We start from the raw sequence: 57,360 nt of genomic DNA on the forward strand, positions 1-57,360 counted from the left end.
CTGGCGGGTCTCGCCCGATCCGTTCAGGTTTGCCAGCCGGATGCGCGCGACGAAATCCGCCGGCGTCCGGAAGCGCCGCTTGCTGGAGAGCCCGCCGCGCCGGTACAGCACGAGCGGCTCGTGCAGCGTGTGCGCGCCCTGGCTCATGATGGCGCGGAACGCCATGATCTGATCTTCGCCGTAGATGCCGGGCGCGATCGGACCGAACGCGTCGAACAGCCGCCGCGCCCAGGCGTGCGCCGCGCCGACCAGATGCGGCCGCTTGCCCGACCACGCCTCGAAGCTGCGATAGCCGTCGAGGTCGGTGACGCGCAGCACGTCGTGGGTCTGGCCTGCGGCGTCGAGGTCCTGCAGGTCGGTGGCGATCAGGTCGTAGCGCCGGCCGCTGTCGAGCCATACGCGCATCACGCGTTCGACCCGTTCGGGCCGCGAGATGTCGTCGCCGGCCGCGATGAACAGCATCTCGCCCGAGGCGCGCGCGGCCAGTGCGCTCAGATGCGCGCTGATGCCGAGATTTTTCTCGTTGCGATACAGCCGCACGACGTGCGGGCCGCGATAATCGCGCACGCATTGCTCGGCGGCAGCGAAGGTGGCGTCGCTGGAGGCGTCGTCAGAGATGAGGATTTCGAGCGGCGACCAGGTCTGCGCAAGGGCGCCGCGGATCGCATCGGCGACGGTATTTTGCTGATTGAAGGTGATGAGCAGGAAACTTGCGAGCGGCGCGCCCGGAGTGTCTTGAGGTGTCGCTGGCATTTCAGTTTCACAACGCGTGGATGGCTGGAGCGCCTTGCCGGCTATGGCTTCAAAGTTCCTCGAGCAGCTTCTGAGCGAAGAGCGTGCCAGGCGCCAGCGGCTATAATAACGCGGGTTTTTGGGATGCGCGACCGCCGCCGGCCGGTCCACCCCTGTCAGGTTCACGATTTGGAAAAAAATCTTCGTTACGTCATTGCCAGCATGGTATTGCTGGCGCCCGCGAGCACGCTCGTCGTACGGGGTGGAACCGGTTATTGCTTTTTCGTGCTGCTTGCCATCGCGCTCTTCGCGGGCTTCAGCCGCGCCTTCCGGCTCAAGGGCAGCCTGCTCGTCAGGGCCTATCCCTGGTACACCGTGGCCATGCTGGGCTTCATGGTCTACCTGCCGCTGCAACAGGCGACAGACGGCTACTTCCTGCCGCGCGAATTCGACGGCATGTCGCGCTTCACGCTGAGCCTGCCCATCTTTCTCCTGCTCGTGAACCTGCCCATCCGGCATCTGAAGGCGTTCGGCTGGGGCTGCGCGCTCGGTGCGATCGGCGCGGGCGCGTGGGCCGTGGACAGCAGCATCCACATGACGGTCAACGACATCAACCGGCTCGGCAACACCTTCACCAATCCGATTCCCTACGGCAACACCGCGCTGCTGCTGGGCTTCCTTTCGGCGATGACGATCCGCTGGGACGACTATCCGAATGCGCTCGTCCGGCGTCTGGGTATCGCGGTGAAGCTGCTGGGGCTGGCGGGCGGCGTCTACGCATCCTATCTGTCGGGCACGCGCGGCGGCTGGCTGGCGATTCCGCTGTTTCTCGCGCTGTGCTCGCTGAATTTCGGCTGGGTGAAGCACGCGAAGCACTGGCTCGTTGCGCTGCTGGTCGTGGCGCTGGCGATGGCCGCGCTCTTCGCGTCGCCGCTGGGACGCGAGCGCGTCCTGGCCACGCAGTCGGATGTCACGCAACTGGCGGAAGGCTCGACCGCCTACAGCTCGATCGGGGCGCGTCTGTTGCTGTGGCGCGCGTCGATTCACCTGTTCGAAGCGCATCCGCTGACGGGCGTCGGCAAGGGGCATCTGGAGTCGTCCTTGCGCGATCTGGCGAAGCAGGGCGAAGTGCCGGCCTATATCGTCAACCAGCGGGCCCACAGCGAGTTCTTCTCGACCATCGCGGAACTGGGCGCGCTGGGCGTCGTGTGCCTGGGTTTGCTGTATGCCGGGCCGCTGCTGTACTTCGTGCGCTACCGGAGATCGCCGCACCGCGATGTATCGACGGCCGCTTACTGCGGAATGGCCGTGTCCGGGTCGGTTATCATCTTCGGTTTGAGCATCGACGTGTTCACGGTGGTGATGAGCACCGCACTCATCGCGCTCATCTGGGCCGTGCTGCTCGCGGTCATCACGCACGATACGCGCGAGCCGCGCGGGAAACCGGGACGCGGTCCGATCGGTTGAGCGGGTTGAGCGGCATCGGGCCCGGCGGCCATCGCTCACAGACACCTACACCACACACCAACACGCGCCGCGCGGCAGGACAAGTCAGCCGCCGGGCGAAGTGGAGATACGCTCTTGAACAAGCAAGCAAGTTTGCGCAAGCCGATCGGCGGCACGGAAAGTTCGTCGCCGACGGCAGTCATGAAACGGCTATGGCCGTATATCCGCCCGCTGATGGGCATGGTGCTGCTGGGCCTGCTCACGATGGGCATCGTCGCGGCGAGCGAGGCCGGCATTCCGATGCTGCTCAAGCCGCTGCTCGATCACGGCTTCGGTTCGAAGGGCAGCGACCACGCGAAATGGCTCGTGCCGGCGGCCGTGATCGGCCTCGCGCTCGTGCGCGGCTCGGCGCAATATGCGTCGGGCTACTTCCTCTCCTATGTGACGAACAAGATCCTGCTGCAGCTGCGGCTCGAAATGTTCAACCGCATGATCCACACCAGCGCGGGCTTCTTTCAGCGCGAAACGGCGAGCACGATCATCAACGCCGTCGTCTTCGAGGTGAACCAGATCCTGAGCGTGCTGTCGAGCGTCGTCGTGACGCTGGTGCGCGATTCGCTGACGGTCGTGTTTCTGCTCGGCTATCTGTTCATCCTGAACTGGCGCCTGACACTGATCGTCGCGGTGATCCTGCCGGCCATCGGCTGGCTCGTCAGCAAGATCAACCGGCGTCTGCGCCGCCTGAATCGCGAGCATCAGACGCTCACCAACGAGCTCTCGTATATCGTCGAGGAGACGGTCGGCGGCTACAAGGTCGTGAAGGTGCATAACGGCGAGCCGTATGAGATCGGCCGCTTCACCGAGATGAGCCACCGTCTGCGCGGCTATGCCATGCGCATGCAGGTGTCCGGCGGACTCGCGCAGCCGCTGACGCAGTTTCTCGCGTCGATCGCGCTCGCCATCGTCATCACCATTGCAGTGGTGCAGTCAGCGAGCGACCAGACGACGGTGGGCGGTTTCGTGGCCTTCGTCACGTCGATGCTGCTTGTGATCTCGCCGCTCAAGCATCTGATCGACATCAATCAGCCGTTGCAGCGCGGCATGACCGCGGCGGAGCTGATCTTCGGGCTGATCGACGAGCCGGCCGAACCTGCGGGCGGCGGCAAGCCGCTCGAGCGCGCGCGCGGCGAAGTGGAGTTTCGCGACGTGACCTTCGCGTATGGCTCGTCCGACCGGCCGACGCTCGACCGCGTGTCGTTCAAGGTCGCGCCGGGCGAGATGGTGGCGCTGGCGGGTCCGTCGGGCAGCGGCAAGACGACGCTCGTGAACCTGTTGCCGCGCTTCTTCGATCCGCGCGGCGGACAGGTGCTCGTCGACGGCGTGCCGCTCTCCGATTACAAGCTGCACGACCTGCGCGGCCAGCTTGCGATGGTCAGCCAGGATGTCGTGCTGTTCAACGACACGATTGCGGCGAACGTCGCGTACGGGCAGACGCCGGATCGCGACCGGGTGATGTCGGCGCTGACGGCGGCCAATCTTGCGGATGTGGTGAATGCGTTGCCGGAGGGGATCGATACCTTGATCGGCGGCAATGGCATGCGCTTGTCGGGTGGGCAGCGTCAGCGTCTGGCGATTGCGCGCGCCATCTACAAGGACGCGCCGATCCTGATTCTCGACGAGGCGACGTCGGCGCTCGACTCGGAGTCGGAGCGGCATGTGCAGTCGGCGCTCGAGACGCTGATGAAGGGGCGCACGACGCTGGTGATCGCGCATCGGCTGTCGACCATCGAGCGCGCGGACCGTATTCTCGTGATGGAGGCGGGGCGCATTGCCGAGCAGGGCAGTCATGCCGAATTGCTGCGCAAGGATGGCTTGTATGCACATCTGCACCGGATCCAGTATCAGCAGCAGGCGGCTTGATCGGGTGGGATGAGCGTGGAAATTTGCTGCGTAGAAACATAAGAAATATCGCGTTCACACGCGACGCGGCAAACGGGATGATGACGGCTTTTACACGGGTCGGATCAATCCTATGGCTTATTACCGGTTCCCTCAGTATCTGGATCAGAGCGACCACGCGGCATTCGGCGCGCTCTACGATCCCGGCCACGCGACGCCGTTTTCCGGCATCTACCGATGTGAAACGTGCGGTCACAATGCCGTGTCCACCGAAGGGCATCCGCTGCCGCCGCAGAATCATCATCAGCATCCGAGCTGGGAGGAGATTCGCTGGCGGTTGATCGTGGCGGCGCATTGAGGGGTAGCGGTGAGGACTGAAGTCAGATTGTGGGATCTGGCCTTGACCGTGTGTCGTCGTCGCGATGCGCGCTTGATCGCTCGTAGCGATGAGGAACTCGCCAGCGTCAGCGCGCGATTGTTTCTTGCCGACAAATTCAGATGGTCGAGCGATCCAGAGGTTGTTGCCCAACTGTGTGAGTTGCTTGACTTGCGCAAACAGGATCAGTTTCGTGCCGTGCTTGAGATAGAGTTGGCAGTCGAGTCGGGTGAGCTTGTGACAATTCCCGATGCGCCCAGCAGTGCGCTGAGTGCGCACCGCGACTCAGCCAACGAGCCTCGTCCGCGCTCCGTCACATTCACGCCTTCCCAGTTGTTTCCGAAGCGGCAAAGCGTGCCCGTGAAAGTTGCAGCGTATGAGCCGCCTCCACCGCGCCGATATTCAAGGAATGATTTCTTCGCGATTATGGCGGCGAATCCGGGTGATGTACTTCCTGATGGGACGATCGCAACGGCGTTCAGCGAGGCGGAGCCATTCGGCTTTGTGCCAAGAGCTCCGAGCGATGATGTATTTGAGGTGACCGCACGCGGAATGCGAATCACGGGGAATGAGCCGGGCGGATTCCGCATGAATCTGAATGGTCTCGACGTGGACTATTTCGATTCCAATGGCAATCTGTGCGCGCAATATCATGGTAGCCATGGCGTACCGCATGGCCATAATTTCTCCGGCGGGGTTCGAGACGACGCACATCTTCCGATGTCATCGATCAAATGCGAGTGAGGTACGCCGATGAGTCAATCAGGAAACAAGACTTGGGGTTGGGAACTGGCAACGAATGCGGACGCGTTGGTGACGCATCTGGGAGGGTATCCGTCTTTCCATGACGCAGCAGTACGTTCTTTATGTATGAGAAGGTGGCGCAAGACGCGCAAGGGGCTCGATGGTCGAGACCTTCCTGACGGGATCATGCGGACCATGGTGGACGTGCGGCTCGAAGTGCTTCACAACTGCTATGGGCCGCCGCCTACCACCGGGCGCGTGGATCGAATGGTTGTGATCGATTGTCTCGATGTGCGGCAATCGGAGATTGATGTCGACGCCATGCTCGAAGAAGCGACGATCATGGAGATGACGTTGTCGCGCGTGGACGGATTGATCAAGCTCGATCTGCTGCCGAACGTCGGCCTTGATGTGAGATTGACATGCGTGCAGGTCTCCATTATCGACATGCTGCCTTATGTCCGATCGTCTGCGGGGAAGGCTGAATGATGTTGCTTCGTGTCGACAAGGGCCGGACGTATTGAAGAGTCGCGACTCGCATAATCCAGGCCCACCATCATCAGCGGAGGGGTAGATTTCGCACGCTGAATGAGATACTTCGGTATGCATCTCGAAGCGGCGAGAAAGAATGGAGCGCGGACAAGTCCACGGAAAGGGGGGTTCTTCGCCCAGCGAAGAACCGTCGGATCGCGTAATGAGGGTGGGACGCGCGCGGTGGAATCTCATGGAGTTTGCATAGCTTCGTCTTAAAGATCGATCTTATTCGTGCGCTGTTGAGTCAAGAGAATTTTGAAAAACTACAAACTTGACGAATGCTTTTATCCATGGAATCGAGTTGCGCTAATTGTCGATTTCAGCTTAGAAAATCTAATGGGGACGAGATGATGGGTGAAACCGATGCCACCACGAGCTTTCTTCTTTGCTCAAAATGCTTCTTCGACGAAGGGCTGCGGATCGACTCTTGGAAAATCGGGGTTGAACAAGAGGGCGTGTGCCCAAATTGCAAAAGCTCTGGCGGAAGAAAACTGAGAAAAGAGCAGGTCTTGGCGATCGCGCACAGCTTCTTCGTTAGTGGTACGACGATCCGGTTCGACTATGGAGGGGCTCCTTGTGTGCAGTTCAATGAGCACCACTACGGCAACAGTAGCATTGCGCCATCGCCATGGCTTGACAACGATGTAAAAATCATTGAAGAGGCGGGAAGATTGGATTCTTTCACTATGGGCCTCGTTACTGGATGCTTGGAGAGGTTGAGCCTCTGAAGGCCTTGCAAGATCCGTCGAGCCGTTGCGAGGTCATAAAGCGAATAGTGAGCGAATATTCCGTGCGAATGTTAGCTAAGGGTTCATTGTTCTATCGTGTGCGAGTGAATCCTCAGCGTCCGGCTGAGCCAGACGAGTACGACTGCCCTCCTTTGCGATTCGTGGGGAGAGGGCGGCTCGATTCGACTGGGTTCGGTGTTATGTATGGTTCACAGGACTTGGATATCTGCATTCATGAATGTCGCGTCACTGCGGAGGATGACATTTATGTTGCTACGTTGCAGCCAACTAAAGATCTGCGACTCTTGGATCTTACCGCTCTCCTCGATGAGGATGAGGTAACTGAGTATGAAAGTCTCGACATCGCAGTTCATATGCTTTTTCTTGCGAGTTCACATGCTTATGAAATTACCCGAAAAATTGCCATAGCTGCTGGAGATTCAGCTTCGACGGCGTTATCTATCCTTCCTATTACAGCCTGCTGCGTACTGGCGGTCTTCCCTTTGAAACTGTATATGGCATGTCGCGTCGCCTGATTCGCCCTCAGGCAGATGCATACGTAGAGTCCTATACCATACCCAATTTTGCCCTTTTTGGTCGACAAATCGAACAGGGTACGATCGCTCTAAAATGCTTCAATCGCTTTTTCTTGACGCATATCGGTTATCAAGGGCTCTTCGGACCAGTGGTCTACTAGTCATGCACCGCGCTTGGCTTAGCCGTTGTGCAATCGGAACCGAATGCTTTTGTTAGCAAGCTGGGCGCCTTCGGAATAGGCCCCATCAGAGTTCATTTTTTTTAACCCTCTGATGCAGTTAAGTTATCGTGGGAGTGACTTGTTCGATCGCTCCTGATATCGGCACGCTCCTAGGTAATTTGTCAACCCTGATAACGAGTTTGCGAGCCCTTACGGCGGGACAAGATTGCAGAGTCCTACATCAACACAATGTCATACTGTTCCTGCGACAAATTACTCTCCACCTGCAACGACACCGGCTTACCAATAAAATCCATCAGCATCGCCAGATGCTGCGATTCTTCCTCGAGAAACAGGTCGATGACCTGCTGCGACGCAACCACCCGAAACTCACGCGGATTGAACTGCCGCGACTCGCGCATGATCTCGCGCAGCACGTCGTAACACACCGTGCGCGGCGTCTTGACCTGTCCCTTGCCCTGACACACCGGACACGGCTCGCACAGCACATGCGCAAGCGATTCGCGCGTACGCTTGCGCGTCATCTCCACCAGCCCGAGCTGCGAGAACCCATTGACCGTCACCCGCGTGCGATCGCGCGACAACGCCTTCTTCAGCTCGCCCAGCACCTGATCCCGATGCTCGACATTCTCCATGTCGATGAAGTCGATGATGATGATCCCGCCGAGATTTCTCAACCGCAGCTGCCGCGCGATCGTATGCGCGGCTTCGAGATTGGTCTTGAAAATGGTGTCGTCGAAATTACGCGCGCCGACATAACCGCCCGTGTTGACGTCGATGGTCGTCATCGCCTCGGTCTGATCGATCATCAGATAGCCGCCCGACTTCAGGTCCACGCGCCGCGACAACGCGCGCTGGATCTCCGCCTCGATGTTGTACAGATCGAAAAGCGGCCGCTCGCCGGTGTAGTGATGCAGACGCGACGCCACCGCCGGCGTGAACTCGGCCGCGAAGTCCGCGAGCATCTGATAGGTTTCGCGTGAATCGACCTGGATGCGCGTGGTTTCGTCGTTGACGAAATCGCGCAGCACGCGCTGGGACAGATTCAGATCCTGATACAACAGCGTGGTCGGCGGCACGCGCTGCGCCTGCGCGACGATGGTCGCCCAAGTCTTGCGCAGATAGGCAACGTCGGCGGCCAGTTCCTCGCTTGTCGCATCTTCGGCGATGGTGCGCACGATATAGCCGCCTTTCTCGTCTGCGGGCAACACGGCCGTGAGGCGCGCGCGCACGGCTTCGCGTTCCGCTTCGCTCTCGATTTTCTGCGAGATGCCGATATGCGGTTCCTGCGGCAGATAAACCAGCGTGCGCCCCGCGATGCTCACCTGCGTGGAGAGTCGCGCGCCCTTGGTGCCGATCGGGTCCTTCACGACCTGCACCATCAGCGACTGGCCTTCGAAGACGATCTTCTCGATCGGTACATGCGGCGTGGACGCATGCGATTCGCCCGCGATGCGCGGATGCCAGATATCGGCGACATGAAGAAACGCGGCGCGTTCGAGACCGATGTCGATGAACGCCGACTGCATGCCCGGCAGCACGCGCACGACGCGTCCCAGATAGACGTTGCCGACGCGCCCGCGCGACAGCGTGCGCTCGACGTGAAGTTCCTGAACCGCACCTTGCTGAACCAGTGCGACGCGGCATTCCTGCGGTGTGACGTTGATCAGGATTTCTTCGTTCATGGCCTGTTTAGAATTCGACGCGCGCCACGCGCAAGAGTGCTGCGGTTTCGAAAAGGGGCAGACCCATGATACCCGAATAGGACCCGTCGATTCGCTCGATGAACTCCGCCGCGCGGCCCTGGATGCCGTAGGCGCCGGCCTTGCCGAGCGGCTCGCCGGTGGCGGCGTAGCGCTGCAGCGCAGCACGGTCGGCGGCGGCGAACCGCACCGTCGAGCGCGACAGCGCAGGCGGGAGCAGCGTGCCGTGCGCATTGACGACCGCAAGCGCCGTCAGCACTTCATGCTCGCGGCCGGCAAGCCGTTCGAGCATCGCCACGGCGTCTTCCTCGTGCAGCGGCTTGCCGAGAATCAGACCGTCGATGGTCACGGTCGTATCGGCGACCAGGATCGGCGCTTCATGATGACCGCCCGCAAGCAGGCGTGCACGGGCCGCCTGCGCCTTCAGCGTACACACGCGCACGACATAGGCGGCGGCGTCTTCGCCGGGCAGCTCGGCTTCGAGCGCTTCGGCGTCTTCATCGGGGCGGGGCAGGAGCAGTTCGCAGCGCACGCCGAGCTGTGCGAGCAGCTCCTTGCGGCGCGGGCTTTGGGAGGCGAGATAAACGAAGGGATAAGTGGTGGGCATCGTCGATGGGATCAGGAAAGCGCACGCGAGCTTGCGCGGCCTTCGAGATTCAACCGCCGGTCCGCCTCACGCGCGATGATAAGGATGATTCTGCGTGATGCTCCACGCGCGGTAAAGCTGTTCGGCGAGCAGCACGCGCACCATGCCGTGCGGCAGGGTCAGGCTCGATACGCGCAACAGCAGTTCGGCGCGCGACTTCACGGCGGGATCGAGCCCGTCCGCGCCGCCGATCACGAATGCGACATCGCGGCCTTCCTGCTGCCAGCCGGGCAGGGCGTTCGCCAGTTGCATCGTGGTCCAGTCGCGGCCGCGTTCGTCCAGCGCGACGATCCGCGCATTCTTCGGCAACGCAGCTTCGATTCGCTGCTTCTCCGCCGCCATCACGCTCTCGGCGTTGCGTCCCGACGAGCGCTGCTCCGGCTTGATTTCCTTCAGCTCGATGCGCAATTCGGGCGGCATGCGCTTCGCATACTCGTCGAAGCCCTTCGTGATCCAGTCGGGCATCTTGTGTCCGACGGCCAGGATGACGAGCTTCATGAAACCGCGCCGCTCACGTGACTCACGTGACTCACGCGGCTCAGGAAGCGCGCTTGCGGGCGACGCGCTTGACGGCCGGCTTCGCGTCTTCTTCGTCCTCGTCTTCGGCCGTGACGTTCGCGCCGCCGAACATGTTCGGTTTCTGGAGCTTCACGCGCACCGGCTTGTCGCCCCAGACTTCCTCGAGGTTGTAGTACTGGCGCAGCGCCGGTTGCAGGATGTGCACGACCGCGTCGCCGCAGTCCACCAGCACCCATTCGCCGACCTCTTCGCCTTCCGTGCTGACGATGTCGCCGCCCGCTTCCTTGACCTTCTCGCGCACGCTGTTGGCAAGCGCCTTGGTCTGCCGGTTCGACGTGCCGCTTGCCACGACCACGCGGTCGAACAGCGAAGTCAGGTGGGTGGTGTTGAAGACCTTGATGTCCTGCGCCTTGACGTCTTCCAGACCGTCGATGATCGCGCGTTGCAGCTTCTGAATTTCCATGATTGGGGTGTCTTTACCGTGTCCGGTACAGGTGATGTTGAACAATATAGTCCCATACTGACTCAGGGACTTCGGCGCGGGCGCGGTCATGCTGTTCCGCTGACGGGTCCGGCGCCTGTGTGTCGCGCATCGTGCGGGCTGCTTCGCGGATGGCCGTGGCGGACACGTCGAGCAGCAGACTTTCGTCGATGAGCATGTGACCGTGCGTGCTCGCCTGCAATGTCTCGGGCGAGGCACGGCGCAGTTCGAGCTCCGCGGCGACTTCGGCGGGCAGGGTGGCCACGTCGAAGCCGGCGCGCGTTTCCACGCACACGTGCGCATGCTCGAACAACTCACGCCACCGATGCCACGAGTTCAGCTTGACCAGCTGATCCGCGCCCATCAGCAGCGAGATCGACGCATCGGGACCTTCGCGTTCGCGCCAGCGCGCCAGGGTATCGACGGTATAGGTGTCGCCCTGGCGATCGATCTCGTCGGTCGCGACGGTCACGGTCGCGCCGGGTATCGAAAGCGAACGGGCCGCCGCGCGCGTCATGGCGAGTCTGTGCTCAGGCGCCGACACGCCTTCCTTCTGCCACGGCTGACCCGCCGGCAACAGCACGAGTTCGGTCAGCCGCAGCACCTCGGCGAAGCGCCGTGCCAGCGCCAGATGCCCGTTGTGGATGGGATCGAAGGTGCCGCCGAGCAGTCCGATACGCTTCGCGCACGGCGTGCCATGGCTCATGGCCGGGGTTAAAGCCATTCTCGCCGCACCAGAAAATCTTCCACTAGCTTGGCCTCCGGCGTGCCCGGTTCCGCGTTCCAGTCGTAACGCCAGTGCGCGGCAGGCGGCATCGACAGCAGGATCGACTCGGTGCGGCCGCCGCTCTGCAGACCGAAGTGCGTGCCGCGATCGAACACGAGATTGAATTCGACATAGCGGCCGCGCCGGTACGCCTGGAACTCGCGCTCGCGGTCGCTGTAGGGCGTGTCGCGGCGGCGCTCGATGATCGGCAGGTAGGCGTTCAGGAACGCGTCGCCGACGCTGCGCATCATCGCGAAGGACGCGTCGAAACCGGGCTCGGAGAAGTCGTCGAAGAAGATCCCGCCGATGCCGCGCTGTTCGTTGCGATGCTTCAGGTAAAAGTACTCGTCGCACCAGGTCTTGAAGCGCGGATACAACTGCGTGCCGAACGGATCGAGCGCGTTGCGACAGGTCTGGTGAAAATGCCGCGCGTCGTCCTCGTAGCCGTACACGGGCGTCAGATCCATGCCGCCGCCGAACCAGAAGATGGGCGCAACGCCCGCCTTCAGCGCCGTCAGCATGCGCACGTTCATGTGCACGGTCGGGCAGTGCGGATTGCGCGGATGCATGACCAGCGAGACGCCCAGCGCCTCGAAACCGCGGCCGGCCAGTTGCGGGCGCGCGGCGCTCGCGGAGGGCGGCAGCGCGTCGCCTTGCACGTCCGAGAAACCGATGCCGCCGCGCTCGAAGAATCCGCCGCCTTCCAGGATGCGGGTCACGCCGCCGCCGCGCAGATGCGCGCCGGGTTCGCGGGTCCAGGCATCGGTGCCGAAGGGCGTGCCGTCGAACGCGCCGAGCGCGTCGGCGATGCGCGTCTGCAAGCCCGTCAGGTAGGCGCGCACGGCCGCGATGTCGCAGGCTGTGCCGGATTCGCCGTGGGTCTGTGCGGTGCGGTTCGTTTCACTCATCGATTGCTGGACTACGCCGCTTCGGCGGCCATGAAAGGACGGGGCTCAGCCTCCGTCGCGCAACTCTCAAAAGCACGCTGCCGGACGCGAGGTCCGGCAGCGTGCGTACTCGTGCGGCACAGGCCGCGCAGGCCCGTATCAGCCGTGCTTTTCCGGCTTGTCGTGCTTGCGGTTCAGCGCGCGATAGCCGATGTCCCGACGGTACTGCATGCCGTCGAAGGAGATCTGGTTGACTGTATCGTAGACCACGGATTGCGCGCCGCGCACGGAATCCGCCAGTCCGACCACGCACAGCACGCGTCCGCCGGAGGTGGTCAGCTTGCCGTCGGCGAGCGTCGTGCCCGCATGGAAAGTCACGGATTGCTCGCTTTCCGCCGGAATGCCGTTGATCCGATCGCCCTTGCGCGGCGTCTCCGGATAGTTGTGCGCCGCCAGCACCACGCCCAGCGCCGTGCGCCGGTCCCAGTCGAGTTCCACGGCGTCGAGCTTGCCGTCGATCGCCATTTCCACGACCTTCGAGAAGTCGCCCTTGAGACGCGCCATGATCGGCTGGGTCTCGGGGTCGCCCATGCGGCAGTTGAATTCGAGCGTCTTCGGGTTGCCGTTGGCGTCGATCATCAGGCCCGCGTACAGGAAGCCCGTGAAGCGGATGCCTTCGCTTTCCATGCCGCGCACCGTCGGCTGGATGATCTCGCGCATCACGCGCGCATGCAGCTGCGGCGTGACGATCGGCGCGGGCGAATAGGCGCCCATGCCGCCCGTGTTGGGGCCGCGGTCGCCGTCGAGCAGGCGCTTGTGGTCCTGGCTGGAGGCGAGCGGCAGCACGTGCTTGCCGTCCACCATCACGATGAAGCTGGCTTCCTCGCCCGCCAGGAATTCCTCGATCACGACGCGCGCGCCGGCATCGCCCAGCTTGTTGTCGGCGAGCATGGAATCGACGGCGCCGTGCGCTTCTTCCAGCGTCATCGCCACCACGACGCCCTTGCCGGCGGCGAGGCCGTCGGCCTTGATGACGATCGGCGCGCCTTTCGTATCAATGTAGGCGTGGGCCGCGGCGGCGTCGGAGAAGGTTTCGTACTCGGCGGTGGGGATGCTGTGGCGCTTCATGAACGCCTTGGCGAAATCCTTCGAGCTTTCGAGCTGCGCCGCTTCCTTGCTTGGCCCGAAGATCTTCAGCCCGCGCGAGCGGAACAGGTTGACGATGCCCGCGGCCAGCGGCTGCTCCGGGCCGACGAGCGTGAACGCGACATGTTCGCGCTCGACGAAATCGGCGAGTTCCGCCGGGTCCGTGATGTCGATGTTGCGCAGACGCTCGTCCTGCGCGGTGCCGCCGTTGCCCGGCGCCACATAGACGATCTGCACGCGCGGCGATTGCGCAAGCTTCCAAGCGAGTGCATGTTCGCGACCGCCGGAACCGACGACGAGTAACTTCATGTGAATCCCCGAAATCCTGACTAAAAGCGTAAAAACGAGCGGTGAAGCAGCTTGAGAACAAGGCGGCGGGCGCATCGGTCCCGGACTGCACGGAGGGTCGCGCGCGGGGTGTTCATCCCGTGCAGAAGGCGGTTCGCGCGGACCACGGCAGCGTCACGCGCCTTTCTCGGGGCGAGGCCGCGCCGCATGCTTCCGGCGGCGCTGCTCCGGCCATCATGCCGAAGCGAAAGACGTTCCATGCAAGGGCAAGGGCGCATTCACCTTGCCCCGCAGCGATTCGAAGCTCAGTCCTCGTTGATCGCCGCGTTGGTATGGACTTCCTGCACGTCGTCGAGATTTTCGAGCGCGTCGAGCAGTTTCTGCATTTTCACCGCGTCGTCGCCGCTGAATTCGACTTCGGTCTGCGGTTTCATCGTCACTTCGGCGAGCTCCGCCTTGAAGCCGGCGGCTTCGAGCGCGTCCTTCACCTTCTGGAAATCGTTCGGCGGGCAGATGACCTCGATGCTGCCGTCTTCGTTCGTGACCACGTCGTCGGCGCCGGCTTCGAGCGCGGCGTCCATCAGCGTGTCTTCCGGCGTGCCGGGCGCGAACAGGAACTGGCCGACGTGATCGAACATGAACGACACCGAGCCGTCCGTGCCCATGTTGCCGCCGAACTTCGAGAACGCATGGCGCACTTCCGCGACGGTGCGCGTGCGGTTGTCCGTCATCGTGTCGACGATGATCGCCGCGCCGCCGATGCCATAGCCTTCGTAACGGATTTCTTCGTAGTTGGCGCCGTCCACGCCGCCGACGCCGCGCTGGATGGCGCGGTTGATGTTGTCCTTCGGCATGTTGGCGTCGTAGGCCTTGTCGATGGCCAGACGCAGGCGCGGGTTCGAATCGACCTCGCCGCCGCCCATGCGCGCCGCAACCTGGATTTCCTTGATGAGGCGTGTCCAGACCTTGCCTTTCTTTGCATCGGCCGCGGCTTTCTTATGCTTGATGTTGGCCCATTTCGAATGACCCGCCATTACCTTTCTCCATCGCGCGCGGGCTTGGCTCCGGCGCCTAGTGTGCTGTCGTGCTGAATGTGTGGTTCCGTGCCGTTGGCCGGTGCGGTCCGGCGTGGGCGTGTGACGGAATGGCGCGTGGACCGCCGAGGCGTTGTCCGGTGCTGCCGACCCGATCGGGAACAGACCGAAATTTTAGCATGGAGGCACCCGTCCCCAGTACCCATGCGCGCGAACCAAACCGGGAAAGCGGACCGAAACTGCACGAAATCCCGGCGATACGCGATGAAAAAACGCAAATTCGTTCGTATGCGCAAACCGCCGCGCAGGGGGCGCGGCGGTTGCAGGATCAGCGCTAGCTGGAGAAAAGCTCAGTTTTTCGTGCCGAACAGGCGATCCCCGGCGTCGCCCAGGCCCGGGACGATGTACGCGTGGTCGTTGAGATGCGAATCGAGCGAGGCGACGTACAGCTTGACGTCCGGATGCGCGTCCTGGAACACTTTCACGCCTTCGGGCGCCGCGACCAGCGCGACGAACACGATGTTCTCGCTCTGCACCTTGCGGCGTTTCATCACGTCGACGGCGTGAACCGCCGAGTAGCCGGTGGCGACCATCGGATCGCACAGGATGAAGACGCGCTCTTCCAGATCCGGCGGCAGGCGCACGAGGTATTCGACCGGGCGGTGGTCGTCCGCGCGATACACGCCGATATGGCCGACCCGCGCCGACGGCACCAGGTCCAGCAAGCCGTCCGACATGCCGATGCCCGCCCGCAGCACGGGCACGATCGCGAGTTTCTTGCCGGCGATCACCGGCGCGTCGATCTCGACGAGCGGCGTGGCCACGCGCTTGGTCGTCAGCGGCAGGTTGCGGGTGATTTCATAGCCCATCAGCAGCGTGATTTCCCGCAGCAGTTCGCGGAAGGTGCGCGTGGACGTGTCCTTGTCGCGCATGTGCGTGAGCTTGTGCTGGATCAGCGGGTGATCGAGGATGAAGAGATTGGGAAAGCGGCTGTCTTGTGTCATGGGTCTCGCGCGTGCTGCGCGTCCTGCTCGTGTGATGGGCTGCCGGGTCACGTCGGGTGCGATACGGCGGGTCCGGCGCGATTTCGAAGCGCGCTGGCGCCGGCGGCGCCTCGCGCGGACAGTAGCGACAGTTTACCGAAAAGGCCGCCCCAGCCTAAGAAGAATCGCGCGCCGTCGAATGCCTGCGCCGAAGCAGCCGCCGACGTTGCCGCCCCGATTCTTCTAGAATTGCGCGATGGATGAACCCGGGCGGCGAGGGCGGGGCGCAATCGGCGTCCGCCCTGCCTGCCGAACGATCACGGAGAACAGCACGATGGACATGGGAATCGCAGGGCGCACGGCGCTCGTGTGCGCGGCAAGCAAGGGACTGGGGCGCGGCTGCGCGGAAGCGCTCGCCGCTGAAGGCGTCAACCTGGTGATCACCGCGCGCACCGCGGAGACGCTCGAAGCGACCGCCGCGCATATCCGCGCGCAATACGGCGTGGACGTGAAGACCGTCGCGGGCGACATCACGACGCCCGCCGGCCACGCCGCCGCGCTCGCCGCCTGCCCCGCGCCGGACATTCTCGTGAACAACGCGGGCGGGCCGCCGCCGGGCGACTTCCGCACCTTCACGCACGAGATGTGGATCAAGGCGCTGGAAGGCAACATGCTGACGCCGATCGAACTGATGAAGGCGACCATCGACGGGATGATCGAGCGCGGCTTCGGGCGCATCGTGAACATCACGAGTTCCTCGGTGAAGGCGCCGATCGACGTGCTCGGTCTCTCGAACGGCGCGCGTTCGGGACTGACCGGTTTCGTCGCCGGGGTGGCGCGCAAGGTCGCCGCGACGGGCGTCACCATCAACAACCTGCTGCCGGGCACGTTCGACACGGATCGCATCGGCGTGACGATGGAAGCGCAGGCCAAGGCGCAGAACGTCTCCATCGACGACATCCGCGCGCGCCGCGCTGAGAGTTTGCCGGCCGGACGCTTCGGCACGCCGGAGGAATTCGGCCGCGCCTGTGCGTTCCTGTGCAGCGTGCATGCGGGCTACATCACCGGACAGAACCTGCTGATCGACGGCGGCGCCTATCCGGGCACTTACTGAAACATCAGAAACATCAGAAACACCATAACGACAACGACAGGAGGATGGAGCACATGAGCACACGCGTCGCGCTGATTGCGCACGACATGAAGAAGGACGACATCGTCACGCTGGCGGGCGAGTTCGCCGCCACGCTCGCGCAATGCAGCCTCGTGGCCACGGGCACGACGGGCGGCCGCATCGCTGCGGCGCACGGGCTCGAGGTCGAGCGCAAACTGTCCGGCCCGCACGGCGGCGATTTGCAGATCGGCGCGGAGCTGGCCGAAGGGCGCGTCGACATGGTGATCTTCCTGCGCGACCCGATGACGCCGCAGCCGCACGAGCCGGACATCAATGCGCTGGTGCGCGCCTGCGACGTGCACAACGTGCCGTGCGCGACCAACATCGCGACGGCGCGCATGCTGCTCGACGACTTGCGCCTGCGCTTCGCGCGGGCGTCCTGAACCCGACACGTGACGGAGGTGAACGAGCGATGACCAAGGCAATCCGATTCGACAAGGCAGGCGGCCCGGAAGTGATGAAGTGGGTTGACGTGGAGGTGGGCGCGCCGGGCAAGGGCGAGATCCGCGTCAGGCATCATGCGGTGGGGCTGAATTTCATCGACGTGTATTTCCGCACCGGCCTGTATCCGATGCCGTTGCCCGGCGGGCTCGGCATGGAAGGCGCGGGCGAGATCACGGCGGTGGGCGAGGGCGTCACGCAGTTCAAGCCGGGCGACCGCGTGGCCTACGCGTCGCGTCCGCCGGGCGCGTATGCCGAAGAGCGCGTGATGGCGGCGGATTATGTCGTCAAGCTGCCGGATGCAATCGGCTATGAAGACGCCGCGTCGATCATGCTGCAAGGACTGACCGCGCAGTATCTGCTGCGCCGGACCTATCGCGTGAAGCCGGGCGATACCGTGCTGATCCACGCGGCGGCGGGCGGTGTCGGCATGATCGCGTGCCAGTGGGCCAAGGCGCTGGGCGCGACCGTGATCGGCACCGTGGGTTCGGACAAGAAGGCCGAACTCGCGAAGGCGCACGGCTGCGACCATCCGATCGTCTACACCCGCGACAACTTCACGCAGCGCGTGCGCGAGATCACCAACGGCGCGGGCGTGCCGGTGGTCTACGACTCGATTGGCAAGGACACGTATATCGCCTCGCTCGACTGCCTCGCGCCGCTGGGCCTGTTCGTGAGCTTCGGCAATTCGTCGGGGCCGTTGCCGCCGATCGATTCGTCCGAGTTCGCCGGACGAGGCTCGCTGTTCTTCACGCGTCCGACGCTCTTCAGCTACATCGCCAAACGCAGCGATCTCGACACCATGGCGGCGGAACTGTTCGAGGTGGTTGCTTCGGGCAAGGTCAAGACCAACGTGCGCCAGCGTTATGCGCTGTCGGAAGCGGGCCGCGCGCACGAAGACCTCGAGGCGCGCCGCACCACCGGTTCGACCATCCTGCTTCCCTGATGCGGAAGCGGGACGGTTCGTGAACACCATGAACAACTGAAACATGAACGAGCCGTCCCCGACCGTCGTCCTGATCGAAGACGACAAACAGATCCGCCGCTTCGTGCGCGTCTCGCTGGAGGCGCAGGGCATGAGCGTGCACGAAGCGCTCAGCGGGCAGCAAGGGCTCGTCGAGGCGGCGACGCGCAAGCCCGACCTCGTGATCGTCGATCTCGGCCTGCCGGATGTCGACGGCATCGACGTGATCCGCGAACTGCGCGGCTGGAGCGGGCTGCCGATCATCGTGCTGTCGGCGCGCACGCAGGAAGAGCAGAAGGTCGCCGCGCTCGATGCCGGCGCCGACGATTACCTCACCAAACCCTTCGGTGTCTCCGAACTGCTCGCGCGGATCCGTGCCCATCTGCGGCGGCGCAATCAGGCGCCGGCCAGCGAAACGCCTGCCGTCAGCTTCGGCGACGTGAGCGTCGATCTCGCCATGCGGCGCGTGACCCGCAACGGCGAGAGCGTGCATCTGACGCCGCTCGAATACCGCCTGCTCGCGGCGCTGGTGCGGCATGCGGGCCGCGTGCTGACGCATCGGCAGTTGCTGCTCGACGTGTGGGGACCGTCGCATGTCGAGAGCCCGCACTACCTGCGCATCTACATGGCGCATCTGCGTCAGAAGCTCGAACGCGATCCGGCGCAGCCCGAGCACATCGTGACTGAAACGGGCGTCGGCTACCGGCTCGTGGGCGTGCAGTGACGCGGTCCTGACCCGCTCCTTATTCCCAGCCGCAGGTGATGCAGGGTTAGCGCGTGCGGCGGGTGCGCGGCGTCTACACTCGGCCAGCAGTCCCTTGAGCGCTGTCGGCCCTGTTGCACAACCTGCCTGACGATCCGAAGCGCTCCCTCGCGTTGCCTGGGAGAGAGTGATGGGCGTTTCCCGTGTCAGCGGCGCCAGCCCGGGCGCCGGGTCGTTTGCGGCTGCCGAACCGGATGCGTCGCCGCGTACAGGGACGTCGGACGCGCAAGGCGCAGCGCCGGAGCCGCGCGACAGTCCTCAGAACGCGGCCGATTCAGCCGATGCGCGCGAGCCTGCGGATGCCGGTTCGTCTGCGTTGGCCAATGAAGCGGGAACGCCGGCGGACGAATCGAAAGAAACGAACGACGCGAACGAAGCGAACGAAGCGAACAAGACCGATCGGCCGGTTCAGTCGACCGCGTCCCAGCTCCAGGCAAGCCGGCGCGAGGACGACGTCGTGCCGGCGGCCACGCCGCCGCTGCCACGCGCCGACGTCCAGGCCGGCTCCCTGCCTTCCAGCGCCGCCGCAACCGAAGATGCGCACTCGCGCGTGGAGCGCGGCGCCTGCCAGGGCACGCCCAGCACGGATATTTTTCGCGAGCGGCGCGGCGGCGATCGGTTGCGGGCGAGAGCTGCAGATTGCGTCAAGTTCGATCAGGCCGACTATCGCAAAAAGTGCGGTTATCCGGAGACGGGCGCGTGCGACGGCATCGTCCTCGAAGCGATGCGACGCGTGGACCGAAGTGCGGAACGGCCCGATCGGACTTTGTTCTCGGAAGTGCAGGGCATGCGCCTCGACGCGGACGCCGATTCGAACTCGCCCGCGCACCGGGACTTCTGCGAGCATGTCGACAACTTCCAGACCAACGCGTACAGGCTCGGTTTCAGCCACTACACGCCGCTCGTGCCCAACAATCTCAGAGCGCGGTATGCGGCGCCCTCCGACCGGCTGCGCGCCATGCGCGACGACTTCGCGCTGTTGCAACCCGCCGACATGGCGTACCTTCAAATCGGCATGGAGGCGTTCGGCACCCTGCAGGAACGGGGGCATGCGCTGCTCGTGCAACGCGGTGAAAGCGACAGCTGGACCATCTTCGACCCCAACAACGGCGCCTTCCGCTACGGCAGCCGGATCGAAATGCAGCGTTCGCTCGAAGGTTATCTCGATGTCGCGTTTTCCGGCACCGAATGGCGGGCCTCGCCGGTGCAGATGCAGGTCTATTCGCGGCATGGACTGGACGGATCGGCACCCGCGCCCGTGCTCGCATCCCGTCCGGGCACCCCGGGCTCCAATCCGCCGGAGTCGGACTACGACTACCAGCTGTACGCGGACACCGCGCTCCGGCCCTATCCGCTGACGCCCGCCGCGATCTTCGAGGGCGCGCGCCAGCCGCTTGCGGGCGTCGACCGCAACGAGGCGCTGGCGAGCTACGCGTTGCGGATGGTCGGCGATTACGGGATGCCGGATTTTCGCGACGCCCTCGAGCCGCTCGACCCGCGCGCGCTCGATCAGGCGCGCCGCCTGCAACTGCTCGACACCCTGCGCCGCCAGCACGGCAGCACGCCGATGGCTTCGTCCGTCGACGTGGCGCGCTTCATCCGGCATGCCGGCGACAGCGCAATCGGCAGCGCGGACCAGTTGATCAACGATCTCGCAACGCAGTTCGGTTCGAGCTACTTCGCCGACAGCGCCACGCGCGGTTCACGCAACACCATGGTCGTGATCGATCTCGCGCGCCAGACGCCGCCCGCGGACGGATCGGCCAGCGGTTTCGCCCGGAGCGATCCGCTCCTGATCCGGAGGATCACGCCGGGCAACGATTACCGCACCGACCGTTACGAGCTGCTTGCACCGGACTACGGCGTCTTTGATTACGCGGACTTCGAACACATGAGTTCGGCCGTGCGGCGCGCGTTTCTTTCCGGCCGTCATACGGAGGGCGGCGTGCGGGGCGCCGCGACGACCTGGTATGCGGAGAACGCCGGCGACACGCCGGCAGGCCAGGCCGCACTGTCCAATCCGCACGACACGCTCAATCTCTCCTTTCCGGTCGTGCCGGTGGCGGACTTGCCGCCGCCCGTCGCAACCGCGGTCAATCCGCCTTCCGGCGCCTATCCGCACGCGGATTTCAAGCGCGCAGGGGAGCGCACGCCGCGGAACGCCGAGCCGGATTTCCTGTTCAGGCCGTCGACGCTGACGCCGCTCGAGATGAGCACCGAAGGCGGCTTTCACGTGCTCGCGACGTCGCTCAAGGATGTCAATCTGGTCACGCACGACTTCGATGTCGGCTCCGGCAAACGCGACCTCGACAGCGCCGGTTATCTCGCCACGTTCGCGAATCCGGGCGTCGCGCTCGACCGTCTCAAGCGACTCGGGCGCAGCGGCTTCGTCTACGTGATCTCGCCCGGTCCCAACCTCGTGGACGTCAATGCCACGCTGGGCCGCCACGCGAGCGCGCCGGACAATCGCGAGTTCGCCGCGATGGGCACCATCGACTCGACGCAGGTCATCGGATGGTGGGAAACCAAGGATGGCGTCATGTCTGATTTCAAGGACAATCCGGCCTACCGATGGGACGTGTACGGGGCGCAGCGCACCGCCGGCGCGCAGCCGCAACTCGCGCGCTTCCCGATGAACTCGAAGGCGTGGCAGGAGCCGGCGTACCAACCGTTCGTCGTGCCGGTCGTGCGCGACGGCAAGGTGGTTGGTCATGCGCCGAAGGACAACCCCAACTTTCTCCAGGCCAATTTTTATGGCGATGCTCTCCAGCGGCTCGACGACGCCAGCCGCAGACAGGCCGCGCACGAGGAATATCGAGGACCGATGACGTTGCACGCGTACGGCGGCGGCGTGGATCATCCGGCCATCCTCTACGCGGACGCGTCGGACAATGTCTACGTGAACTGGACCTATCGCGCGAGTACCCAGTACCCCGGCAACATCAAGCGGTTCGTGATGGGGTCGGACGGGCGATTCCACTATCCGCGCGACTGGAACAAGACCTTGCGGGTCGGTTCGGATGGCTACGTGTATGTGGGCGCCGTGCCATCGTCACCGAGCCTCAACGGCGTCTTCCGCCATGACAACGGACGCCTGGTGCATGCCGAAGACGGCAAGTACCTGACCGTGGGTCACACCGTCTATGTGCCCTTCGTCACCACGGCGTTCGAAGGAGCCCGCTCGACGTGGAAGCTGACCGGCGAGGGCGGCGTGCCGGTGACGCCGCCCGCCTCGAACCGGAACTCGTACAGCTATGCCCGCGACACTGGAACCAGCGAGGAGCTGTACCGCTTCGATCAGCGTCCGGAATCGCTCTTGCCCCCCGGCACGACGCATTTCGTGACCCACATTCCGACGCTCGGCATCAAGGGCAAGTTTCTCGACTGGATGAATCACCGGCATAGAGATTTGCCCGCCACGATCGACTGGCTGGAACGGAACAATGCGGCTTTCCTCTTCCGGGACGGCTTCTATGCTTTCGGCGTCGGCGACAACATGCTGGAAGTGCGCACGCTCGGCGGCCGCCGAGCTTACTGGATCGTGCGCGATCCGAAGACGGGGAGCATCGCCGAACTGCCGCAAACGCACATCGCGTCCAACTATTCCGTGCGTGCCGACGTCTGGGAAGGCATCGAGGCGCGGGCGCGACTACGCGAGCGGCTCCGTTCGATACTTTCGAATTGAGCGCCGCGCGCGGAACCTTGCCGCCCGCGCGTCATTCCGCTGCGCCCGCCGGACGCGCGCGGCCTTGGCGGCGCGCCCGCCGGGCTTCCGCGCGGATGCGGAAGCGGTCCATGTAGAGATAGACGACCGGCGTGGTGTAGAGGGTGAGCATCTGGCTGACGATCAGCCCGCCGACGATCGCGATGCCGAGCGGCGCGCGCATCTCGGATCCCTCGCCGGTGCCGAAGGCGAGCGGCAGCGCGCCGAGCAGGGCGGCGGCGGTCGTCATCATGATCGGGCGGAAGCGCAGCAGGCACGCCTCGCGGATCGCGTCGCGCGGCGTGCCTGCGCCGTGGCGCGTGGCCTCGATCGCGAAATCGACCATCATGATCGCGTTCTTCTTCACGATGCCGATCAGCAGGATCACCGCGATGAAGGCGATGATGCTGAACTCCGTCTTGAAGAGCAGCAGCGCGAGCAGCGCGCCGATGCCCGCCGAGGGCAGCGTCGAGAGAATCGTGATCGGATGGATATAGCTCTCGTACAGCATGCCGAGCACGATATACACCGCCGCAAGCGCCGTGAGGATCAGGATGGGCAGCGTGCTGACCGACTGCTGGAACGCCTGCGCCGTGCCCTGGAAACTGCCGTGGATCGTCTGCGGCATGCCGATCTCGGCCATGGTCTCGTAGATCGCGGCGGTGGCGTCGGAGAGCGACTTGCCGGGCGGCAGGTTGAACGAGATGGTCGAGGCGACGAACTGGCTCTGGTGATTCACCGACAGCGGCGTGTTGCCCGGTCCGAACTTCGCGATGGCGGACAACGGCACCATGGTTTCCTTCGACGTGGACACCGCCGCGCCCGACGACGAGCCGCTCTTTCCCGTGGCGGCGATCGCATTGGTGGCCGAGTTCTTCACCGCGGCCAGCGCGAGCGCCGCGCTGGTGTCCGTCGCGCTGGTGGAAGCGCCGCCCGCGCCGGTCGAACCGGTGGCCGAGGTCGAAGCCGTGGAGGTGGTGCTGGACGTGGTGGTGGATTGCGTCGAGGACGAACCGCTCGCCGTGCCGCCCGAGGTGCTGATCCAGATCTGCTTGAGCATCTCCGGGTCCTGCCAGTATTTCGGCGCGAGTTCCATGACGACGTGGTACTGCGACAGCGGGTTGTAGATGGTCGAGACCTGGCGCTGACCGAATGCGTCATACAGCGTGTTGTCGATCTGCGCCGGCTTGATGCCGAGGCGCGCGGCCGTGGAACGGTCGAACGTGACCATCGATTCGAGTCCGCCCTGCTGCTGGTCGGAATTGACGTCGGCGAGTTCGGGGCGCTTCTGCAGCGCGTCGGTGAGAATCGGCCCCCACTTGTAGAGATCGGCGGTCGTGTCCGACAGCAGCGTGAACTGGTATTGCGCGTTGGATTGCCGCCCGCCCACGCGAATGTCCTGCACCGCCTGCAGGAAAGTGCGCGCGCCGGCGACATCGCCGAGCGGCGCACGCAGGCGGTTGATGACCTGATCGGCGGAGACCTTGCGCTCGCTCTTCGGCTTGAGCGAGATGAACATGAAGCCGCTGTTGGTCGAGCGCCCGCCCGTGAAGCCGGCGACGCTGTCCACCGCCGGATCGGCCTCGACGATCTTCATCATCTGCGAGAACTTGCCTTTCATGGCCTGGAACGACGTGCTCTGGTCCGCCTGAATGCCGCCGATGATGCGTCCCGTGTCCTGCTGCGGGAAGAAGCCCTTCGGCACGATCACGTAGAGGAACACGTTCAGGAGCACGGTGGCGAACAGCGTCATCAGGATCAGCCGCGGATGCGCGAGCGACCAGTCCAGCGTGCGCGTATAGCCGCCCTGCAGGCGCTGGAACTGGCGTTCGAGCCATTGCGCGATGCGGCCTTCCTGCCGGCGCTCGCCCGGTTCTTCGAGCAGGCGCGAGCACATCATCGGCGTGACGGTGAGCGACACCACCAGCGACACCGCAATGGCGAGCGACAGTGTCAGCGCGAACTCGCGGAACAGCCGCCCGATGATGCCGCCCATCAGCAGGATGGGCAGGAACACCGCCACCAGCGACACGCTGATCGACACCACCGTGAAGCCGACTTCGCGCGCGCCGATGATCGCGGCCTGCATGCGCGGCACGCCTTTCTCGACATGCCGCGTGATGTTCTCCAGCACGACGATGGCGTCGTCGACGACGAAGCCGGTCGCGATGGTCAGCGCCATCAGCGAGAGGTTGTCGAGCGAGAAGCCCAGCAGGTACATGGCCGCGAACGTGCCGATGATCGAGATCGGCACGGCGACGCTCGGGATCAGCGTCGCGCGCCAGTTGCGCAGGAACAGGAACACGACCATCACGACCAGCGCCACCGCGATCACGAGGGTCGCTTCGGTATCGTGCAGCGACGCCCGGATGGTGGTCGAGCGGTCGGCGGTCGGCGTGATCTGCACGTCGGCGGGCAGCGCGGCCTGCAATTGCGGGAGCATCGCCTTGACGCGGTCGATGGTCTCGATGATGTTCGCGCCTGGCTGGCGGTAAAGAATCACCAGCACCGCGCGCTTGTTGTTGATGAGACCGAGATTGCGCAGGTCTTCCACGGAATCGACCACTTCGCCGACGTCCGAGAGCTTCACCGCCGAACCGTTGCGGTACGCGACCACCAGGTCCTTGTACTGCGCGGCCTTGCTCGCCTGGTCGTTGGTGTAGAGCTGGATGTGCGTGCCCTTGAACTCGATCGCGCCTTTCGGGCTGTTCGCGTTCGCCGAGGCCAGCGCGGCGCGCACGTCTTCGAGTCCAATGCCGTAGTGGAACAGCGCGCCCGGCTCCAGTTCGACCCGCACCGCCGGATTCGCCGAGCCGCTCACGTCCACTTCGCCGACGCCCGGCACCGTGGACAAGGTCTGTTGCAGCACCGTCGCGGCGGAGTCGTAGAGCGCGCCCGGCGTGCGCGTGGGCGAGGACAGCGCGAGCACCAGAATGGGCGCGTCGGCCGGGTTCACCTTGTGGTAGGTCGGGTTGCTGCGCAACGCCGTGGGCAGGTCGGCCCGTGCTGCGTTGATGGCGGCCTGCACGTCGCGCGCGGCGCCGTCGATGTCGCGGTTCAGACCGAACTGGAGCGTGATGCGCGTCGTGCCGACCGAGCTCATCGAGGTCATTTCGCTGACGTCGGCGATGGTGCCGAGATGCCGTTCGAGCGGACTGGCCACGCTGGTCGCGACCGTCTCCGGGCTCGCGCCGGGCAGCGACGCCTGCACCGAGATGGTCGGGAAATCGACCTGCGGCAGCGGCGCGACCGGCAGCCGCACGAACGCGAACATGCCCGCGAGCGCAATGCCGATTGCGAGCAGCGTGGTCGCGACCGGCCGGTCGATGAAGATGCGCGACAGGTTCATGACTCAGCGTCCCTCACCGGCGGCGGGCGTGCGCGGCCCGTTCGTCGTGCCGCGATGAAAGCGCGCGCGCAGCTTGCGGGCGAGCGAATCGAAGCCGAGATAGATGACCGGCGTCGTGAACAGCGTCAGCAACTGCGACACGATCAGGCCGCCCACAATCGCGATGCCGAGCGGATGGCGCAGTTCCGAGCCCGCGCCCCAGCCGAGCATCAGCGGCAGTGCGCCGAGCAGCGCGGCCATGGTGGTCATGAGAATCGGCCGGAAGCGCAGCAGGCAGGCCTGGAAGATGGCTTCACGCGGCGGCTTGCCTTCCTCGCGCTCGGCTTCGAGCGCGAAGTCGATCATCATGATCGCGTTCTTCTTCACGATGCCGATCAGCAGCACGATGCCGATGATGCCGATGATGTCCAGGTCGTGCCCGGTGATCATCAGCGAGAGCAGCGCGCCGACGCCCGCCGAGGGCAGCGTCGAGAGAATGGTGATCGGATGGATGAAGCTCTCGTACAGCACGCCGAGCACGATATACATCGTGACGATGGCCGCGAGGATCAGGAACAGCTCGTTCGACAGCGACGCCTGGAACGCGAGCGCCGCGCCCTGGAAGCGGATCTGGAACGAGGCGGGCAGGCCGATGTCCTGCTTCGCCTGCTCGATGGCCTTCACGGCTTCGCCGAGCGACGCGCCCTTGGCGAGATTGAAGGACACGGTCGTGGCCGGGAACTGGCCCAGGTGCGTGACGAGCAGCGGCGCCGCGCGTTCGTGGAACCTGGCGATGGCCGAGAGCGGGACCTGTCCGTTGGTCGCGGTGGAGGAGGGCAGGTAAATGCCGTTGAGCGTGTCGCTGTAGTGGGCGTCGCTGGGCTCGGCCTCCAGGATCACGCGGTACTGGTTCGACTGCGTGAAGATGGTCGAGATGATGCGCTGGCCAAAGGCGTCGTACAGCGCGTTGTCGACGGTGGCCGGCGTGATGCCGAAGCGCGCGGCCGTCGCGCGGTCGATCTCGATATACACCGACTGGCCGTTCTGCTGCAGGTCGGTCGCGACATCGGTGAGCACCGAGGTGCCTTGCAGGCGCGCGACGAGCTTCGGCACCCATTCCGCGAACTCGGACGGATTCGGGTCGGTCAGCATGAACTGGTATTGCGTCGGACTGACGGTGGAGTCGATGGTCAGGTCCTGCACCGGCTGCATGTACAGCTTGATGCCCGGAATGTCCGCCACTTCGCCCTGGATGGTGCGGATCACGTCGCTCGACGTGTCGCTGCGGTCGTCGCGCGGCTTCAGGTTGATGAGCATGCGGCCGCTGTTCAGTGTGATGTTGGTGCCGTCCACGCCGATGAACGACGTCAGGCTTTCCACGTCCGGGTTCTGCAGGATCTTCTTCGCGAGCGCCTGCTGCTGGTCCGCCACGGCCTGGTAGGACGCGGCCTGCGGCGCCTGCGTGATGGCCTGGATCACGCCGGTGTCCTGCACCGGGAAGAAGCCTTTCGGAATGTAGATGTAGAGCACCGCCGTGAAGACCAGCGTCAGCACGAAGACGAACAAGGTGGCGTGCTGGCGGGCCAGCACCCAGTTCAGCGCCACGGCATAGCGCCCGATCACGTAGTCGATGAACCGGTGCGCGCGCGCCTCAAAGCGCTTGCTGTCCTTCGGCGGCGTGTGGCGCAGCAGCTTGGCGCACATCATCGGCACGAGCGTCAGCGACACGATCGCTGAAATCACGATGGTCACCGCGAGCGTGATCGCGAATTCGTGGAACAGGCGGCCCACGACATCGCCCATGAAGAGCAGCGGGATCAGCACGGCGATCAGCGAGACCGTCAGCGAGATGATGGTGAAGCCGATTTGCTTGCTGCCCTTGAGCGCGGCTTCGAGCGGCGATTCGCCTTCTTCCACGTAGCGCGCGATGTTCTCGATCATCACGATGGCGTCATCCACGACGAAGCCCGTCGCGATGGTCAGCGCCATCAGCGAGAGGTTGTCCAGCGAGAAGCCGCACAGGTACATGACCGCGAGCGTGCCGACCAGCGAGAGCGGCACCGAAAGGCTCGGGATGATGGTCGCGTAGACGTTGGCGAGGAACAGGTAGATGACCAGCACGACCAGCACGACCGAGAGCAGGAGCTCGAACTGCACGTCGCGCACGGACGCGCGGATGGTCGTCGTGCGGTCGGTGACCACGCGCACGTCGAGCGCCGCGGGCAGCGACTGCTGCAACTGCGGCAGGATCTGCTTGATGCTGTCCACCACCGCGATCACGTTCGCGCCTGGCTGGCGCTGCACGTTCAGGATGATCGCGGGCGTCGAATCGACCCACGCGCCGAGCTTGGTGTTCTCCGCGCCCTGCACGATGCTCGCGACGTCGGTGAGCATCACCGGGCGGCCGTTGCGGTAGGCGATCACCGCGCTCTTGTAGGCGTCGGCGTCGGTGAGCTGGTCGTTGGCGTTGATGGTGTAGGCGCGCGTCGGACCGTCGAAGTTGCCCTTCGGCGTGTTGACGTTGAGATTGGCGATGGTCGTGCGCAGGTCGTCGATATTGAGGCCATACGACGCCAGCGCGCGCGTGTTCGCCTGAATGCGCACCGCGGGGCGATTGCCGCCGCTGACCGACACCAGGCCCACGCCCGCCACCTGTGAAATCTTCTGTGCGAGGCGCGTGTCCGCGAGGTCCTGCACCTGCGTCAGCGGCAGGGTTTTCGAGCTGACGGCGAGCGTCATGATGGGGGCGTCGGCGGGATTCACCTTCGCGTAGATCGGCGGTGCGGGCAGGTCCGAGGGCAGCAGGTTGCCTGCCGCGTTGATCGCCGCCTGCACTTCCTGCTCGGCGATGTCGAGCGGCAGGTCCAGGCTGAATTGCAGCGTGATGACCGACGCGCCCGCGGAACTCTGCGACGACATCTGGTTCAGGCTTGCCATCTGGCCGAACTGCTTCTCCAGCGGCGCGGTGACGCTCGACGTCATGACGTCGGGCGAGGCGCCTGGATAAAAGGTCTGCACCTGGATGGTCGGATAGTCGACGGCGGGCAGCGCGGACAGCGGCAGGAAGCGCAGCGCGACCAGTCCGACCAGCATGATTGCCGCCATCAGGAGCGCCGTGCCGACCGGACGCAGAATAAAAAGACGAGATGGGTTCATGCGGTATTCGTGACCTGAAGCTCGGGGTTACTGCTGCGATTGCGTCTGCTGACGCCGATGCCCGCCGTGATGCGCGCCGGAAGCGCCAGAAGCGCCCGAAGCGGCAGAGGCGCCTGAAGCACCCGACGCACCCGAGGCACCTGAAGCACCCGAAGCCGCGTTCGCCTTCTCGGCCGGGATGGTGATCTTTGCGCCTTCCTTGAGGCGGTCGGAACCGTCGATCACCACGCGCTCGCCCACTTGCAAGCCGGATTTGATGCTGGTGCGCTCGCCGTCCACCGGGCCGGCCTTCACGTTGCGCACGGTCACGGTGTTGTCCGGCTTGACGACATACACGAACGCGCCCGACGAGCCGTTCAACACCGCCGGCGTCGGCACGATGGTCGCGTTCTTGATGACATCGACGAGCAGCTTCGTGTTCACGAACTGATTCGGAAACAGCATGCCGCCCTTGTTGTCGAAGGTCGCGCGCAGCTTGACCGTGCCCGTGGTGGTGTCGATCTGGTTGTCCACCGTCTCCAGATAGCCGGATTCGAGCGCCGTGGTGTTGGCGCGGTCATAGGCCGTGACCGACATCTTCGTGCCCGCGTGCAGCGGCTTCAGGATGGCGGCGAGGTTGTCCTCGGACGTGGTGAAGATCACGCTGATCGGCTGCAGCTGCGTGATGACGACCACGCCGTTGGTGTCGCCGGTCGTCACGTAGTTGCCCGGATCGACCTGGCGCAGGCCCACGCGCCCCGACACCGGCGCCGTGATGCGCGCATAGGTCAGGTCGAGCTTGTAGGTATCGACGTTGGCCTGGTCGGACTTGACCGCGCCTTCGTATTGCTTCACGAGCGACGCCTGCGTATCCACCTGCTGCTTCGCGATGGAGTCCTGCGACAGCAGCGTCTGGTAACGCTGCAGGTCGAGGCGCGCGGTCTGCAGCAGCGCTTCGTCGCGCGCGAGCTGGCCTTGCGCGTTGCGCAGCGAGATCTCATACGGACGCGGGTCGATCTGCGCGAGCAGGTCGCCCTTCTTGACCATCTGCCCTTCCTGGAACGCGACATTCATCAGCGTGCCGTTCAGCTGCGTCTTCACCGTGACGTTGGCGAGCGGCGTGACGGTGCCCAGCGAGTCGATGACCACGGGCATCTCGCCTTGCGTGACGCTTGCGACATGTACCGGCTGCGGCTGGTTCGTCGCGTTCGCGGCGCCGCGCCGGCCGCCTTGCCGCGCTTCATGCTGGGCGCCCGGGGCGCTCGTGCCATTGCGGTTCCACGGATGCCACCAGGCCAGCGCGCCCGCGACGATCAGCACCGCGATGATCAGCGGCACGACTCTGCGACGGCGGGTGGTGGCATAAGGGTGAGCAGCCGGCGAAGCGGGCGAGGGAGGCGTCGGGCGCGGTTGCCCTGAAGGATTCTTGTGGTCGTCCATCTGTTCGGTGGCTGGGTCTTTCGATTCTGTCTTGCGAGGACGCGGATGAGGAATCAATCACGGTTCGGAGGCGCGCGGTGCGCGGCACGCGAATCGCCGGGCAGCGCAGGCTCCGGCGCATGACGGGACCGACGGGCGCGTCGGGGCAGCTACCCGCGAGCAAAGCCGTCGACCTTAGCAAGCTGCAAGCCCGGCGGGGCGCCGACACGCGCGAAGCATGATGCTACGTCCCGCGTCCGGACCCGTCCACCGGTCATTCTTTCGGCTGATTACGACTGTTACACGGGCGGGTTGGCAAGCTTTCGACGGCTTTCCACGAGCGTGCAACAGGCGCAGGCTTCCGGACACGGCGGGCCGCGTAGTTTAACCGGCCCGCGTGACTCAACCGGCGGCGTGGACGGCGGGCGCCGGATGCGTGCCGCCGATCTCGCGCACGATGTGCTCGACGCATTCGAGCAGCGCGGGCGCGACGGTGTCGATCAGTTTTTCGCGCGGGCATTGATAGGCAGCGCCGCCGCAATTGACCGCGTAGCGTTCCTCGGACGGACCCACGAAGCCCGCCGCGACCGCGTTCAGCCCGTCGTGCCACTCACCGACCGACATGGCAAAGCCGCGCTGCAGCGCGTCGTCGAGGCCGCGTTGCAGACTGCTGGCAATGGACGGCCATTCGTCGCCCGAGGCGGTCTGCAGGCTGCCGATAAGCGCGCGCCGGTCGGTTTCGGCCAGCGCCGCGAGGTAGGCGCGCCCGACGGACGTCCGGGTGAGATCCATCCGGCCGCCGACTTCGAGCCGCGAAACCAGGACGGCGGAGCGCGGACGGATGGCGTCGATGACGACCATTTCCAGACGGTCACGCACAGCGAGATGCACCGAAAGTCCGGTTCGCTCGGCAAGCTGTATCAGAAAGGGCCGCGCGCGAGCACGAATATCGAAATTGCGTAAGAATCCGTTGCTGAGCTCCAGCACGGAGGCGGTCAGGACGAAGCGTTCGCTGTCCGGAAGCCGGTACAGCAGGCCGGCGCCGACCAGCGTTGCGGTGATGCGCGAGACGGTCGGCTTCGGAATGCCCGTCCAGTCGGTCAGTTCTCGGTTGCTGACGGGCGCGTCGGCGGCGGCGATGCGGCGCAATACGTCGAGGCCTCGCGCGAGCGCGGTGACTTCCTCGCCGTCTTTCTCTCGGGTTCTCTCTTTACCCGTGGACCGGTCATTTTGCATGTAAGCCTGTTTTTTATGAAACGTTGTTCCGAAGGTCGGGGGCGCGACATTCTACCGGGACAAATCTCAAAGCTTGCAAGCGATGCAAGTCATGACGATAAGCTGCATCAGCGATGAACTTTTTGGTACACCATGCTTTTTTCGGTAATAAAGTTGGGCAGTTGCCCGGAGTCAGAAATTTTGCTTGACTTGGGCAACGTTCCCATAAAAAATGGAATTGAATTTCGAAACTTGATAGCGACGTGCGCTTTTGCGCTTTCCGTTCTCAGACTTCGGGATACCGTCTCTCAGGTTCTAGCACGGCCCTCGGAATGGCTAGAACTTTTAAGGCGCTGCGGAAACGCAGCGCCTTTTTTTTTGTCCGCCGAGGTCTGATGCTTTGACCCGAATATACCTGCAAAGCAGCCCGGCGAGGGGAATGAAATGCCTCCTTTCATGCGTGCGGCGCCGTCCGGAACGCAAGCCTGGCTGACGTCAGGCGGACAACGGGTCCACTGGACCGCCGCAAGCTTTCAGCTTCGATGGTTGAAGACGCGGCGCTGTTTCAGGATACGTCGGCCACGAAGCAGCCAATAAATGCTCGCGAGCGTCAGGAGCACGGCGACGCACATGACGAACAACGGCGAGATGCGTTCGGGCGCTGGCGGGCTGGTAGCCACGAACAACGCCGTGAAGAGTGCGACGGCGGCCTGAAAGAAGGAGCGGGCGGCCACGCTGCGGCGCAGGCGGGGCGTAGTGAAGCGCGAAACCGGCGGGCGGGCGAACGGTTCGAACAGCATCATCCCTGCGGTGAGGGCGATGGCGATACTCATGAAAAACATGGTGGGAGACTTTCGTGAAGGGCGGGACGCGAGGAAATATATGCGAACCGCATAGCCTGCCAAAACTAGAAGTCTCCTAAATGTAGAAGAATTACTCTATCTGAAACGGTTTGCCTGATTTTTTCGAGAAATTGACTTACGGATGCTTCTCTGCGGATCTCGGCGACGGCCAGGGTTTTCCTTTGATGCAAGGTTGAGTGAAGCCGCTGGCGCAAGGATGTTTGCCGGCGTCGGGCAAGGCGCGTTCGACGAAATCTGGACGGGACCAGCGTATGATGTGCGCCAGTTTTGATCCGGATTCCTCCCTTGCATCGGGCGGGCAAATACGGGGTTCTCAGCGTCGCGCGCCGCCGCGCACGCATTGCGACAAACGACAGACGACGGAAGGCAACACCATGCAGATGACTCCCTTGACCCGCATCGCGGTCGCGCTCGGAGCGCTCGCCTTGCTCGCGGCCTGCGAGAAGCACGACGCCACGGCCGGCCAGGCGGTCGGCGCATTCAATAATCTGGCGAGCCAGACGGGCCAGAAATTCGATCAGGCGGCGAGTTATGTCGGCCAGAAGGTCGATGCGGCGAAACAGTCGGCACAGCAGAATTTCGACAACGCCGGTTCGATGCCCGATATCTCCGCGAGCGGCGTCGCGGCCTCGGCGCGCGCCAACTTCGACAACGCGGCCAGCGCCACCCAGGCCGCGATCAACAACGCGGCGAGCGCGACCGGCGCGGGCCTGCAATCGGCGGGACGCAAATTGCAAGACTGGTCGACGCGTCCGGACGGCGCGCAGGCGGGCAGCCAGACGGGCGTCCAGGCATCCGGCGCGACGGCCAGTTCGGACCCGGGCAATGCGCGCGCCGAAATGGACAAATGACGCTTTCCCCCACGGAAAGCGGCTCCGTTCAAACGATCTGTCGAATCGGCATGCAACCGATGGCTAACATTCGGTTACGTCCGCATCGGACGGCCGGCAGTTCGCAGCCGCTAAACTGGCGGTCTTTTGAAAACCGGTATCGTCATGAAGTCATGCAAACGCGCGCGTGACGGCGCGTGGGCGTTCGTCGCGATCTTCTGGCTGGCAACCTGCGCGCGCGTGCGGCGAGCGTCGCCAGCACCGCTGTTCGCTGTCCTGCAGTTCGCTGTCCTGCTGTCCGTCGTTTCCTTCGCGCATGCCGCACCCGCCCTCACGCTGCCTTCCTTCGAAGAGCTGATCAAGCCCGCGGCGCCTGCATCGGCGCCGGATGGGGCACCGAACGCAGTGGCGCCCACGGCGTCCGACGCCGACATGGTGCGCTCGCTCGACACGCTCATCGCCACGCTCGACAGCGACCGGCAACGCACCGCACTGGTCGCGCAACTCAAGCGCCTGCGCGACGCGAAGCGCGCGGCGCTGGCCGGCGTCTCCGCGCCAGGCGCCGGGGCTGCACCGGCCGGCGCTGAAACAGCGGACGTCAGCCCCGCCCCCGGCAGCAGCGCCGATGCCGCGAGCGGCGCCAGCGATGCGTCAACGGCGGCAGTCGCGCCGGCATCGTCGAATTCGTCGGCGGCGTCGGTCGTCGCGAAGATGGCGCAAAACGCCGGGCTGCTCGGCGCGAGTGCCTCGGCGGTGACCAACATCGAAGCCGACGTCAGGCGCGGCAAGACGCCGCTCGCCTACTGGATCGGCCGCTTCAACGCGGCCGGCAACGAACTCTTCACGATCGTCACGAGCCAGAGCCGCGAGACCTTCGGCCGCACGCTCTTCAATTACTTCGCGACGCTAGCCGGCTGGGGCGTCTGCGCGTTCGTGCTGGTCTATTTTCAGCGCCGCGTGCAGGCGCGCTACGGCATCGACATGGGGCTGCATTCGAATCCGACGACGGGCGAACTGCTGCGCTTCACGTTGCGCCGCGTCGCGCCGTATCTGTTCGCATTCCTCGCGGCACTGAGCTTCACCCATTACATGCCGCTGTCGCTCGGCCGCACGCTGGCCATGGTGACCGCCTATGCGATCGTCGCGGGCGCGGTGTTCTCGGCCATCTGCCTGATCATGTTCTCGCTGTTCGGTTCGGCGCACCGGCGCGTGGCGGTCAACCTGCTGATCGTGCGCGCGCGCCGGCTGTTGTTCGTCATCGGCACGCTCGGCGCGCTCGGCGATGCCGCCGCGAACTACGACGTCGCCCAGCAGCTCGGCACCAATCTCTCGGCGCTCATCTCGACCTTCGCGAACATGGGCGCGGCCGGCCTGACTGCTTATTTCGCGCTGGCCTTCCAGCGGCCCGTCGCGCATCTGATCCGCAGCCGCAGCTACGAGCAGCGCAACACGCGCAAGGCCGCGACCGAAACCTTCGAGGTGGTCGCGTCGCTGTGGCAACTGCCGCTGTTGCTGCTGGCGTCGGCGTCGGTGGTGGCCACGCTGATGGGCATCGGCACGTCCGAGAACGTGTTGCAGATGGCGATCGCGACCGCCGGCCTGCTGGTCGTCGGCTTCTTCCTGTCGGCGATCGTCGTGCGCGTCACGCGTCCGAAGTCGCGCAAGCCGCGCCGGCAATCGGCGTATGTGCGCAGGCTCGTGAAGTTCGTCGGCACGATGATCGTGGTCGGCGTGTGGCTCGTGTTCCTCGAACTGTCGTCGCGCTTCTGGGGCTTCTCGCTCGCGCACATGGCCGAGGAGAGCGTGGCCGCGCGCGGCATCACGCATGCCGTCGCGATGATCGTGCTGACTTTCTTCGTCGTGTGGCTCGTGTGGATCCTGATCGACACGGGCATTCAGGAAGCGCTCAAGCCGGATTCGACGCGGCGCGGCGGACGCGGCCCGAGCATGCGCGCACGCACGATGCTGCCGCTCGTGCGCAACGTGGTGTTCGTGTTCCTGCTCACGGTGGCGGCCATCGTCACGGCGGCGAACCTCGGCTTGAACGTGACGCCGCTGCTGGCGGGCGCGGGGGTGATCGGCCTGGCGGTGGGCTTCGGCGCGCAGTCGCTGGTCGCCGACCTCATTACGGGTCTGTTCATCATCATCGAGGACACCATTTCAGTAGGCGATTCGATCGAAGTGGAGGGCGGTCATGCGGGCATCGTGGAAAGCCTGACGATCCGCACCGTGCGCCTGCGCGACGGCCAGGGCGCGGTCCATGCCATTCCGTTTTCGCAGATCAAGACGGTGAAGAACCTGTCGCGTGATTTCGCTTATGCGGTCTTCGAGGTGCGCGTGCCGTTCTCGGCCGATGTCGATGAAGTCACGCAGATGATCCGCGAAGTCGGGGCGGACCTGATGTCCGACTTCCGCTATCGGCTGGAGATGCTGGGTCCGGTGGAAGTGTGGGGACTCGACCGCTTCGATCCGAACTGGATGGTCGTGAAAGGCCAGATCAAGACGCGGCCGCTGCAGCAATGGAGTGTCGCGCGTGCGTTCAATCTGCGCATCAAGCGCAAGATGGACGAGGCCGGCATGGACATTCCGGTGCCGCAGATGCACGTGCAGATGACGCGCGACACGCTGTCCGGCGACGCGGCGGCGGCCGGGCACGAGCGCGCGCGGCGCATCTGGACTGGCGAGGCGCCGCCGGCGGAAGAACCCGAGGAGGCGATGGCGGGTCCGGAACCCGCGCGTCAGAGTCAGATGAAGAGCGAATCCGCAGCGCTGCGCGACATTTCGCACGATCCGCAGGCAGCGCCGCCGCCGACGGATCAATCGGTACAGATTCCGCCGCAGATTCCCACGGCATCCGAACCAGGGAAGGGCTGAGCGGCGTGCGTCCGCGGCTCTTTGAAGGCCTCAGGCGGCAAGCAGATCATTGACGTGCGTGGCGATCTCCGCGCCCGCGACGCCGTAGACGTGCAGCGAGATCGCGCGAGTGGCGGCATCGGCGGGATTGCCGAGTTGATGGATCGCGCCGCGCCCTGCTTCGACGCAGGACACCGCACCTGCCGGGCGCGCGTGACGGCGGACCGGCACCGCGCTTTGCGTATCCATGTCCCAGCGATACAGCGTTTCTTCCAGCGTGCCTTCGATGACCGCATAGCCGCACCATGTCAGATGGCCGTGCACCGGGCTGGCTTGCCCCGGCGCCCAGACCAGCGCGGCGATCGCGTAACGATTGAGCGGATCGGCGGCGAGCAGGTGGCGGCAGTAGCGCTGTGCGTCGGCGGCGCGTTGTTCGGGACGCAGCAGGTCGGGTGAGGCGATCGCGCGCCGCAGCGCCGCGCGCACGCGTTCTCCGAAGGCAGGGCGCGGGCTGGTCGAAGAGGCAGCGAAGGCGGCATCGAGTTCCTGGCACAGGGCGGCGAGCGCATCGCCGGGCCGGGTTGGCATCGTTGCGAAAGGCCGCGCCGGGCGGCTGACGTGATCGGATTGCATGGTGTCGGAACCGTGATATTCGTTGAAAAAGGCACGGTTCATTTATACCGGCTTGCCTCCAGAATTGGTTTCCATATAATTCCGCTCGGACATCCAGAAAGAGAATAATTTCCTACCGGGGGTGCAGCATGGGAATGGACCTCATCGACCGCAAACTGCTCGAGCTGCTGCAGAACGACGTAACCATGCCCATCGCCGAGCTGGCGCAGCGCGTGAACCTGTCGCAGACGCCGTGCTGGAAGCGCGTACAGCGCCTCAAGGAAACCGGCGTGATCCGCGCGCAAGTGGCGCTGTGCGATCCGAAGAAGCTGGGCGTGGGCACGACGGTGTTCGTCGCGGTCCGCACGAACCAGCACACGCAGACCTGGGCGGAAGATTTCACCCGTGCGGTGCGCGACATTCCGGAGGTCGTCGAGGTCTACCGGATGAGCGGCGAAACCGACTATCTGTTGCGCGTCGTGGTGTCCGACATCGGCGATTACGATCGCGTCTACAAGACCCTGATTCGCGCGGTGCCGCTTTACGACGTCAGTTCGAGCTTCGCGATGGAGCAGATCAAGTATTCGACGGCGCTGCCGGTGCGGCCCACCGCCGAGTTTCCCTGACGTTCCTGAAGAAAGGCGCCGGCACGGCCCGTGCGGCATCTTTCCGCAATCCAGTTGAAAACCATCGCGGGTACCATGTCGGGTCTTTCCGAACCCGCGTCACGAAGCACATTGCCCATGAACGACGATCCCCGCCGCCCCGCCGGCAAACCCAGAAAGAATCCGACGCGCGCCATTAGCGTGTTCATCGTGGTGGTGGTGCTGATCGTCATCGGCACGGTGTTGTTCAATGCGATCCGCGAGAAGCGCGAGTTCGACCAGCAGAACACCCCCGCCGCGAGCGACGTGCGTCCCGCACTGCCGTCGACGGGCGCATCGCAATAGCCGATGCCGCGGCGCGCCCGCTAGCGGGCGTTACACCGGCAAGCGGATCTGCGTCGCGTCCTTGCTGATCAGCGCCGACGCGCTCAGCATCTGCTTGCATTGATGCGCCAGCAGCTTGAGGTCGTGGAGCGCGTCGGGCGGCAGCGCCTGCGCGCGTTCGGCCTGGTTGACCATCGCGTCGAGTTCGCGGCGCAGTTCCTTCAGCGCATCGCTCTGCGCCGGTGCCGCGTCCGGTTGAGGCGCGGCCGGCAGTTCGTCCTGCGCGTCGGCCAGATGCTCGCGAACCATGCCGAAGGTGCGCTGCACCGGCTCGAAGCGCTGACCGTCCTGGCCCGAGCTTTCGTTGAGCGATTGCAATAGCGGCGCGGCCGCCGTGATCTGCGACGCGAGCACGTGGCTCTGCACCAGCAGGTCGTTCAACTCCGCCACGTAACGCTGCTGCGCCTTCGGTTCGAGCATCATGCGCTGGAAGGCCTGTGCCAGATTGGCGAAGGCGATGTGCACGTTCTTGCGCGCCAGCCGATAGCGGAAATCCCGGTCCAGTGCGGTGGCGGCGACCGTCGCGGCGGCGGACGCGCCCTTGCTGGCCGTCGCCGCCGTGCTCTCGCCGATGCTCACCGCCGCCAGCTTCTGCGCCGTTGCGTTGGCGGCCTTCACGGCCGAGTCCGCGACGACTTCGGGATCGAGCGGCGGCGTGGCGGCGACGGGCTCGTTCGCTGCTTCGGCGGTGGCGGGCGCGGCGACGGGCTCATCCGGGGATGACGCTGCGACGCCTGCGTTGGCGTCGGCGAACACGGCGGGATTGACTGCCGTCTCCGGCGCGGCGGCGCGCGCCTTGTCCGGCTGCGCGGATGCCTTGGCCTTCCACCACCAGCTCGCTTCCAGATAGTTGCGCGTGGCGGACAGGAGATCCTTCACGAGCTTGCCCATCAGCCGGTATTCCCAGTAGGGGAACAGATGGCTGGCCGTGATGGCGATGGCGCAGCCCACCACCGTATCGATCGCGCGCTCGCCGATCAACCTCAGGCTGCCGGGCGCGAGCAGATGGAACATCAACAGCACGTACGACGACGTGAACACGACGCTCGCCGCATAGTTGAACAGCAGCAGGCTGTAGCTCATCACCATCGACGCGAACATCACGATGAGCAGGATATGCGGCTCCTTGACGAACAGGATGAGCGCGATGGTCACGCCGCAGCCGATGGCCGTGCCGATGATCCGCTGCGTGTTGCGCTGTTTCGTCAGCGAGTAGCCGGGCTTCAGGATGATGACGGTGGTCATCACGATCCAGTAGGCGTTGGTGAGCGGCAGCAGCCGGCCGAGCCAGAAGCCCGCGCCGACGGCGATCGTCACGCGCAGCGCGTGTCTGAAGCTCGGCGACGACATCGTCAGGTTCGAGAAGATCTGCATGAACGGCACGCGCCGGCTGGATATGAAGCGTGACAGCGCGTGATCGATCTGGACTTCGGTTTCGGTGGGGCTGGCGTCGTCGCGGGTGCGGCGGCGCATCTTGTCGATGAGGCGCGTCGCGCTCCACAGGCGGCGGAACACGGCCGCCGCGGCCGCGTAGGCTTCCGGATTCTTCTCGGGCAGGCCGTTCTTGCGCATCAGTTCCAGTTCGTATTCGATCGCGCGCAGTTCCGCCTTCATGCTGATCTGCCGGCCGGCGGCATTGTTCTGCAGCACGGCGAGGCCGATTTCCTCGAGATCGGCGGCAGCCTTGCGCATCAGATCGCGATAGAAGATCAGCACGTCCGACCCTGCGAAGGTCTTGCGCACCAGCGGATAGTCGGTATGCGCGCCGACGAAGAACTCGTGCAGGTCCACCACGTTGATGAACAGGTTGAAGAGCCGGGCGCGGCGCGCGTCGAGCCGGCCGCTCTTCAGCTTGGGCAGGTTGCGCAGCACGATGTCGCGGGCGGCTTCCTGCCGCTCGACTGCGGCGATCTGCTTTTCGATCAGCTTGCGATAACACTCGTCGAGATCGGCGTCGCCGTCGTAGAAATCGGCGCGTGCGAGCAGGTATTCGGCGCAGCTGAAGATGCTCTCGGCGAGCGCCTGCTGCTCGATGCGATAGACCAGCAGCCGGCTCACGAGCGTGGCCCAGTAGGTGTACCAGAGACCGCCGAGCAGGATCCAGGAAGAATTGATGAGCGCCTGCAGCGGCGTGAAATGCTCTTCGAGCGTGACGACCATCATGAACAAAGTCGCGAAGCTGATCTGCGGCCAGCGGTTGCCGTAGACGACGATCAGCGAGAGTACGAAGGTCAGCGGCACGATGGTGAGCCAGAGCGTCAGGGGATGCGCGGTGGCGATGCCGGTGGCAAGCGAGGAGAGGAAGCCGATGAAGGTGCAGGCGAGCATCTCGTTGTGCTTGTGCCTGAGCGGGCCGGGCATGTCGACGACGCATGCGCCGAGGGCGCCGGTGGCGATTGTGAAGCCGAGTTCGCGGTTATGGAAGACGATGAGCATCAGGACCGCGGGCAGCGATACGCCGAGCGCGATGCGCAGGCCGCCGAAGAAGTACTGGCTGTAGATGAACTTCCTGATTTCGAACGAATAGCGCATCGAGTTTCTGGGTTTGACGGCTCGGCGGGGCGGGGTTCGACGGAGTCGGGTGAGTCTAACCCATGCGGGGTGGGTGGGGAGGCAGGTTCCATACCTGGGGGTTGTCGCTCTGGGTCTTCGCTTGGGTTTGCTTTGTGTTTGCCTGTGCTTCTATGGACTTCCTGTGATCGCGTCGGTCTATTGGCACTGCCCCTCCCCGGGGCGGGGGTAACTTTCTTTGCTGCTGCAAAGAAAGTCACCAAAGAAAGCAGCTTTCTTACCGCCCAAGGTCCACCAGCAGCACGACACAGAAATGCCTCACTGGCCCGGCACTAGCGAGTGCCCTCATAGGCCACACCGGGCTTGGATCGCGGACCCACTGTGACATCACACCATTGAACGAACTGGTGCAGCACCTGAGAGTTCCGGCCCAGCGCTACGCGCTGCCGGAGGGTATGCAAGGGAAACCAGTGGGAGGCAAGAGCAATGAGATGGATCCGTTAGCACGGAAGCACGGGCGGACCCGATTGACCGGTCGGCGGCGCGTAGCGCTGCGCCGGAGCTTTGAGGGGCTGTACCAGTTCGTTTGAGAGCGCGGCTGCACAGTGGGTCCGCGATCCACGCCGGGTGTGGCTTATGAGGGCACTCTCTACTGCAGTGCCAGAAACGTGGTTCTGTGTCGTGCCGCTAAATGACGCTGGGTGAGAAGAAAAGCTGCTTTCTTTGGTGACTTTCTTTGCAGCGGCAAAGAAAGTTACCCCCGCCCCGGGGAGGGGCAGTGCTAATAAACCTACGCGAACACAGGAAGTCCATAGAAGCGCAGGCGAACCCAAACCCAAACCAAAACCCCGAACGCGAAGACCCAGAGCGACAACCCCCGCTTTGCTATGCTGGCACTGACCAGCAAATCAACCGAACCATCGCGCCGCAGGCATGAACCGCACCGACCCCCGCAAAAAACCCCGCCCGACAGGAGCGGACCAATGCCGATGACCGGAAGCCTAACCGTCCCGCCGAGCGAAGTAGAACTCACCGCCGTGCGTGCCCAGGGCGCGGGCGGCCAGAACGTCAACAAGGTATCGAGCGCGATTCACCTCCGCTTCGACATCCGCGCATCATCCCTGCCCGAACACATCAAGACGCGACTCCTCGCACTCTCCGACAGCCGCATCACGCGTGAAGGCGTCATCATCATCAAGTCGCAGGAACATCGCACGCAGGACATGAATCGCGCGGCCGCGCTCGCCCGTCTCGACGAACTCATCGACAGCGTCAGCGTCACGCGCCGCACACGCATCGCCACGAAGCCGACGCGCGGGTCGCAGCTGCGGCGCGTCGAAGGCAAGGTGAAGCGCGGCGCGATCAAGGCGGGCCGTGGCCCCGTGCGCGGCGAATAAGGCCGCCGAGACGGCCCAGGCACATTTCAGCCCCGCCGCAACCCAGGCGGCTGCCCAACACGCGGACCCAGAAAATAACGCTTCATCGTGTCGCCGCCCAGCACCCGGGCAAGCTCGGCAAAGACACAGTAATTGCCGATCATCAGCACGAGCAGGATTTGCACCGCCCAGAACTGCGGCCAGTTGATCTGCCCGATCAATTCATGATGCGCGGCGCCCAGACTGTGCGTCTCCTTCCAGAACTCGAACAGACGTTCGAGGTAATGCAGCAGCCCCGCGACGACCGTATAGATGAGCGTCTTCCACGCGGCATTCCAGATCAAGGGCCGCTCCGGATAGCGATTGATGAACGGCAGCATGTTGGCCAGCAAGACCGCCTTGCCGAGAATCAGCGACGCGACGATGACCGAGAACGAGGTCGGCAGCGAGATGCCGGTGCCCCTCACCATCAGCGCGCGGACGAGGATCACCACATGCAGCAGCACGAAGAAAAAGACGGTGGGCGGCACCATCTTGAGCATCTCGTGCTTGATACCGGCAAACGACATTCCCATGGCGGCGGCTCCGGGCGCAAGGCGCGAAAGATGACGCGGCTTCGCACGACCCTCGGCGAGCCGCGCGGCACAGGAAAAGTCTAGTTCACCGCGCGAGCTTGCGTCGGCGCAACGGCAGGCGTCCGAGCGCGCCAGTGGCGAGCGCGGTGCCCGCGAGCACGATCCCGCAGCCGGCAATCATCGCGAGCGAGACGGGTTCGCCGAGAAACCATGCGCCCCACAGGATGCCGAAGAGCGGAATCACGAAGGTCACCGTCATCGCACGCGCAGGACCGGCAACGGCGACCAGATGAAAGTAGATGAAGTAGGCGATACCCGTGCAGCCGATGCCCAGCGCCAGCACCGCGCCCCATGCCTGTCCGGATACCGGCGCCGCGGGCCACGTGAGACACGCGAGCGGCGCCAGCGTGAGGGTTGCGCCGAGCATGCTGCCGGCGGCGTTGGTGAGGGCATCGACGTCCAACAGATAACGCTTGGCGAAGTTGCCCGCCACGCCGTAAAGCGCAGCCGCCGCCAGCGCCGCGGCCGCTGCGAGCAAGCCCTGCACCGGCACGACGGAAGCGCCGCCCACGCCCGCAGCGTCCGGCGCGGAAGCGGGCGCAATCTGGTTCCACACGAGCACCAGCACGCCCGCGAAACCGATCGCCATGCCGATGGTGCGCACGGTCGTCAGGCGGTCCCTGAGCCACACATACGCCACCAGGGCGCCCCATAAAGGCGTGGTCGCGTTGATGACGGAAGTCGCGCCGGCCGAGAGCGTCAGCTCGGCATAGGCGAACAGGCAGAACGGCGCGGCGGAATTGAGAATGCCGACGACCAGCAACGGCAGCCAGCAGCGGCGCAGCGTCGCAAGCGTGGCGTCGAGTGGACGTCGCGCGAGCAGCATCGCCACGAGAAACAGCGCGCCGATGCCGACGCGCAGCGCCATCAGCGGCGCGACGCCGAACTCGACGACCCCCACGCGGATAAAGAGAAACGATGCGCCCCACAGGGCGGCGAGCACGATCAGTTGCAACACATTGGCGAGGGACATGGCGGGACGGACGTCGGGATTGCAACGAAAGTCCGCGCATGCTAACACCGGCTCGTACCCATCCGGTCATCCGCCGGAAGAGAGCGCAAGAACCGGTAGAAGCCGCCCCCGCCGCGTCGTCAATGCAGCGGAATCATCCACGTCAGCACGTTCTGCTGCAGCCATACGAGCACGCCCAGCAGCACCGTGAGCAGGATCGAATGCCAGAAGGTGCGCGCGAACACGAGACCCTCGCGTCCCTTGAGTTCCGTCGTGGCGACGCCCGTCGCAATGTTCTGCGGCGAGATCATCTTGCCCATCACGCCGCCCGACGAATTGGTCGCCGCCATCAGCACCGGATTGAGATTCAGCTGGTTCGCCGCCACCACCTGCAGGTTGCCGAACAGCGCGTTGCCCGAGGTATCGCTGCCCGACAGGAACACCGCTACCCAGCCGAGGAACGCCGAGACCAGCGGAAAGAACGCGCCCACCGACGCCACGCCCAGTCCGAGCGTGTAGTTCATCCCGGAGTAGTTCATCAGGTAAGCCAGTCCGACGATGGTCGCTACCGTGAGGATCGCGATGCGCGTCTGCACCCACGTATCGCCGATCGCCGCGGTGAAGTCGCGCGTGGGCAGCTTCACCAGCAGCGCGGTGATGATCGCCGCGACGAGGATCGCCGTGCCGGTCGCGAGCGGCTGGAAGTCCCAGATGGCGCCGTAGGGCTGGTTGTACAGCGTGATGAACACGGCCTTGTCGAGACCCGGCCAGGGGATCTTGATGTCGCCGATCAGGAAGATCTTGAGCACCGTCCACACGATCACCACCACCGACACGACGATCCACGGCACCCAGCCATGACCGCCCGAGAGCGTCGCGCGCGTGTCGGACAGGCGGTCGACGTTGACGGCGAAGCGCTCGTCCGCGACCGGCTTCCACACGCGCAGGAACGCGATCGTCAGGATCAGCGAGACGAGCGAGGACAGCACGTCGGTCAGCGCATAGCTGATGAAGTTGGAGGTCACGAACTGCGTCAGCGCGAAGCTGCCGCCCGAGACGAGCAGCACCGGCCAGATGCGCAGCATGTTGCGAAACCCCGCATACACGCTGATCACATAGAACGGCAGCAACAGCGCGAACAGCGGCAACTGGCGGCCGACCATTTTTGCGAGGGCGTCGGTGGGCAGGTGCGTGACCGCGCCGAGCACCGTGATCGGCACGCCCAGCGCGCCGAAGGCGACCGGCGCGGTGTTGAAGATCAGCGTGAAGGTGAGGGCTTCGAGCGTCGGGAAGCCGAGCAGGATCAGCAGCGAACTGGTGATGGCGATCGGCGTGCCGAAACCGGAAATGCCTTCGAGCAGCGCGCCGAACGAGAAGCCGATCACGACAAGGACGATGCGCCGGTCGTTCGGCAGGTTATCGACCATCCACAGGCGGAAGGCTTCGAAGCGTCCCGAGCGCTGCGCGATGTTGTACAGCAGGATGGCGGCGAACACGATCCACATGACCGGCCAGAGCGCGAAGACGGCGCCTGCCGCGACCGAATCGAGCGCCAGTTCCACCGGGAAATGCCAGCCCGCGACCGCGATGATCAGCCCGAGCACGAGACCCGCGAGCGAGGCCTGCCAGGCCGGGCGGCGCGCCCAGCCGAGCAGGACGAGCACGAGCAAGATGGGCAGCGCGGCGACGATGAACGATGCGAACAGCGAATGAGCGATCGGTGTGAGGATCTGATGGAACATCGCGTCTCCTTGCGGACATGAGCAGGAGCGGCGAGTTGGCTCGCCGCCGTGCGCGTCCCATCAATGCGAAAGCTGCGGGCGTCCGCGCTGCGGGCGTATTGACGCCTTAAGCGGGCGCATAACGCGCACACTAAGAATAGGGCGCGATCCGTTTGCGTCAAGGCGTGAATGCCCGCGCATTGCGGCGCGGCGGGCATCTGCGTGCCCTGACGCGCGCGTCGGCCGACGGATTAACCCGCGCCGATAACGCCGGGCGCTCAACCCTCGGCGACGTTGGGCACGATTTCGTCTCGTCGCGCGACGGGTGTCTGCCGGAACACCCAGATGGTCAGCAGGCCGAGCGAGGCGAGCATCCAAAGCAGGAAAAATACGAAGGCCATCATGTCCGACTCCCCGAGAACCGATGTTTTCGCAACGTTGATCCGCGTTGCGCGACGGCAAATGAGGGACACGACTAGCCAATTTCGTGCCAAAGGTCTGGCGATATCCGCCAAGTCTCTGACGGAAAAGGAAAGTGCTCCAGCGCACGCAGGCCGTCGGCGCGCTGGAGTGCATCAGTTGGCCGGAAAATGTTGCAGGTTTGTTACTGGCAGGCCGAGTCGGCGCGGCGAGTCGCACGTCGCCGCGTGAGCGCGTTGGAATTCAGTGGCCATGTCCGCCGCCGCCACCGTGCCAACCGCCGCCGCCTTGCCACCCGTGGCCGTATCCACCGCCGCCGTGCCAGCCGCCGCCGCCGTGCCACCCATGGCCGTAGTAGCCGCCGCCACGCCAGCCGCGGCCCCAGCAGCAACCACCGCCGCCCCAGTAGCCGAAGCTGAATGAAACCGGCGCATAGCCGTAATACGCCGGGTAGCCGCCATAGGCGGGGTAATAGGGGTAGCCGGCGTACGGGTAGGGATAGGTCTGGTAGTAGTTCGAGTAGTTCGGATCGGGGGCGCCGATCGCGTATTCATACTGCGGTGGCAAGGTCGCTGAAGACGCAGTGGCTACCGTTGCGCCGGACGCCGGAACGGTGAACTCGCGCTGCGTGTAGGCGGTGCTGACAACTGGGTAAGGCGGATAGGCTGGGTAACCGTAGTAGCACCCGCCGAGAAGCGTTGCGGTGGCCGTAGCCGCGATGACGGCCGACCTTCGGAGAACGAGACGAGCGAATTCCATGATGCTGCTCCTGACGGTGTGTAACGCCCGGTGTAGATCGATGATGAAGCGTTGCTGCCGGGCGGGTCCGTCATGAAGCAGCTTACTCGAACGGCGGCGCTGCGGTCGGCCGACGGTCGGAAGGGGAGATGACCGGGTGGCCGTTTGTGTCAGTTCTGAAACGTGGCGGCGAAACGACTGCGTTTCGCCGTACCGGGCAGGCCGGATTACTTCCCGACCTGATTGCCGATGATGCCGCCGACGGCCGCGCCGCCGAGCGTCGAAAGTCCGCTGCCGCCGATGGCGGCGCCGCCCGCTGCCCCGACGCCTGCGCCGATCGCGGTATCCCGTTGACGCGTGCTCATGTCGCCGCAGGCTGTCAGGCCCCCGAGAAGCGCCACGACCGTTGCAGCGACGCCGATCTGTTTGATGTTTTTCATGTCGACTCTCCGAATACGATGTTGAGCGAAGCGGCGGCGGGGCGGCTTCCAGGCATCCGCAGGAGCCGCGACTGTCCCGACCGCTTCGTCGCTTGACCAGCAGGAAAAGTGCCTGATTCGTCTGGAGAGGCTCAAGCCTTATGGAACAAGGCCGGCGCCGGATGCGCCAGCAAAAAAGGCCCGACGCACACGAAGCGCGTCAGGCCGTTGATCGCTACTGAAAACGGTCCGGCATCAGGTCGGCTGATAGATCTCCGAACCCTTCTTAACGAATTCGATCGCCTTGGTTTCCATGCCTTTCGCCAGCGCATCCTGTTCGCTGAGGCCCTGTTTCGCCGCGAAATCGCGCACGTCCTGCGTGATCTTCATCGAGCAGAAATGCGGGCCGCACATCGAGCAGAAGTGCGCGACCTTGGCCGAATCCTTCGGCAGGGTTTCATCGTGGAATTCGCGCGCCTTGTCCGGGTCCAGGCCCAGATTGAACTGGTCTTCCCAGCGGAACTCGAAACGCGCCTTCGACAGGGCGTTGTCGCGCACCTGCGCGCCCGGATGCCCCTTGGCCAGATCGGCCGCGTGCGCCGCGAGCTTGTAGGTGATGATGCCTTCCTTGACGTCGTCCTTGTTCGGCAGGCCCAAGTGCTCCTTCGGCGTGACATAGCACAGCATCGCCGTGCCGAACCAGCCGATCATCGCCGCGCCGATGCCCGACGTGATGTGGTCGTAGCCCGGCGCGATGTCGGTCGTCAGCGGCCCGAGCGTGTAGAACGGCGCCTCGTCACACCATTGCAGCTGGAGATCCATGTTCTCCTTGATGAGCTGCATCGGCACGTGGCCCGGACCTTCGATCATCACCTGCACGTCGTGCTTCCACGCCACCTGCGTGAGCTCGCCGAGCGTCTTCAGTTCGCCGAGCTGGGCTTCGTCGTTGGCGTCGTAGATCGAGCCGGGACGCAGGCCGTCGCCGAGCGAGAACGAGACGTCGTACTGCTTCATGATTTCGCAGATGTCTTCGAAGTGCTCGTAGATGAAGCTCTCGCGATGATGCGCGAGACACCATTTCGCCATGATCGAGCCGCCGCGCGACACGATGCCCGTCATCCGGTTGGCGGTCAGCGGCACGTATTGCAGGCGCACGCCGGCGTGGATCGTGAAATAGTCGACGCCCTGTTCCGCCTGCTCGATGAGCGTGTCGCGGAAGATTTCCCAGGTCAGGTCCTCGGCCTTGCCGTTGACCTTTTCGAGCGCCTGGTAGATGGGCACCGTGCCGATCGGTACCGGCGAATTGCGAATGATCCACTCGCGCGTTTCGTGAATGTGCTTGCCGGTGGAAAGGTCCATCACCGTGTCGCCGCCCCAGCGGATCGCCCAGGTCATCTTGTCGACTTCTTCGCCGATCGACGACGTCACCGCCGAATTGCCGATGTTCGCGTTGATCTTCACGAGGAAGTTGCGGCCGATGATCATCGGCTCGCTTTCCGGGTGATTGATGTTCGCCGGGATGATGGCGCGCCCGCGGGCCACTTCGTCGCGCACGAACTCGGGCGTGATCGCCTTCAGCGCGTCCTTGCCGAACGCCGCTGCACCGAAGGCCTGGCCCGGATGCTGGCGGCCCATCATGGCGGCGAGCTTCTCGCCGTTCGGGCCGCTCTGCTTCAGGCTTTCGAGGTATTCGGCGCGCCGCTGGTTTTCGCGGATCGCGATGTATTCCATCTCCGGCGTGATGATGCCGGCGCGCGCGTAGTGCATCTGCGATACGTTCTTGCCGGCGAGCGCGCGGCGCGGCTTGCGATGCAGGCCGGGGAAACGCAGTTCGGCGGTCTTGTCATCGGCGGCGCGCTCGCGGCCGAAGTCGCTGGAGAGGCCGGCGAGTTCTTCGGTGTCGCCGCGCTGTTCGATCCATGCGCCGCGCAGCGCGGGCAATCCCGAACGGATGTCGATCTTCGCTTCCGGGTCCGTGTAGGGGCCGGACGTGTCGTACACGTAGACGGGCGGATTCTTCTCGCCGCCGAAGCCGTCGGGGGTGTCGGACTGGGTGATTTCGCGCATCGGCACGCGGATGTCGGGCGTCGAACCGGTGACGTAGACCTTGCGCGAGTTCGGCAGCGGCGCGATGGCGGCGGCGTCGACGACGGCGTTTTCGGACAGGAACTTGGGATTGGCATTCATGTGCTGTTTCTCCTTGCGACAGAAGTGAGCGCGTGGGCGCTTGCTTCCGTCCCATGCGAAGCAATAGGGACGATATTTTTCAGCACGAGCGATGACGCCGCCCGAACTGACTCAGGAGCTAAACAGGAGGAACGAGATGGAAAGGTACGGGCTCGGAAGAGGTGGCCGGATGCGGCAGGCCATGGAGCCCGAACGCTTCCCTGCGCTGGCATTATCCAGATCAGGTTCAAAGGGTATTTCTCACCCACGCCGCACGAAGCGGTTCGGTCATGTCAGGCCGGCCAAACCGCGATGCGCAACGCAGGACCCCCGCGTTAGCAGCCGTGACATTACACCGCGGCGTGGCGTCTTGGCAACCATCGGCGAAATCCTTCGAATGGGCAGGGCGCTTACTGCATAATGGCGGGCGCCGCAAATTCCGGGTTTTCCCGGAGCGCTTGCGGCTCATCGTGCGACCCTTCCCGCGTACTCCGTTTATCCCGCATTTCCTCGTTCTGCCATGCCGTTGAGTCTGGTTTTTGCTGCTGCGCTTTCGCCGGTTTTTGTCTCATCGATCCGGCGCGCAGCCGTCGCGGAGTAATGCATGTCCGCGCTTCCGCCGCCGCGCCTGCCATTCAGTTTTCCCGATCGTTTTCCGTTTCGTGCGCCGCGTTCCTTCAAGGGGCAGGTAGCGCTCGCGCTGGCCGTCGTCTACCTCGTCTGGGGCTCGACGTATCTCGGCATTCATCTCGCGCTCGAATCGTTTCCGCCGCTCTTGCTCGGCGGCCTGCGCAACCTGTGCGCGGGCATCGGGCTGTTCGCGCTCGCGGTGCATCGCAAGGCCGTGTGGCCGAGCGCGCGCGAAGTACGCAATGCGGCGCTTGTCGGCACCTTGCTTGAAGGGCTGTCGAGCGGAATGATGGCCTACGGCATGGGCACCGTCGGCACCGGCACTGCCGCCGTGATGGTCGCCACCGTGCCGCTCTTCGCGACCATCTTCACCGCGCTGTCGGGCCGGGGCGTCGCGCGCGGCGAATGGTTCGCGGTGGCGCTCGGCTTGATCGGCATCGTGTTGCTGAACCACGGCGATCCGTCGCCCAGTTCGACGGTCGGCACGCTCGCCATCCTGTGCGCCGCGATCTTCTGGGCAGGCGGCGCGCATCTGGCGGGCCGCCTGCCGCAGCCGTCCGATCTGCTGATGTCCACGGCGCTGCAGATCGGACTGGGCGGGCTTATTGCGACGGGCATCGCATTCGCCGCCGGTGAGCGGCTGACGCATGTCAGCCTCGGCGCGGGCGTGTCGTTCCTGTACCTGATGCTGATCGGTTCGATGGCCGCATATGTCGCGTACAACTTTCTGATCCGCCATACCAGCACGATCGTCGCAACGAGTTGCCTGTACGTGAATCCGGTGGTCGCCGTGCTGCTCGGCGCGGTGCTGCTGGGCGAGATCGTCACGCGCTGGACCGTCATTGCGACGGTCGTGATCCTGCTGTCGGTCGGGCTGTCTTTCTGGTTCGATCATCGCCGGCGCGGGCTGCTCTGAGCGCTTACTTTTTGTAAAAACCTCCACTTCGCGATGTTCTGCGCATGGCAGCGGCAGCTGCACGTCCGTTTCTCGCCTGCTCTCCCGAACAATTCCTCTAACAAATTCCAAAGCCTTGCTGCGCAAGGCTTTGCGGCACCCGCGCGGCGGGCGCGCACCGGCGCGGGGCATGGGCATTGCTCAGTGCAGGCACCGGAATGCGTGGCCTGAATTGCGCCGCCGAAACCGGCAAGGAAGGAAAACAGAAGGTCGGTCCGCGAGCGGGAAGGGGTAGACATCTGGACGTTCGCGCGTACCGGTCCGCGTAACGAGGTGGTCGAATACAACAAGGAAGGTGGAAACATGAAGCTCATCCGCACCGCAGCCGCGCTCGCCGCCGTTGCCTCCGTGCTGTCCGCTTGCGGCGGCAGTTCGGACGATCTGGGCAAGGAGATCGGCGTCACGCAGCCCCAGGTCCATTTCGTTCACGCGCTCCCTGGCGGGCCGAACGTCGACTTCTACGACAACGGCAAGATCCTCCAGTCGAACCTGGCTTATCCGACGGCGACCAATTTCGCCAACATCGACACGGGCCAGCACAACTTCTCGTACGCGGCCATCAACACGACGACGCAGCTCGCCACCGACACCAGCATCAACAACGCGGCGAAGGGTCACGAATACACGGTGATCGCGCTGCCGGACGCGGGCTTCCTGCCGTCGATCGCGGTGATCGACGATCCCTTCGACAAGGGTCTGCTTTCGGGCAGCGCGCGGGTGCGGGCCTTCAACGCATCGACGAACGCGCCAAACCTGGACCTGTATCTGATCGCGCCGGGCGCGAGCATCGCGAACGTGAGCCCGACGATGGCCGGCGTGTCCTACAAGAACGCCGTGCCCGCGACGAAGCAGGATTCGATCTACGTGTCGGGCGGCACGTATCAGCTGATCGCGACGCTGCCGGGTTCGAAGACGCCGGTCTATACGTCGGCTTCGTTCGATCTGGTCAACAACGCGGACTGGCTGATCACGACGCTTCCTTCGGGCAATGCGGCTTCGCAGCTCATTCCGGAGAAGATCCGTTTGCTGGTGGCGCAGGGCGGGAATACGCAGCAGCCGGTGCGGGAGTTGCCGGATACGCAGTAAGCCAGACGGTGGTTCGGAGGGAGGAGAACCGGTCGCTTGCGGCCGGTTTTTTATTTGGAGATTGGGGCTGATGACGCGGACTTGGAATCCGCGCGCCACCGGCGAATCGACTTAGACCCGCAAATCTGCTCAATCGTCAAAAAGTATCTGCTCAAAACCGAAGTATCTGCTCAAACTTCGAAAAATCTGTTCACGCGACATCGAAGTTCTGCCCAAAAAAAATCCCGCCACGCAAAGCGGCGGGAAGACAGGGAACACGATCAACGCTATGAAACCTGCTGACGCAGGCGCCGCACTCCGGTGGCGCTCCGCGCGTCTTGCGCTTACTTGTGTTCTTCGGCGGAATTGCTGATGGCCTGGCCGCCCTTGGAGATGTCCTGGCCGGCGCCCGAAACCGTGTTGCAACCTGCGAGCATCGCCGTGCCGGCGAGCAGAAAAAGTGCGATAAGTCGAGTCATGTGTATTCCCCTTGAAGTTGAAATGCGTGACAGGAATCGCAATCGCGCATCGTGTCGGGTGGAAAGGCGCCTGTCTGACCGGTAGCAAAGTCAAAATTTCATGAGGCAGGTGCACCCAGCAATTTCAGCGCCCGACCCGCCGGTAGAAACAATCATAAAAAAGGCGCAGCAGACCGGCTGTAGGCAGAGCCGGGATTATCGTGTAGTCCCGCTCCGCATTTGGCGTGGGAATCGTCCTACGCCAGCGGTGTCATGTCGATGGCCTGATCCACCGCTCCCGCACTCCGTTCACGCGGCATCGACACGCTGATGATCGTGCCGCGCGGACTCGCCCGCTCGATTTCGAAGCGCCCGCCGCGCGCCGACACGCGCTGACGCATGCCTACCAGCCCGTGGGTCTGCGTGCGCTTCAGGTCCTGCGGCCGGATGCCGATGCCGTCGTCGCGTATCGTGAGCGACACCGTCTCCTCATCGAGCGCAAGCGCCACGCGGATGCCGCTCGCATGCGCGTATTTCGCCGCATTGGTGAGGCTTTCCTGCGCGACGCGGAACAGCGCAATCTCGACCGCTTCCCCGAGCTTCACGTCTTCCCCGGGCAGCGCGAGTTCGAGGCTCCAGCCGTTGCGTTGCGCGGCTTCGTCGGCGAGCGAGCGCAGGGCGGTCACGAGCCCGAAGTTGGTCAGCACGGTCGGCCGCATGTCCTCGATGATGCGACGCTTCAGCGCAATGCCCTGATCCAGATTGCCGAGTGCGCGCGTGAGCTTGTCGGCCATCGCGGGCTCGGCGTCCCTGAGCTTGCCTCGAACCCAGGCCACGTCCATCTTGCTGGCGGTGAGGATCGAGCCGAGTTCGTCGTGCAGTTCGCGCGCGAGCTCCGTCTTTTCGTTCTCGCTGACGGATTGCAGATGCCACGCCAGCGCTTCCAGCTGCCGCGTGCGCGCGAAGACCAGTTGATCGAGTTCTTCCTGCTGCGTAATGAGCGCTTTCTGCACGCGCGCCTGCTTGTCGAGCTGGATGCCGAGATTGCGGAACAGCAACAGGAACAACACGATGTTCAGCGCGCAAAGCGCCCCGACACACAGCGTGGAGATGCGCTGGTCGGCGCGGCTGGCATCGAGCGCGTGCTGCGCCCGTTGGTCCTCGTTGAGACGCAGCAGGGCCAGTGCGGCGTCGAGCGTCGCGCTCGTGTCGGGCGGCGGTAGCGCTTGCGTATTCGCGCGCCCCGTGTCCTTCGATGCATCGGCGAGCCGCGCGCTGCCTTGGGCGATTTCATCGACGGCGGCGGCGCGGACTTGCGCGAAGCTCGCGAGCGCGGTGTCGTCGCCGATGCGCCGGTAGTACGCGTCCAGCGAGGCGAGCGTGCGCTGCATACGGCTCGCGGTATCCCGGAAATGCGTCTGGAAGACGGCGGCCGGATCGAGGGCGAAGCCGCGTTCGTCGGCGACGAGCGTCGCGATGTCGGCGGCCAGCGTCGACAGTTGTGCCGTCGCGCCCTTGGCGTCGAGCGCCGTCTCATATTCGGCGGCAATCCGCATGCGTCCCGACTCGAGGATCACGAGGCCGCCTACCGTGATGACGATCGCCACCGTCATCGCCACGGCCCAGCTGTAGCGGCGCATCCATTCATTGACGCGCGCGGCGCGGCGCGCCAGTCCGGCGGGCGCCGGCCTGTCGGACGCGGCGGCTGCGTCGGATGCGTCCGACCGGGCGGTTGCAAGCGGCGCCTTGTCTTCCAGCAGTTCGGACGGCAGGGCGGGCGGGACTTGGCTCATGGCGTGATCAAAGGAATCGGGGCGAAAACAACAACGGTTGAAAGCGTATGTCGGTGGATTCCCACAGCAAAAAAGGAGCCAGCCCGAGTGCGCGCCCGCGGCGCCGCGACTAGCATGGTCCGGTCATCACTCATACGGGGAACGATCATGCTGAAGTGGGCCTTGTTTTTCGCGATCGTGGCCGTGATTGCCGGTTTGCTCGGTTTCACGGGCGTCGCTGCCGGCGCTGCCGCCATCGCCAAGTTCATATTCGTGTTGTTCCTGATTCTCTGCGTCGTGTTCCTGGTGCTGGGATTTGTAGTCACGAAAAAAGTCGTCGACTAGCGGGGCTTCTTTCCTGAGCCGCTGAACCCGGTCACGTTGAACCCGTTCATCGAGGAGGTCCCATGCTTCACTACGCAGCCGTCTTCTTCGTCATAGCGATCATCGCCGCCGTGTTCGGCTTCACGGGCATCGCGGCGGGTGCGGCGGAGATTGCCAAGATCCTGTTCTTCATTTTTCTGGTGGTGTTCGTCGTTACCTTGCTGCTCGGCGTCCTCCGGACCTGACGGTCCGCCCGACAGCCGTCCCGGACGGGGTTTTCGACCGTCGTCCGGTGGATCCGGGGGAGCGGGCATGCAGCATGCATCGGCGTATGTGTTTGGATAGCAGGGCGCTATGCGGTCTTTCATGAAGAAGGCCTTCCTGCTCCAGCCATCGACACCTCAACTCATTCACAGGAGCGAAACACATGTCCAAATCGTCTGCTGTCAAAGCTGCGCCCCAAGCGTCGTCCGACCCGTTCGTGCTCGACCTCGACAAGATCCGCGCCGATGCGCGCCAGCACATGGACGAAGGTCCCGTCACGGCAAGCTACGGCGCCGATCGCGAAACCGTGCTGAAGCTGCTGAACGACTCGCTGGCCACCGAGATCGTCTGCGTGCTGCGCTACAAGCGCCACTATTTCATGGCGAAGGGCATCCATTCGGAAGCCGTCGCGCAGGAGTTCCTCGAACACGCGAACGAGGAACAGGAACACGCCGATACGCTCGCCGAGCGCATCGTGCAACTGGGCGGCGAGCCGAATTTCGCGCCTGACGGCCTGGCCTCGCGCTCGCACTCGCAGTACAGCGAAGGCAAGGACCTGATCGACATGATTCGCGAGAACCTGATTGCCGAGCGGATCGCCATCGACACGTATCGCGAGATCATTCGCTATCTCGGCGACAAGGACGTCACGACGCGCCGTCTCTTCGAGGACATTCTCGCCGTCGAGGAAGAACACGCCGACGACATGGCGGACCTGCTGGAAGGCCGCAACGGTTGATGCCGGCGATCCCGCGTTGGCTGCACGCCGTGCCGGATGGGTCATCCGGCGCGGTGTGCGCCGTCGCGTGTGCATGGCGTGCGTACAATGAGCCTCCACCTTCACACAGAGCGTCCGGCAGCACGGATGTCGCGCATGATTCGAGTTCTCATAGCTGACGACCACGCGATCGTCCGCAGCGGTTTTCGCCAGTTCGTCGCGGACGAGCCCGACATGGAAGTTGCCGCCGAGGCCGCGAGCGGCGACGAGGCCATTGCGCTCGTGCGCGCGCAGGCGTTCGATGTCGTCTTGCTCGACATTGCCATGCCCGACAAGAACGGCGTGGATACCTTGCGTGTCATCAAGCAGATTCGGCCGGAGCAGGGCGTGCTGATGCTGTCGGGCTATCCGGAGAGCCAGTACGCGATCAACCTGCTCAAGGCGGGCGCGAACGGTTATCTGAACAAGGACGCCGCGCCCGACGAGATCGTCCGGGCGATCCGCACGGTGGCGCGCGGGCATCGCTACCTGTCGGAGTTCATCGCCGACGCGCTGGCCGACAAGCTCGACAAGCCCGCCGCGGAACGGCCGCACGAACTGCTCTCGGAGCGCGAATTCCAGATCTTCTGCAAGCTCGCGGGCGGCCAGATTCCGACGGAAATCGCGCAGGAACTGCATCTTTCGGTCAAGACCGTGAGTACCTACCGGGCGCGGGTGCTGGAGAAAATGCGGCTGGCCAACAATGCCGACCTCACGTATTACGCGATCAAGAACGGCCTGATCGAATAGCGGCGCTGCATGCGGGATCCAGGCGCTGCGCGAAGCAAACGCGCGGCTCGTGCCCAGGGTGCAGCGCATTTCAGCCGGAGGACGCCCGACGTGGGCAATCACATCACCACCGACGACCGGGCACGCCACGCAGCGCCGCATCAGACGCCGCTCGCGGTGCTGCTGATCGAGGATTCGCCGCTGATCCGGCGCAGCCTCACGGAGGCCATCGATGCGCTCGGACCGTGGCGCGTGGCCGCCTGCGCCGATGCGCCCGAGGACGCCATCGCGCTGCTGTCGGCGCAGCGCTTCGACGCGGTGATCGTCGACCTGCAACTGAAGCGCGGGTCGGGCATCGACGTGCTTGCGTGGCTCAGCCAGGCCGGCGCGGGTTATCTGCAGGACGCCTTCGTCGCGGTGCTGACCAATCACGCGCTGCCCGCTTATCGCGAACGATGCCTGCATTACGGCGTGGATCGCTTCTTCGACAAATCACTCGAATTCGACCGCGTGCTCGACGCGCTGCATGACTACGCGCGCGAACGCGGCTGAAGCGTAATTCATTGCGGCGCACGTCCGCGACGACGCCAGTGACTCAGCCCCGCGAGACCGGTGGCCGCGAGTCCTGCGAGACAGACGCCGATCCAGCCGAGCGTATGCCAGGCGAGCGACGCGAGCGCGGAACCCAGCGAGCCGCCGATGAAGTACGCCACCATGTAGACGGTGTTGACGCGGCTGCGCGCTGCGGGCTTGAGCGCATAGATGCGTGACTGGTTCGAGATCTGCGCGGCCTGCACGCCGACATCGAGCACGATCACGCCGATCACCAGCCCGATGACGCTGCGTCCCGACACCGCAAACACGACGAACGACAGCGCGGTCAGCCCGATGCACAGCGAGATCACGGCGCGCGGCCCGCGCCGGTCGGCCGACTTGCCCGCGAGCGGCGCCGCCAGCGCGCCCGCCGCGCCGACGATGCCGAACAGGCCGGCCGCCTGCGGTCCCATGTGGAACGGCTCGCCGGCCAGCAGCAACGTGAGCACCGACCAGAACATGCTGAACGCGGCGAACAGCGCGCCGCCGGTGAGCGCCGCCTCGCGCAGCGCGGGGCTTTCCCTTGTCAGATGCCACATCGAGCCGAGCAGCTTGCTGTAGGAGAGCGTCGAGGTGGGACGGCTGCGCGGCAGGCGCGCGATCACGACGACCGCCAGCGCGACGCACGCGAACACCGACGCCCCAAAGACCGCGCGCCAGCCGAAGTACTGCGCGACGAAGCCCGACACGGTGCGCGCGAGCAGGATGCCGAGCAGGAGGCCGCTCATCACGGTGCCGACCGCGTGGCCGCGCTCGGCGGCGGGCGCGAGTTCGGCGGCGAAGGGCACGGCCTGTTGCGCGATGGTCGATGCCACGCCGATCGCGAGGCTTGCGGCAATCAGCACGGCAAGCGTGCCCGCGAAGCACGCGACGACCAGCGCAACGCCCAGCGCCGCGAGTTGCAGCAGGATCAGCAGACGCCGGTCGAAGCGGTCGCCGAGTGGTGCGAGCACGA

51 protein-coding genes and 1 riboswitch (2 of these 52 cut by a window edge) are annotated in these 57,360 nt (G+C 64.6%); of the genes, 24 read left to right on the top strand and 27 right to left on the bottom strand.

Annotation, left to right across the window (positions count from 1 at the left end; all coding sequences use genetic code 11):
* Positions 1–753, bottom strand: partial view of a glycosyltransferase gene (locus QCE64_RS04275; RefSeq protein ID WP_309914842.1) — the 5' portion only. Its footprint begins 243 nt before the window's first position; only the first 753 of its 996 coding nucleotides appear in the window; it begins with the start codon at positions 751–753; the stop codon falls past the left edge of the window.
* Positions 754–921: 168 nt separating this feature from the next.
* Here QCE64_RS04275 and QCE64_RS04280 point away from each other — a divergent pair, with 168 nt between their 5' ends.
* From QCE64_RS04280 to QCE64_RS04310, 7 genes are all read left to right on the top strand, one after another.
* The gene (locus QCE64_RS04280) at positions 922–2,199 is read left to right on the top strand and encodes an O-antigen ligase family protein (protein WP_309914844.1); all 1,278 of its coding nucleotides are present in this window, start codon (positions 922–924) and stop codon (positions 2,197–2,199) included.
* Positions 2,200–2,379: 180 nt separating this feature from the next.
* On the top strand, positions 2,380–4,098 hold the full coding sequence (gene msbA / locus QCE64_RS04285) for a lipid A export permease/ATP-binding protein MsbA (RefSeq protein ID WP_404987350.1): 1,719 nt from the start codon (positions 2,380–2,382) through the stop codon (positions 4,096–4,098).
* Between the two features lie 112 nt (positions 4,099–4,210).
* The gene (locus tag QCE64_RS04290; protein WP_309914849.1) at positions 4,211–4,435 is read left to right on the top strand and encodes a hypothetical protein; all 225 of its coding nucleotides are present in this window, start codon (positions 4,211–4,213) and stop codon (positions 4,433–4,435) included.
* A 72-nt stretch (positions 4,436–4,507) separates the two neighbouring features.
* Positions 4,508–5,197 carry a hypothetical protein gene (locus tag QCE64_RS04295; protein WP_310002795.1) on the top strand — a complete coding sequence of 230 codons (690 nt, stop codon included), beginning with the start codon at positions 4,508–4,510 and terminating at the stop codon, positions 5,195–5,197.
* A 9-nt stretch (positions 5,198–5,206) separates the two neighbouring features.
* Positions 5,207–5,686: an Imm50 family immunity protein gene (locus QCE64_RS04300; RefSeq protein ID WP_309914855.1), complete on the top strand. Its 480-nt coding sequence runs from the start codon at positions 5,207–5,209 to the stop codon at positions 5,684–5,686.
* Positions 5,687–6,078: 392 nt separating this feature from the next.
* Positions 6,079–6,459, top strand: coding sequence for a hypothetical protein (locus QCE64_RS04305; RefSeq protein ID WP_310002797.1), 381 nt, complete (start codon positions 6,079–6,081; stop codon positions 6,457–6,459).
* Between the two features lie 200 nt (positions 6,460–6,659).
* On the top strand, positions 6,660–6,995 hold the full coding sequence (locus tag QCE64_RS04310) for a hypothetical protein (protein WP_404987351.1): 336 nt from the start codon (positions 6,660–6,662) through the stop codon (positions 6,993–6,995).
* 397 nt (positions 6,996–7,392) lie between these two features.
* On the opposite strand, the gene rng is transcribed toward QCE64_RS04310, so the two are convergent.
* From rng to upp, 9 genes are all read right to left on the bottom strand, one after another.
* Positions 7,393–8,862 (bottom strand): ribonuclease G, encoded by a 1,470-nt coding sequence (gene rng, locus QCE64_RS04315; protein WP_309807836.1) that lies wholly within the window; start codon positions 8,860–8,862, stop codon positions 7,393–7,395.
* A gap of 7 nt (positions 8,863–8,869) precedes the next feature.
* On the bottom strand, positions 8,870–9,487 hold the full coding sequence (locus QCE64_RS04320; RefSeq protein WP_404987292.1) for a Maf family protein: 618 nt from the start codon (positions 9,485–9,487) through the stop codon (positions 8,870–8,872).
* Positions 9,488–9,553: 66 nt separating this feature from the next.
* A complete protein-coding gene (rlmH, locus tag QCE64_RS04325) occupies positions 9,554–10,024 on the bottom strand; it encodes a 23S rRNA (pseudouridine(1915)-N(3))-methyltransferase RlmH (RefSeq protein ID WP_309914864.1) in 471 nt (156 codons plus the stop codon).
* A 40-nt stretch (positions 10,025–10,064) separates the two neighbouring features.
* Complete coding sequence (gene rsfS / locus QCE64_RS04330; protein ID WP_310002800.1) at positions 10,065–10,508, bottom strand: ribosome silencing factor; 444 nt, start codon at positions 10,506–10,508, stop codon at positions 10,065–10,067.
* Positions 10,509–10,521: 13 nt separating this feature from the next.
* Positions 10,522–11,250 carry a nicotinate-nucleotide adenylyltransferase gene (locus QCE64_RS04335; RefSeq protein WP_310002802.1) on the bottom strand — a complete coding sequence of 243 codons (729 nt, stop codon included), beginning with the start codon at positions 11,248–11,250 and terminating at the stop codon, positions 10,522–10,524.
* Positions 11,241–12,200 carry an oxygen-dependent coproporphyrinogen oxidase gene (gene hemF, locus QCE64_RS04340; protein ID WP_309914870.1) on the bottom strand — a complete coding sequence of 320 codons (960 nt, stop codon included), beginning with the start codon at positions 12,198–12,200 and terminating at the stop codon, positions 11,241–11,243. Before hemF ends, QCE64_RS04335 begins: the two co-directional genes overlap by 10 nt.
* A 138-nt stretch (positions 12,201–12,338) precedes the next feature.
* Positions 12,339–13,634: a phosphoribosylamine--glycine ligase gene (purD, locus tag QCE64_RS04345; RefSeq protein ID WP_309807842.1), complete on the bottom strand. Its 1,296-nt coding sequence runs from the start codon at positions 13,632–13,634 to the stop codon at positions 12,339–12,341.
* 284 nt (positions 13,635–13,918) lie between these two features.
* The gene (locus QCE64_RS04350) at positions 13,919–14,647 is read right to left on the bottom strand and encodes a YebC/PmpR family DNA-binding transcriptional regulator (RefSeq protein ID WP_309807843.1); all 729 of its coding nucleotides are present in this window, start codon (positions 14,645–14,647) and stop codon (positions 13,919–13,921) included.
* Positions 14,648–14,997: 350 nt separating this feature from the next.
* A complete protein-coding gene (gene upp, locus QCE64_RS04355; RefSeq protein WP_309914871.1) occupies positions 14,998–15,651 on the bottom strand; it encodes a uracil phosphoribosyltransferase in 654 nt (217 codons plus the stop codon).
* A 313-nt stretch (positions 15,652–15,964) separates the two neighbouring features.
* Between upp and QCE64_RS04360 the strand changes: the two genes are divergently transcribed.
* The 5 genes from QCE64_RS04360 to QCE64_RS04380 all read left to right on the top strand — a co-directional run bounded on the left by QCE64_RS04360 (position 15,965) and on the right by QCE64_RS04380 (position 22,657).
* Positions 15,965–16,744, top strand: coding sequence for an SDR family oxidoreductase (locus QCE64_RS04360; protein WP_309807845.1), 780 nt, complete (start codon positions 15,965–15,967; stop codon positions 16,742–16,744).
* Positions 16,745–16,797: 53 nt separating this feature from the next.
* Positions 16,798–17,187, top strand: a complete 390-nt coding sequence (locus QCE64_RS04365) for a methylglyoxal synthase (protein WP_309807847.1) — start codon at positions 16,798–16,800, stop codon at positions 17,185–17,187.
* A 29-nt stretch (positions 17,188–17,216) separates the two neighbouring features.
* The gene (locus tag QCE64_RS04370; RefSeq protein ID WP_310002804.1) at positions 17,217–18,191 is read left to right on the top strand and encodes a quinone oxidoreductase; all 975 of its coding nucleotides are present in this window, start codon (positions 17,217–17,219) and stop codon (positions 18,189–18,191) included.
* 43 nt (positions 18,192–18,234) lie between these two features.
* Complete coding sequence (gene kdpE / locus QCE64_RS04375) at positions 18,235–18,933, top strand: two-component system response regulator KdpE (protein WP_309914881.1); 699 nt, start codon at positions 18,235–18,237, stop codon at positions 18,931–18,933.
* A 169-nt stretch (positions 18,934–19,102) separates the two neighbouring features.
* A complete protein-coding gene (locus QCE64_RS04380; protein ID WP_310002806.1) occupies positions 19,103–22,657 on the top strand; it encodes an enterotoxin A family protein in 3,555 nt (1,184 codons plus the stop codon).
* 31 nt (positions 22,658–22,688) lie between these two features.
* Here QCE64_RS04380 and QCE64_RS04385 read toward each other — a convergent pair whose 3' ends face one another.
* The 5 genes from QCE64_RS04385 to QCE64_RS04405 all read right to left on the bottom strand — a co-directional run bounded on the left by QCE64_RS04385 (position 22,689) and on the right by QCE64_RS04405 (position 32,605).
* Complete coding sequence (locus QCE64_RS04385; protein ID WP_310002808.1) at positions 22,689–26,024, bottom strand: efflux RND transporter permease subunit; 3,336 nt, start codon at positions 26,022–26,024, stop codon at positions 22,689–22,691.
* A gap of 3 nt (positions 26,025–26,027) precedes the next feature.
* Complete coding sequence (locus QCE64_RS04390) at positions 26,028–29,159, bottom strand: MdtB/MuxB family multidrug efflux RND transporter permease subunit (protein ID WP_310002810.1); 3,132 nt, start codon at positions 29,157–29,159, stop codon at positions 26,028–26,030.
* A 27-nt stretch (positions 29,160–29,186) separates the two neighbouring features.
* Entirely contained in the window at positions 29,187–30,578 is a 1,392-nt protein-coding gene (locus tag QCE64_RS04395) for an MdtA/MuxA family multidrug efflux RND transporter periplasmic adaptor subunit (RefSeq protein WP_309914894.1), read from the bottom strand.
* 381 nt (positions 30,579–30,959) lie between these two features.
* Positions 30,960–31,793 (bottom strand): IclR family transcriptional regulator, encoded by an 834-nt coding sequence (locus tag QCE64_RS04400; RefSeq protein WP_309914896.1) that lies wholly within the window; start codon positions 31,791–31,793, stop codon positions 30,960–30,962.
* Positions 31,794–32,305: 512 nt separating this feature from the next.
* On the bottom strand, positions 32,306–32,605 hold the full coding sequence (locus tag QCE64_RS04405) for a hypothetical protein (protein ID WP_309914898.1): 300 nt from the start codon (positions 32,603–32,605) through the stop codon (positions 32,306–32,308).
* Between the two features lie 404 nt (positions 32,606–33,009).
* Here QCE64_RS04405 and QCE64_RS04410 point away from each other — a divergent pair, with 404 nt between their 5' ends.
* Complete coding sequence (locus tag QCE64_RS04410; RefSeq protein WP_309914900.1) at positions 33,010–33,486, top strand: hypothetical protein; 477 nt, start codon at positions 33,010–33,012, stop codon at positions 33,484–33,486.
* Between the two features lie 144 nt (positions 33,487–33,630).
* Positions 33,631–36,339, top strand: a complete 2,709-nt coding sequence (locus QCE64_RS04415; protein ID WP_310002812.1) for a mechanosensitive ion channel family protein — start codon at positions 33,631–33,633, stop codon at positions 36,337–36,339.
* Between the two features lie 30 nt (positions 36,340–36,369).
* Here the strand turns inward: QCE64_RS04415 and QCE64_RS04420 are convergent, their stop codons facing one another.
* The gene (locus tag QCE64_RS04420) at positions 36,370–36,993 is read right to left on the bottom strand and encodes a cysteine dioxygenase (RefSeq protein ID WP_404987293.1); all 624 of its coding nucleotides are present in this window, start codon (positions 36,991–36,993) and stop codon (positions 36,370–36,372) included.
* A gap of 92 nt (positions 36,994–37,085) precedes the next feature.
* On the opposite strand from QCE64_RS04420, the gene QCE64_RS04425 reads away from it, so the two are divergent.
* Both QCE64_RS04425 and QCE64_RS04430 read left to right on the top strand, forming a co-directional pair.
* A complete protein-coding gene (locus QCE64_RS04425) occupies positions 37,086–37,556 on the top strand; it encodes an Lrp/AsnC family transcriptional regulator (RefSeq protein ID WP_310002814.1) in 471 nt (156 codons plus the stop codon).
* A 117-nt stretch (positions 37,557–37,673) separates the two neighbouring features.
* Positions 37,674–37,880 (top strand): hypothetical protein, encoded by a 207-nt coding sequence (locus tag QCE64_RS04430; protein ID WP_310002815.1) that lies wholly within the window; start codon positions 37,674–37,676, stop codon positions 37,878–37,880.
* A 30-nt stretch (positions 37,881–37,910) separates the two neighbouring features.
* Here the strand turns inward: QCE64_RS04430 and QCE64_RS04435 are convergent, their stop codons facing one another.
* The gene (locus QCE64_RS04435) at positions 37,911–40,451 is read right to left on the bottom strand and encodes an FUSC family membrane protein (protein WP_310002817.1); all 2,541 of its coding nucleotides are present in this window, start codon (positions 40,449–40,451) and stop codon (positions 37,911–37,913) included.
* Between the two features lie 962 nt (positions 40,452–41,413).
* Here QCE64_RS04435 and arfB point away from each other — a divergent pair.
* Entirely contained in the window at positions 41,414–41,827 is a 414-nt protein-coding gene (arfB, locus tag QCE64_RS04440; RefSeq protein ID WP_404987294.1) for an alternative ribosome rescue aminoacyl-tRNA hydrolase ArfB, read from the top strand.
* A 26-nt stretch (positions 41,828–41,853) separates the two neighbouring features.
* On the opposite strand, the gene QCE64_RS04445 is transcribed toward arfB, so the two are convergent.
* The 7 genes from QCE64_RS04445 to thiC form a co-directional block, all read right to left on the bottom strand.
* Entirely contained in the window at positions 41,854–42,381 is a 528-nt protein-coding gene (locus QCE64_RS04445; RefSeq protein WP_309807869.1) for a hypothetical protein, read from the bottom strand.
* 85 nt (positions 42,382–42,466) lie between these two features.
* On the bottom strand, positions 42,467–43,414 hold the full coding sequence (locus QCE64_RS04450; RefSeq protein WP_309914912.1) for a DMT family transporter: 948 nt from the start codon (positions 43,412–43,414) through the stop codon (positions 42,467–42,469).
* A 119-nt stretch (positions 43,415–43,533) separates the two neighbouring features.
* Entirely contained in the window at positions 43,534–45,135 is a 1,602-nt protein-coding gene (locus tag QCE64_RS04455; RefSeq protein ID WP_310002821.1) for an L-lactate permease, read from the bottom strand.
* A 257-nt stretch (positions 45,136–45,392) separates the two neighbouring features.
* Positions 45,393–45,518 carry a hypothetical protein gene (locus QCE64_RS04460; RefSeq protein ID WP_310002823.1) on the bottom strand — a complete coding sequence of 42 codons (126 nt, stop codon included), beginning with the start codon at positions 45,516–45,518 and terminating at the stop codon, positions 45,393–45,395.
* Positions 45,519–45,777: 259 nt separating this feature from the next.
* On the bottom strand, positions 45,778–46,293 hold the full coding sequence (locus tag QCE64_RS04465; RefSeq protein WP_310002826.1) for a hypothetical protein: 516 nt from the start codon (positions 46,291–46,293) through the stop codon (positions 45,778–45,780).
* Positions 46,294–46,499: 206 nt separating this feature from the next.
* Positions 46,500–46,712 (bottom strand): glycine zipper 2TM domain-containing protein, encoded by a 213-nt coding sequence (locus QCE64_RS04470; protein ID WP_309914925.1) that lies wholly within the window; start codon positions 46,710–46,712, stop codon positions 46,500–46,502.
* A 234-nt stretch (positions 46,713–46,946) separates the two neighbouring features.
* Positions 46,947–48,878 (bottom strand): phosphomethylpyrimidine synthase ThiC, encoded by a 1,932-nt coding sequence (gene thiC, locus QCE64_RS04475; RefSeq protein ID WP_309914928.1) that lies wholly within the window; start codon positions 48,876–48,878, stop codon positions 46,947–46,949.
* Between the two features lie 179 nt (positions 48,879–49,057).
* Positions 49,058–49,199, bottom strand: a riboswitch (TPP riboswitch).
* Positions 49,200–49,461: 262 nt separating this feature from the next.
* Between thiC and QCE64_RS04480 the strand changes: the two genes are divergently transcribed.
* Together QCE64_RS04480 and QCE64_RS04485 are read left to right on the top strand one after the other, a co-directional pair.
* Positions 49,462–50,403 carry an EamA family transporter gene (locus tag QCE64_RS04480; RefSeq protein ID WP_309914931.1) on the top strand — a complete coding sequence of 314 codons (942 nt, stop codon included), beginning with the start codon at positions 49,462–49,464 and terminating at the stop codon, positions 50,401–50,403.
* Between the two features lie 342 nt (positions 50,404–50,745).
* The gene (locus QCE64_RS04485; RefSeq protein WP_309807879.1) at positions 50,746–51,528 is read left to right on the top strand and encodes a DUF4397 domain-containing protein; all 783 of its coding nucleotides are present in this window, start codon (positions 50,746–50,748) and stop codon (positions 51,526–51,528) included.
* A gap of 323 nt (positions 51,529–51,851) precedes the next feature.
* Here QCE64_RS04485 and QCE64_RS04490 read toward each other — a convergent pair whose 3' ends face one another.
* Together QCE64_RS04490 and QCE64_RS04495 are read right to left on the bottom strand one after the other, a co-directional pair.
* Positions 51,852–51,986 (bottom strand): entericidin A/B family lipoprotein, encoded by a 135-nt coding sequence (locus QCE64_RS04490; RefSeq protein ID WP_309831493.1) that lies wholly within the window; start codon positions 51,984–51,986, stop codon positions 51,852–51,854.
* Positions 51,987–52,222: 236 nt separating this feature from the next.
* Positions 52,223–53,758 carry a sensor histidine kinase gene (locus tag QCE64_RS04495; RefSeq protein ID WP_310002828.1) on the bottom strand — a complete coding sequence of 512 codons (1,536 nt, stop codon included), beginning with the start codon at positions 53,756–53,758 and terminating at the stop codon, positions 52,223–52,225.
* Between the two features lie 147 nt (positions 53,759–53,905).
* Here QCE64_RS04495 and QCE64_RS04500 point away from each other — a divergent pair, with 147 nt between their 5' ends.
* From QCE64_RS04500 to QCE64_RS04520, 5 genes are all read left to right on the top strand, one after another.
* Complete coding sequence (locus tag QCE64_RS04500; protein ID WP_309807883.1) at positions 53,906–54,082, top strand: DUF1328 domain-containing protein; 177 nt, start codon at positions 53,906–53,908, stop codon at positions 54,080–54,082.
* A 62-nt stretch (positions 54,083–54,144) separates the two neighbouring features.
* A complete protein-coding gene (locus QCE64_RS04505) occupies positions 54,145–54,306 on the top strand; it encodes a DUF1328 family protein (RefSeq protein WP_309914936.1) in 162 nt (53 codons plus the stop codon).
* Between the two features lie 182 nt (positions 54,307–54,488).
* Positions 54,489–55,064 carry a ferritin-like domain-containing protein gene (locus QCE64_RS04510; RefSeq protein ID WP_309914940.1) on the top strand — a complete coding sequence of 192 codons (576 nt, stop codon included), beginning with the start codon at positions 54,489–54,491 and terminating at the stop codon, positions 55,062–55,064.
* A 135-nt stretch (positions 55,065–55,199) separates the two neighbouring features.
* Positions 55,200–55,832, top strand: a complete 633-nt coding sequence (locus QCE64_RS04515) for a response regulator transcription factor (protein ID WP_309807885.1) — start codon at positions 55,200–55,202, stop codon at positions 55,830–55,832.
* 90 nt (positions 55,833–55,922) lie between these two features.
* Positions 55,923–56,363 (top strand): response regulator, encoded by a 441-nt coding sequence (locus QCE64_RS04520; protein ID WP_309914943.1) that lies wholly within the window; start codon positions 55,923–55,925, stop codon positions 56,361–56,363.
* 8 nt (positions 56,364–56,371) lie between these two features.
* On the opposite strand, the gene QCE64_RS04525 is transcribed toward QCE64_RS04520, so the two are convergent.
* Positions 56,372–57,360: the 3' portion of an MFS transporter gene (locus QCE64_RS04525; protein WP_310002831.1), read on the bottom strand. It continues 205 nt past the right edge of the window; the window shows 989 of its 1,194 coding nt (coding positions 206–1,194); its start codon lies beyond the right edge, outside the window; the stop codon is at positions 56,372–56,374.

Origin of the sequence: Caballeronia sp. LZ043, from assembly GCF_031451075.1 — a bacterium.
Taxonomy (GTDB): domain Bacteria; phylum Pseudomonadota; class Gammaproteobacteria; order Burkholderiales; family Burkholderiaceae; genus Caballeronia.

Bases quoted from the DNA above. Each gene is read 5' to 3' on its own strand.
- QCE64_RS04450 (WP_309914912.1), bottom strand. From the start codon at position 43,414: ATGTCCCTCGCCAATGTGTTGCAACTGATCGTGCTCGCCGCCCTGTGG.
- purD (WP_309807842.1), bottom strand. From the start codon at position 13,634: ATGAAGTTACTCGTCGTCGGTTCCGGCGGTCGCGAACATGCACTCGCT.
- QCE64_RS04470 (WP_309914925.1), bottom strand. From the start codon at position 46,712: ATGAAAAACATCAAACAGATCGGCGTCGCTGCAACGGTCGTGGCGCTT.
- QCE64_RS04365 (WP_309807847.1), top strand. From the start codon at position 16,798: ATGAGCACACGCGTCGCGCTGATTGCGCACGACATGAAGAAGGACGAC.
- QCE64_RS04490 (WP_309831493.1), bottom strand. From the start codon at position 51,986: ATGACTCGACTTATCGCACTTTTTCTGCTCGCCGGCACGGCGATGCTC.
- QCE64_RS04395 (WP_309914894.1), bottom strand. From the start codon at position 30,578: ATGGACGACCACAAGAATCCTTCAGGGCAACCGCGCCCGACGCCTCCC.
- QCE64_RS04310 (WP_404987351.1), top strand. From the start codon at position 6,660: ATGTATGGTTCACAGGACTTGGATATCTGCATTCATGAATGTCGCGTC.
- QCE64_RS04290 (WP_309914849.1), top strand. From the start codon at position 4,211: ATGGCTTATTACCGGTTCCCTCAGTATCTGGATCAGAGCGACCACGCG.
- QCE64_RS04430 (WP_310002815.1), top strand. From the start codon at position 37,674: ATGAACGACGATCCCCGCCGCCCCGCCGGCAAACCCAGAAAGAATCCG.
- QCE64_RS04380 (WP_310002806.1), top strand. From the start codon at position 19,103: ATGGGCGTTTCCCGTGTCAGCGGCGCCAGCCCGGGCGCCGGGTCGTTT.
- QCE64_RS04335 (WP_310002802.1), bottom strand. From the start codon at position 11,250: ATGGCTTTAACCCCGGCCATGAGCCATGGCACGCCGTGCGCGAAGCGT.
- thiC (WP_309914928.1), bottom strand. From the start codon at position 48,878: ATGAATGCCAATCCCAAGTTCCTGTCCGAAAACGCCGTCGTCGACGCC.
- rlmH (WP_309914864.1), bottom strand. From the start codon at position 10,024: ATGAAGCTCGTCATCCTGGCCGTCGGACACAAGATGCCCGACTGGATC.
- QCE64_RS04515 (WP_309807885.1), top strand. From the start codon at position 55,200: ATGATTCGAGTTCTCATAGCTGACGACCACGCGATCGTCCGCAGCGGT.
- QCE64_RS04350 (WP_309807843.1), bottom strand. From the start codon at position 14,647: ATGGCGGGTCATTCGAAATGGGCCAACATCAAGCATAAGAAAGCCGCG.
- QCE64_RS04300 (WP_309914855.1), top strand. From the start codon at position 5,207: ATGAGTCAATCAGGAAACAAGACTTGGGGTTGGGAACTGGCAACGAAT.
- QCE64_RS04400 (WP_309914896.1), bottom strand. From the start codon at position 31,793: ATGCAAAATGACCGGTCCACGGGTAAAGAGAGAACCCGAGAGAAAGAC.
- QCE64_RS04415 (WP_310002812.1), top strand. From the start codon at position 33,631: ATGAAGTCATGCAAACGCGCGCGTGACGGCGCGTGGGCGTTCGTCGCG.
- QCE64_RS04410 (WP_309914900.1), top strand. From the start codon at position 33,010: ATGCAGATGACTCCCTTGACCCGCATCGCGGTCGCGCTCGGAGCGCTC.
- upp (WP_309914871.1), bottom strand. From the start codon at position 15,651: ATGACACAAGACAGCCGCTTTCCCAATCTCTTCATCCTCGATCACCCG.
- QCE64_RS04435 (WP_310002817.1), bottom strand. From the start codon at position 40,451: ATGCGCTATTCGTTCGAAATCAGGAAGTTCATCTACAGCCAGTACTTC.
- QCE64_RS04305 (WP_310002797.1), top strand. From the start codon at position 6,079: ATGATGGGTGAAACCGATGCCACCACGAGCTTTCTTCTTTGCTCAAAA.
- QCE64_RS04385 (WP_310002808.1), bottom strand. From the start codon at position 26,024: ATGAACCTGTCGCGCATCTTCATCGACCGGCCGGTCGCGACCACGCTG.
- QCE64_RS04485 (WP_309807879.1), top strand. From the start codon at position 50,746: ATGAAGCTCATCCGCACCGCAGCCGCGCTCGCCGCCGTTGCCTCCGTG.
- QCE64_RS04510 (WP_309914940.1), top strand. From the start codon at position 54,489: ATGTCCAAATCGTCTGCTGTCAAAGCTGCGCCCCAAGCGTCGTCCGAC.
- QCE64_RS04480 (WP_309914931.1), top strand. From the start codon at position 49,462: ATGTCCGCGCTTCCGCCGCCGCGCCTGCCATTCAGTTTTCCCGATCGT.
- QCE64_RS04405 (WP_309914898.1), bottom strand. From the start codon at position 32,605: ATGAGTATCGCCATCGCCCTCACCGCAGGGATGATGCTGTTCGAACCG.
- QCE64_RS04505 (WP_309914936.1), top strand. From the start codon at position 54,145: ATGCTTCACTACGCAGCCGTCTTCTTCGTCATAGCGATCATCGCCGCC.
- QCE64_RS04360 (WP_309807845.1), top strand. From the start codon at position 15,965: ATGGACATGGGAATCGCAGGGCGCACGGCGCTCGTGTGCGCGGCAAGC.
- QCE64_RS04370 (WP_310002804.1), top strand. From the start codon at position 17,217: ATGACCAAGGCAATCCGATTCGACAAGGCAGGCGGCCCGGAAGTGATG.
- QCE64_RS04420 (WP_404987293.1), bottom strand. From the start codon at position 36,993: ATGAACCGTGCCTTTTTCAACGAATATCACGGTTCCGACACCATGCAA.
- QCE64_RS04460 (WP_310002823.1), bottom strand. From the start codon at position 45,518: ATGATGGCCTTCGTATTTTTCCTGCTTTGGATGCTCGCCTCGCTCGGC.
- rng (WP_309807836.1), bottom strand. From the start codon at position 8,862: ATGAACGAAGAAATCCTGATCAACGTCACACCGCAGGAATGCCGCGTC.
- hemF (WP_309914870.1), bottom strand. From the start codon at position 12,200: ATGAGTGAAACGAACCGCACCGCACAGACCCACGGCGAATCCGGCACA.
- QCE64_RS04500 (WP_309807883.1), top strand. From the start codon at position 53,906: ATGCTGAAGTGGGCCTTGTTTTTCGCGATCGTGGCCGTGATTGCCGGT.
- QCE64_RS04445 (WP_309807869.1), bottom strand. From the start codon at position 42,381: ATGGGAATGTCGTTTGCCGGTATCAAGCACGAGATGCTCAAGATGGTG.
- QCE64_RS04320 (WP_404987292.1), bottom strand. From the start codon at position 9,487: ATGCCCACCACTTATCCCTTCGTTTATCTCGCCTCCCAAAGCCCGCGC.
- QCE64_RS04495 (WP_310002828.1), bottom strand. From the start codon at position 53,758: ATGAGCCAAGTCCCGCCCGCCCTGCCGTCCGAACTGCTGGAAGACAAG.
- rsfS (WP_310002800.1), bottom strand. From the start codon at position 10,508: ATGGAAATTCAGAAGCTGCAACGCGCGATCATCGACGGTCTGGAAGAC.
- msbA (WP_404987350.1), top strand. From the start codon at position 2,380: ATGAAACGGCTATGGCCGTATATCCGCCCGCTGATGGGCATGGTGCTG.
- arfB (WP_404987294.1), top strand. From the start codon at position 41,414: ATGCCGATGACCGGAAGCCTAACCGTCCCGCCGAGCGAAGTAGAACTC.
- QCE64_RS04425 (WP_310002814.1), top strand. From the start codon at position 37,086: ATGGACCTCATCGACCGCAAACTGCTCGAGCTGCTGCAGAACGACGTA.
- QCE64_RS04455 (WP_310002821.1), bottom strand. From the start codon at position 45,135: ATGTTCCATCAGATCCTCACACCGATCGCTCATTCGCTGTTCGCATCG.
- QCE64_RS04390 (WP_310002810.1), bottom strand. From the start codon at position 29,159: ATGAACCCATCTCGTCTTTTTATTCTGCGTCCGGTCGGCACGGCGCTC.
- kdpE (WP_309914881.1), top strand. From the start codon at position 18,235: ATGAACGAGCCGTCCCCGACCGTCGTCCTGATCGAAGACGACAAACAG.
- QCE64_RS04465 (WP_310002826.1), bottom strand. From the start codon at position 46,293: ATGGAATTCGCTCGTCTCGTTCTCCGAAGGTCGGCCGTCATCGCGGCT.